General features: G+C 59.3%; 50 protein-coding genes, 1 tRNA gene and 1 pseudogene (2 of these 52 running past the window's edge). 26 read left to right on the forward strand and 26 right to left on the reverse strand.

Going from position 1 to position 57,671, the window contains the following annotated elements:
* Positions 1–2,866 carry the 5' portion of a type I DNA topoisomerase gene (gene topA / locus NQ014_RS05270; RefSeq protein ID WP_257074082.1) on the reverse strand. Its footprint begins 95 nt before the window's first position, so only the first 2,866 of its 2,961 coding nucleotides appear in the window; the start codon lies at positions 2,864–2,866; its stop codon lies off the left edge, out of view.
* A gap of 270 nt (positions 2,867–3,136) precedes the next feature.
* On the opposite strand from topA, the gene NQ014_RS05275 reads away from it, so the two are divergent.
* Positions 3,137–3,289 (forward strand): hypothetical protein, encoded by a 153-nt coding sequence (locus NQ014_RS05275; protein ID WP_257074083.1) that lies wholly within the window; start codon positions 3,137–3,139, stop codon positions 3,287–3,289.
* Positions 3,290–3,542: 253 nt separating this feature from the next.
* Here NQ014_RS05275 and NQ014_RS05280 read toward each other — a convergent pair whose 3' ends face one another.
* Positions 3,543–3,746, reverse strand: a complete 204-nt coding sequence (locus NQ014_RS05280; protein WP_005511370.1) for a cold-shock protein — start codon at positions 3,744–3,746, stop codon at positions 3,543–3,545.
* Positions 3,747–4,059: 313 nt separating this feature from the next.
* On the opposite strand from NQ014_RS05280, the gene NQ014_RS05285 reads away from it, so the two are divergent.
* On the forward strand, positions 4,060–6,396 hold the full coding sequence (locus NQ014_RS05285) for a DEAD/DEAH box helicase (protein ID WP_257074085.1): 2,337 nt from the start codon (positions 4,060–4,062) through the stop codon (positions 6,394–6,396).
* On the opposite strand, the gene NQ014_RS05290 is transcribed toward NQ014_RS05285, so the two are convergent.
* The 7 genes from NQ014_RS05290 to NQ014_RS05320 all read right to left on the reverse strand — a co-directional run bounded on the left by NQ014_RS05290 (position 6,380) and on the right by NQ014_RS05320 (position 11,719).
* The gene (locus NQ014_RS05290) at positions 6,380–6,745 is read right to left on the reverse strand and encodes an Rv3654c family TadE-like protein (RefSeq protein WP_257074086.1); all 366 of its coding nucleotides are present in this window, start codon (positions 6,743–6,745) and stop codon (positions 6,380–6,382) included. The genes NQ014_RS05285 and NQ014_RS05290 overlap by 17 nt on opposite strands.
* Positions 6,742–7,095: a TadE family type IV pilus minor pilin gene (locus NQ014_RS05295; protein WP_257074087.1), complete on the reverse strand. Its 354-nt coding sequence runs from the start codon at positions 7,093–7,095 to the stop codon at positions 6,742–6,744. The genes NQ014_RS05290 and NQ014_RS05295 overlap by 4 nt, the downstream gene beginning before the upstream one ends.
* Positions 7,088–7,372 carry a DUF4244 domain-containing protein gene (locus NQ014_RS05300; RefSeq protein ID WP_373467707.1) on the reverse strand — a complete coding sequence of 95 codons (285 nt, stop codon included), beginning with the start codon at positions 7,370–7,372 and terminating at the stop codon, positions 7,088–7,090. Before NQ014_RS05300 ends, NQ014_RS05295 begins: the two co-directional genes overlap by 8 nt.
* Before the next feature lie 207 nt (positions 7,373–7,579).
* Positions 7,580–8,233 carry a type II secretion system F family protein gene (locus NQ014_RS05305; protein WP_257074088.1) on the reverse strand — a complete coding sequence of 218 codons (654 nt, stop codon included), beginning with the start codon at positions 8,231–8,233 and terminating at the stop codon, positions 7,580–7,582.
* Positions 8,230–9,120 carry a type II secretion system F family protein gene (locus NQ014_RS05310; RefSeq protein ID WP_257074089.1) on the reverse strand — a complete coding sequence of 297 codons (891 nt, stop codon included), beginning with the start codon at positions 9,118–9,120 and terminating at the stop codon, positions 8,230–8,232. The genes NQ014_RS05305 and NQ014_RS05310 overlap by 4 nt, the downstream gene beginning before the upstream one ends.
* Before the next feature lie 42 nt (positions 9,121–9,162).
* Positions 9,163–10,320 carry a TadA family conjugal transfer-associated ATPase gene (locus NQ014_RS05315; RefSeq protein WP_257074090.1) on the reverse strand — a complete coding sequence of 386 codons (1,158 nt, stop codon included), beginning with the start codon at positions 10,318–10,320 and terminating at the stop codon, positions 9,163–9,165.
* On the reverse strand, positions 10,313–11,719 hold the full coding sequence (locus NQ014_RS05320) for a hypothetical protein (RefSeq protein ID WP_257074091.1): 1,407 nt from the start codon (positions 11,717–11,719) through the stop codon (positions 10,313–10,315). Before NQ014_RS05320 ends, NQ014_RS05315 begins: the two co-directional genes overlap by 8 nt.
* 724 nt (positions 11,720–12,443) lie before the next feature.
* On the opposite strand from NQ014_RS05320, the gene NQ014_RS05325 reads away from it, so the two are divergent.
* Positions 12,444–13,343 (forward strand): HAD family phosphatase, encoded by a 900-nt coding sequence (locus NQ014_RS05325; RefSeq protein WP_257074092.1) that lies wholly within the window; start codon positions 12,444–12,446, stop codon positions 13,341–13,343.
* 24 nt (positions 13,344–13,367) lie between these two features.
* Here the strand turns inward: NQ014_RS05325 and NQ014_RS05330 are convergent, their stop codons facing one another.
* Entirely contained in the window at positions 13,368–14,375 is a 1,008-nt protein-coding gene (locus NQ014_RS05330) for a hypothetical protein (protein ID WP_101688036.1), read from the reverse strand.
* A 204-nt stretch (positions 14,376–14,579) separates the two neighbouring features.
* Here NQ014_RS05330 and NQ014_RS05335 point away from each other — a divergent pair, with 204 nt between their 5' ends.
* The 6 genes and pseudogenes from NQ014_RS05335 to NQ014_RS05355 form a co-directional block, all read left to right on the forward strand.
* Positions 14,580–15,080: a phage holin family protein gene (locus NQ014_RS05335; protein ID WP_257074093.1), complete on the forward strand. Its 501-nt coding sequence runs from the start codon at positions 14,580–14,582 to the stop codon at positions 15,078–15,080.
* Between the two features lie 94 nt (positions 15,081–15,174).
* Positions 15,175–16,152 (forward strand): alpha/beta fold hydrolase, encoded by a 978-nt coding sequence (locus NQ014_RS05340; protein ID WP_257074094.1) that lies wholly within the window; start codon positions 15,175–15,177, stop codon positions 16,150–16,152.
* 340 nt (positions 16,153–16,492) lie between these two features.
* Positions 16,493–16,810: an IS110 family transposase gene (locus tag NQ014_RS10960; RefSeq protein WP_371326291.1), complete on the forward strand. Its 318-nt coding sequence runs from the start codon at positions 16,493–16,495 to the stop codon at positions 16,808–16,810.
* Positions 16,811–16,930: 120 nt separating this feature from the next.
* On the forward strand, positions 16,931–17,080 hold the full coding sequence (locus tag NQ014_RS10965) for a hypothetical protein (RefSeq protein ID WP_371326292.1): 150 nt from the start codon (positions 16,931–16,933) through the stop codon (positions 17,078–17,080).
* Between the two features lie 450 nt (positions 17,081–17,530).
* The gene (locus NQ014_RS05350) at positions 17,531–19,036 is read left to right on the forward strand and encodes an ABC-F family ATP-binding cassette domain-containing protein (RefSeq protein ID WP_070832546.1); all 1,506 of its coding nucleotides are present in this window, start codon (positions 17,531–17,533) and stop codon (positions 19,034–19,036) included.
* A gap of 284 nt (positions 19,037–19,320) precedes the next feature.
* Positions 19,321–19,456, forward strand: a pseudogene (locus NQ014_RS05355) (IS3 family transposase); the annotation flags it as partial.
* A 447-nt stretch (positions 19,457–19,903) separates the two neighbouring features.
* Here the strand turns inward: NQ014_RS05355 and NQ014_RS05360 are convergent.
* The 4 genes from NQ014_RS05360 to nth are packed head-to-tail and all read right to left on the reverse strand — an operon-like array spanning position 19,904 to position 23,667.
* A complete protein-coding gene (locus NQ014_RS05360; protein ID WP_070832549.1) occupies positions 19,904–21,100 on the reverse strand; it encodes a MarP family serine protease in 1,197 nt (398 codons plus the stop codon).
* Positions 21,097–21,969 (reverse strand): CoA pyrophosphatase, encoded by an 873-nt coding sequence (locus NQ014_RS05365; protein ID WP_257074095.1) that lies wholly within the window; start codon positions 21,967–21,969, stop codon positions 21,097–21,099. The genes NQ014_RS05360 and NQ014_RS05365 overlap by 4 nt, the downstream gene beginning before the upstream one ends.
* The gene (locus NQ014_RS05370) at positions 21,966–22,721 is read right to left on the reverse strand and encodes a TlpA disulfide reductase family protein (protein WP_257074096.1); all 756 of its coding nucleotides are present in this window, start codon (positions 22,719–22,721) and stop codon (positions 21,966–21,968) included. The genes NQ014_RS05365 and NQ014_RS05370 overlap by 4 nt, the downstream gene beginning before the upstream one ends.
* A 16-nt stretch (positions 22,722–22,737) precedes the next feature.
* The gene (gene nth, locus NQ014_RS05375) at positions 22,738–23,667 is read right to left on the reverse strand and encodes an endonuclease III (RefSeq protein ID WP_257074098.1); all 930 of its coding nucleotides are present in this window, start codon (positions 23,665–23,667) and stop codon (positions 22,738–22,740) included.
* A gap of 500 nt (positions 23,668–24,167) precedes the next feature.
* On the opposite strand from nth, the gene glxR reads away from it, so the two are divergent.
* A complete protein-coding gene (gene glxR, locus NQ014_RS05380) occupies positions 24,168–24,851 on the forward strand; it encodes a CRP-like cAMP-activated global transcriptional regulator GlxR (protein WP_005511668.1) in 684 nt (227 codons plus the stop codon).
* A 594-nt stretch (positions 24,852–25,445) separates the two neighbouring features.
* Here the strand turns inward: glxR and NQ014_RS05385 are convergent.
* The 4 genes from NQ014_RS05385 to NQ014_RS05400 all read right to left on the reverse strand — a co-directional run bounded on the left by NQ014_RS05385 (position 25,446) and on the right by NQ014_RS05400 (position 27,633).
* Entirely contained in the window at positions 25,446–26,261 is an 816-nt protein-coding gene (locus NQ014_RS05385) for an MBL fold metallo-hydrolase (protein WP_070432015.1), read from the reverse strand.
* 138 nt (positions 26,262–26,399) lie between these two features.
* The gene (locus NQ014_RS05390; RefSeq protein WP_257074100.1) at positions 26,400–26,873 is read right to left on the reverse strand and encodes a RidA family protein; all 474 of its coding nucleotides are present in this window, start codon (positions 26,871–26,873) and stop codon (positions 26,400–26,402) included.
* 135 nt (positions 26,874–27,008) lie between these two features.
* Positions 27,009–27,170 carry a hypothetical protein gene (locus NQ014_RS05395; RefSeq protein ID WP_005511670.1) on the reverse strand — a complete coding sequence of 54 codons (162 nt, stop codon included), beginning with the start codon at positions 27,168–27,170 and terminating at the stop codon, positions 27,009–27,011.
* 100 nt (positions 27,171–27,270) lie between these two features.
* A complete protein-coding gene (locus NQ014_RS05400; RefSeq protein WP_257074101.1) occupies positions 27,271–27,633 on the reverse strand; it encodes a WhiB family transcriptional regulator in 363 nt (120 codons plus the stop codon).
* A gap of 377 nt (positions 27,634–28,010) precedes the next feature.
* Here NQ014_RS05400 and NQ014_RS05405 point away from each other — a divergent pair, with 377 nt between their 5' ends.
* Positions 28,011–30,428 carry a transglycosylase domain-containing protein gene (locus NQ014_RS05405; RefSeq protein WP_373467708.1) on the forward strand — a complete coding sequence of 806 codons (2,418 nt, stop codon included), beginning with the start codon at positions 28,011–28,013 and terminating at the stop codon, positions 30,426–30,428.
* A gap of 115 nt (positions 30,429–30,543) precedes the next feature.
* Here the strand turns inward: NQ014_RS05405 and NQ014_RS05410 are convergent, their stop codons facing one another.
* Positions 30,544–31,005 carry a GatB/YqeY domain-containing protein gene (locus NQ014_RS05410; RefSeq protein WP_005511696.1) on the reverse strand — a complete coding sequence of 154 codons (462 nt, stop codon included), beginning with the start codon at positions 31,003–31,005 and terminating at the stop codon, positions 30,544–30,546.
* A gap of 39 nt (positions 31,006–31,044) precedes the next feature.
* On the opposite strand from NQ014_RS05410, the gene NQ014_RS05415 reads away from it, so the two are divergent.
* The 10 genes from NQ014_RS05415 (at position 31,045) to NQ014_RS05460 (ending at position 40,606) form a co-directional block, all read left to right on the forward strand.
* Positions 31,045–31,980, forward strand: a complete 936-nt coding sequence (locus NQ014_RS05415) for a metallophosphoesterase (protein ID WP_070642812.1) — start codon at positions 31,045–31,047, stop codon at positions 31,978–31,980.
* Positions 31,981–32,212: 232 nt separating this feature from the next.
* Positions 32,213–32,289, forward strand: a tRNA-Pro gene (locus NQ014_RS05420).
* Between the two features lie 845 nt (positions 32,290–33,134).
* Positions 33,135–36,041, forward strand: coding sequence for a DUF4040 family protein (locus NQ014_RS05425; protein ID WP_373467710.1), 2,907 nt, complete (start codon positions 33,135–33,137; stop codon positions 36,039–36,041).
* On the forward strand, positions 36,038–36,520 hold the full coding sequence (locus tag NQ014_RS05430) for a cation:proton antiporter subunit C (protein WP_257074104.1): 483 nt from the start codon (positions 36,038–36,040) through the stop codon (positions 36,518–36,520). Before NQ014_RS05425 ends, NQ014_RS05430 begins: the two co-directional genes overlap by 4 nt.
* Before the next feature lie 23 nt (positions 36,521–36,543).
* A complete protein-coding gene (locus NQ014_RS05435) occupies positions 36,544–38,085 on the forward strand; it encodes a monovalent cation/H+ antiporter subunit D family protein (RefSeq protein WP_257074107.1) in 1,542 nt (513 codons plus the stop codon).
* Positions 38,085–38,567, forward strand: coding sequence for a Na+/H+ antiporter subunit E (locus tag NQ014_RS05440; protein WP_257074108.1), 483 nt, complete (start codon positions 38,085–38,087; stop codon positions 38,565–38,567). The genes NQ014_RS05435 and NQ014_RS05440 overlap by 1 nt, the downstream gene beginning before the upstream one ends.
* Positions 38,564–38,854 (forward strand): monovalent cation/H+ antiporter complex subunit F, encoded by a 291-nt coding sequence (locus NQ014_RS05445; RefSeq protein WP_005511667.1) that lies wholly within the window; start codon positions 38,564–38,566, stop codon positions 38,852–38,854. The genes NQ014_RS05440 and NQ014_RS05445 overlap by 4 nt, the downstream gene beginning before the upstream one ends.
* Positions 38,855–38,878: 24 nt before the next feature.
* Positions 38,879–39,220: a monovalent cation/H(+) antiporter subunit G gene (locus NQ014_RS05450; RefSeq protein ID WP_257074109.1), complete on the forward strand. Its 342-nt coding sequence runs from the start codon at positions 38,879–38,881 to the stop codon at positions 39,218–39,220.
* Positions 39,221–39,809: 589 nt separating this feature from the next.
* On the forward strand, positions 39,810–40,118 hold the full coding sequence (locus NQ014_RS05455; protein ID WP_257074111.1) for a hypothetical protein: 309 nt from the start codon (positions 39,810–39,812) through the stop codon (positions 40,116–40,118).
* A gap of 140 nt (positions 40,119–40,258) precedes the next feature.
* Positions 40,259–40,606: a hypothetical protein gene (locus NQ014_RS05460; protein ID WP_070566788.1), complete on the forward strand. Its 348-nt coding sequence runs from the start codon at positions 40,259–40,261 to the stop codon at positions 40,604–40,606.
* 225 nt (positions 40,607–40,831) lie between these two features.
* On the opposite strand, the gene NQ014_RS05465 is transcribed toward NQ014_RS05460, so the two are convergent.
* Positions 40,832–42,361: a catalase gene (locus tag NQ014_RS05465; RefSeq protein ID WP_257074112.1), complete on the reverse strand. Its 1,530-nt coding sequence runs from the start codon at positions 42,359–42,361 to the stop codon at positions 40,832–40,834.
* 362 nt (positions 42,362–42,723) lie between these two features.
* Between NQ014_RS05465 and NQ014_RS05470 the strand changes: the two genes are divergently transcribed.
* From NQ014_RS05470 to NQ014_RS05485, 4 genes are all read left to right on the forward strand, one after another.
* Complete coding sequence (locus tag NQ014_RS05470; RefSeq protein WP_257074117.1) at positions 42,724–43,833, forward strand: hypothetical protein; 1,110 nt, start codon at positions 42,724–42,726, stop codon at positions 43,831–43,833.
* Between the two features lie 9 nt (positions 43,834–43,842).
* Positions 43,843–44,580 carry an ABC transporter ATP-binding protein gene (locus tag NQ014_RS05475; RefSeq protein ID WP_257074119.1) on the forward strand — a complete coding sequence of 246 codons (738 nt, stop codon included), beginning with the start codon at positions 43,843–43,845 and terminating at the stop codon, positions 44,578–44,580.
* Entirely contained in the window at positions 44,567–46,000 is a 1,434-nt protein-coding gene (locus NQ014_RS05480; RefSeq protein WP_257074120.1) for an ABC transporter permease, read from the forward strand. Before NQ014_RS05475 ends, NQ014_RS05480 begins: the two co-directional genes overlap by 14 nt.
* Positions 46,001–46,102: 102 nt before the next feature.
* Entirely contained in the window at positions 46,103–46,687 is a 585-nt protein-coding gene (locus NQ014_RS05485; RefSeq protein WP_172954594.1) for an RNA polymerase sigma factor, read from the forward strand.
* A 1,045-nt stretch (positions 46,688–47,732) separates the two neighbouring features.
* On the opposite strand, the gene NQ014_RS05490 is transcribed toward NQ014_RS05485, so the two are convergent.
* The 6 genes from NQ014_RS05490 to NQ014_RS05525 form a co-directional block, all read right to left on the reverse strand.
* The gene (locus tag NQ014_RS05490; protein ID WP_257074124.1) at positions 47,733–48,092 is read right to left on the reverse strand and encodes a hypothetical protein; all 360 of its coding nucleotides are present in this window, start codon (positions 48,090–48,092) and stop codon (positions 47,733–47,735) included.
* Between the two features lie 166 nt (positions 48,093–48,258).
* The gene (locus tag NQ014_RS05495; protein WP_257074126.1) at positions 48,259–49,014 is read right to left on the reverse strand and encodes a class F sortase; all 756 of its coding nucleotides are present in this window, start codon (positions 49,012–49,014) and stop codon (positions 48,259–48,261) included.
* Between the two features lie 9 nt (positions 49,015–49,023).
* Positions 49,024–51,993 carry a VaFE repeat-containing surface-anchored protein gene (locus tag NQ014_RS10900; RefSeq protein WP_306438485.1) on the reverse strand — a complete coding sequence of 990 codons (2,970 nt, stop codon included), beginning with the start codon at positions 51,991–51,993 and terminating at the stop codon, positions 49,024–49,026.
* Positions 51,994–52,931: 938 nt separating this feature from the next.
* A complete protein-coding gene (locus NQ014_RS05515; RefSeq protein ID WP_257074129.1) occupies positions 52,932–53,522 on the reverse strand; it encodes a hypothetical protein in 591 nt (196 codons plus the stop codon).
* Positions 53,523–53,868: 346 nt separating this feature from the next.
* Positions 53,869–54,909: an aspartate-semialdehyde dehydrogenase gene (locus NQ014_RS05520; RefSeq protein WP_257074131.1), complete on the reverse strand. Its 1,041-nt coding sequence runs from the start codon at positions 54,907–54,909 to the stop codon at positions 53,869–53,871.
* A gap of 9 nt (positions 54,910–54,918) precedes the next feature.
* Positions 54,919–56,184, reverse strand: coding sequence for an aspartate kinase (locus tag NQ014_RS05525; protein ID WP_257074132.1), 1,266 nt, complete (start codon positions 56,182–56,184; stop codon positions 54,919–54,921).
* 608 nt (positions 56,185–56,792) lie between these two features.
* Here NQ014_RS05525 and NQ014_RS05530 point away from each other — a divergent pair.
* On the forward strand, positions 56,793–57,671 hold the 5' portion of the coding sequence (locus NQ014_RS05530) for a DMT family transporter (RefSeq protein WP_257074133.1). The gene runs 180 nt beyond the window's last position; the window shows 879 of its 1,059 coding nt (coding positions 1–879); the start codon lies at positions 56,793–56,795; the stop codon falls past the right edge of the window.

The raw sequence follows: 57,671 nt of genomic DNA on the forward strand, positions 1-57,671 counted from the left end.
GAGTCGACTTCTTCGCCGCCTTCTTTGTGCCACCATCGGCGGCTTCCTTCGCACGACGCTCAGACAGCAGTTCGCAGGCGCGGGCATCAGTCAGCGTCTCAGGGGTATCCCCCTTGCGCAACGAAGCATTGGTGACGCCATCGGTGACGTACGGGCCGAAACGGCCATCCTTCACCGACATCGGACGACCGGAGACATCGTTGTCGCCCAGCTGCTTCAGCGGCGGCTTCGCAGCAGCACGACCTCGGCGCTTCGGCTCAGCGTAGATACGACGCGCCTCGTCCAAAGTCACGGTGAAAATCTGCTCTTCGTTGGCCAACGAACGCGAGTCCGTGCCCTTCTTCAGGTACGGACCGTAACGGCCATTCTGAGCAGTAATAACCTCGTTATCGACCGGATCGACACCGACCTCGCGCGGCAGGCTCATCAGCTTCAGAGCCTCTTCCAACGTGACGGTCGACGGTTCCATGGAGGAAAACAGCGAAGCCGTCTTCGGCTTCAGAGTTTCCTCGATGATTTCCGCGGTGCGCTTTTCCTTCTGCTTGGCGGCGGTCTTGGTTTCCCAGTTCTTCTTCCGCTTGCCCTCGGCAGCGCGCTGAGCGTCCTCTTCGGCGCGCTCAGCTGCGATGATCTCCTCAGCCTTGGCTACGACACTTTCACGTTCTTCATCGGTGACCAGCTCGGTGACGTAGGGGCCGTAGCGACCATCACGAGCAACAATCATGCGACCGTTATCCGGGTTAATGCCCAGTTCACGACCGCCCTGCGGCATGGCCAGCAGCTTCTCGGCGGCAGCCAGATCCAGCTCGTCCGGAGTCATGGCCTCCGGGATGTTAGCGCGCTGCACCTCGTCGGCACCGTTTTCACCGGCCCCCGGGCGAGTACGCTCCAGGTACGGCCCATAGCGGCCAACGCGAACGATGATCGGGTTGCCCTCGGCATCGTCGAAAAGGTGGAGCGAATTGACCTTCCGAGCATCAATCGATTCCAAGTTCACGTCGATGATGTTCTTCAGACCACCGTGGGTCGCAATAGCGTCGGCTCCCTTGTGGCGGTGATCCTTGTCATCGCCGAAGTAGAAACCGGTCAGCCAGGTCGTGCGATCCTTATTGCCCGCAGCAATGCCGTCGAGCTCATCCTCTAGCTCGGAGGTGAAGTCGTAGTTGACCAGATCGGAGAACGCTTCCTCCATCAGCCCCACCACGGCAAAGGCCACCCACGAGGGCACCAGAGCATTGCCGCGGGAGTAGACGTAGCCGCGATCCTGAATGGTCTTGATAATCGACGCGTAGGTCGACGGACGCCCAATTCCCAGGTCCTCCATCTTCTTCACCAAGCTGGCCTCGGTGAAGCGCGCAGGCGGGTTGGTGGAGTGACTGTCGGCACTGAAGTCCGTGGCCGTCAGGCCCTGGCCTTCCGTCAACTGTGGCAGACGCTTCTCGGCGTTGTCGGCGACCTTGCGACCGTCGGAAAGCGCGGAGACCTCGACGTATGCCTTGAGGAAGCCCGGGAAGCGAATCGTGCGTCCGGTGGAGGCGAACTCGACGGCGTGCGTGTCGGTAGCACCTGCGATGGTGACCTTCATGGATGTGCCGCGCGCGTCGGCCATCTGCGAGGCGACGGTGCGCTGCCAGATTAGTTCGTAGAGTTTGAATTCCTCGGCATCCAGCGAGCCAGCCAGCTGACCTGGCGTTGCGAACGTCTCACCAGCCGGGCGAATCGCCTCGTGCGCTTCCTGCGAGTTCTTCACCTTGCGCGAGTACTGGCGCGGCGCATCGGCGACGTACTCCGAGCCGTAAAGCTCCAACGCCTGCTTACGCGCGGCGTCGATGCCGGCCTTGGACAGCGTCGTGGAGTCGGTACGCATGTAGGTAATGTGACCGTTTTCGTACAGACGCTGCGCCACACGCATCGTGCGCTCAGAGGTGTAATGCAGCTTGCGGCCAGCCTCCTGCTGCAGCGTGGACGTCATAAACGGCGGGTACGGCCGGCGGGTGTACGGCTTCTCCTCCACCGACGCGACCTTGAGCTCGGAGCCCACGAGGTCCGCCGCCAGGGTTTCGGCGAGCTGCTTATCGACGACCCGAATGCCCTCAGACTTCTTCAGCTGGCCACGGTCATCGAAGTCGCGGCCCTGCGCTACGCGCTGACCATCAACGCTGGTCAGGGTTGCGACGAATTCCTTCGGCTGGTTGGCATCGGAGGAAGCCGAACCGGTGTCCAGAGTTGCGGCGACGTCCCAGTACTCAGCGGAGATAAACGCCATGCGCTCGCGCTCACGCTCGACGATGACGCGCGTTGCCACCGACTGCACACGGCCTGCCGACAGGCGCGGCATGACCTTCTTCCACAGCACCGGGGAGACCTCGTAGCCGTAGAGGCGGTCGAGGATACGGCGACCTTCCTGGGCATCGACCAGGTTCTGGTCCAGCTCACGGGTGTTGGCAGCGGCCTCCAAGATGGCCTGCTTGGTGATCTCATGGAACACCATGCGGCGCACCGGCACCTTGGGCTTGAGAACCTCCAGCAAGTGCCAGGCAATAGCCTCGCCCTCACGGTCGGGGTCCGTTGCGAGATAGAGTTCGTCGACTTCCTTGAGCTTGGCCTTCAGGTCAGCGACTTTCTTCTTCTTGTCAGCGCTGACGACATACAACGGAGCGAATCCGTTGTCGACATTCACGCCCAGACGAGCCCAGGGCTCCTTCTTGTAACGAGCCGGAACGTCGGCTGCGCCACGGGGCAAGTCGCGAATGTGGCCCACCGACGCCTCCACGATGTAATCATCGCCGAGATACGGCTGAATCTTGCGAGCTTTCGTCGCCGACTCGACAATTACAAGGCGCTTGAGGCCGTCTGAATTCGCCATAGAAGTTTTTCTATCCTGCAACGTTGAATGTTTTTGACTGTTTAGATTCTTGTTTTCGTTTAAATCTTGGGGTTCTTGGCCGGACTCTGGCTGGGCTTCAGCTGTGAGAGGCCCGCAATCGGTTCCAACCGGTTCCGATCAGTGCAAATCAGTTCCCGGCCGCGTTCTCCCCGGAAGATTATCTGGAAAGAATATGAAGAATATAAGGAATACCGTACACACAATCTAGTTTGTCGCGTGGATTCCTCAAGTATCGGGCGGATTTTGGGTGTGACTGAAGGGGCTGCTGTGGGGGATCCCGGTGGCCGGGCCGACCCGACGGCTGCTGTGCGGCTGGCCATGATCATCCCCGTGGCTGGCCATGACTGGCCATGGCTGGCCGCAACAGGTGCAGCGGGCGCAGCCGCCGCAGCGGGCGCGTGATCGCGGGCTGCAAATGTGAAACTGTATGAGTTTATGACACTTTCAAGCCATTTTTCGGGCCATTTTTGTCATAAACGTAGTCAGTAACTCGGATTGACCCACTGCCCCCAGAAATGCAAAAATCCCACGCAGAAATCACTTTCCACGTGGGAGAATCAAGGCTCACCCCATGAACACAACATGGACCTTGAAAAGCCAAAAACTCCGCGAGCCAGACTAGGAAAAACCCCAGTTCACACCGGAAATAATTGACTTACAGAGGCTTCACGTCCAGAGCCTGCGGACCCTTCTGGCCCTCACCAATCTCAAACTCGACTGCCTGGTTCTCTTCCAGCGTCTTGAAACCAGTGCCCTGGATCTCGGAGTAGTGAACGAACACGTCGTTGCCACCGTCAGCTGGGGCGATAAACCCGAAGCCCTTCTCCGAGTTGAACCACTTCACAGTACCCTGTGCCATTACAAAACTTCCCAACTTCAGGATTCGATAAAACAAGTATTCGCCACACATCCGTCCACACACGATGGGGTAAACACGGCCAGAACACCCTTTCCACCTCGTGCGGGTTTTTCAGGGTGCCCTTTGGCGGGCGATACACTCAAAAAGTCTGCCACGTTTGGGGCGCGAGCGCCGATTAGGAACAGCTCCTTGCCACCCCCGTAAACCCGTGTTCGGAGTCCGGAGAAACTGGGGTGTCGAATAGCGAGAATGTGGCTGATAGGAAGCGTCGTCAAGCATATGAAGTGCGCGTTTACAGGAAAGGGTGGCGTCGGTGGAGTCGTTTGGGCGGGAGCTACTGGGGCCGGTTATTCGTGCGCATCCGCGGGCGACGGTGACGCACATTGCGGATCTTCCTGCACGCGCTGGCGTGACTGCGCCTTGGCCTGAGTGGGTGCCAAGTTGGCTGAGAGAAGTGCTGGTAGATCACGGAATTGAGAACCTGTGGACTCATCAGGCGACAACCGCGAACCTCGCCCGCGAGGGCGTGCACTGCGTCGTCGCGACTGGTACGGCGTCGGGTAAATCGCTCGGCTACCTGCTGCCCGTGCTCACAGAACTGTCCGCCACCCCCGCGGCCACCGCGCTGTACCTCTCCCCGACCAAGGCGCTGGGCGCCGATCAGCTGGACACTGCACGCGCGATGGCGCCGGTGTCGCTGAGCTCGCTGATTTCGCTTTACGACGGCGACACCCCGCAAGACGCCCGGCGCGCCATTCGCGACCACGCCCGTTGGGTGTTTACCAACCCCGATATGCTGCATGTTTCGGTGCTCGGCAACCATGTTCGGTGGACGCGGATGCTGCGCAACCTGCGCTATATCGTCGTCGACGAATGCCATGCCTATCGAGGCGTATTCGGCGCCAACGTCTCCCAAATTCTGCGTCGCCTCCTGCGGCTATCCCGCGAGTACGGCGCCTCGCCGACCGTGGTTTTTGCCTCTGCGACGACCAACGACCCCGCTGACCAGGCTCGTCGCCTCATCGGCGAGCCTGTCGAGGCCATCACCGAAGACGGCGCCCCGGTCGGCGAGCGAACTATCGCCCTGTGGGAACCCGGTCTGCTCCCCGACCTCCAAGGCGAGAACGGCGCCCCCGTACGCCGTCCCGCCCCGACCGAGGCCGCGGACATCATGGCCGACCTGCTTGTCGAGGGCGCCCGCACCCTGACCTTCACCCGTTCGCGGAGCAGTGCCGAGAAGGTAGCGCTCGGCGTGCGCGAGCGCCTGGAGAAGCGCCGACGCAGCGATATCGCCGAGCGCATCGAGTCTTACCGCGCCGGCTACCTGGCCGAAGAGCGCCGCGACATCGAGCGCATGCTCGATGACGGCACCCTGCTAGGTGTGGCCACCACCAATGCACTGGAGCTGGGCATTGACGTCGGTGGCCTCGACGCGGTGGTGCAGGCCGGTTTCCCGGGCACGGTCGCTTCGTTCTGGCAGCAGGCCGGCCGCGCGGGCCGTCGTGGTCAGGGCGCGCTGGTGGTGCTGGTGGCTCGCGATGACCCCATGGACACTTACTTGGTCCACAACCCGTCCGCGCTGCTGGGCCGACCGGTGGAGAAGACCGTCTTCGATCCCCGCAACCCGCATGTGGTGTGGTCACACCTCTACTGCGCGGCTGTGGAGAAACCCGTCACCACCAGCCAGCTTCAGACGTGGGGAACCCTACCCGTAGCCGAAGACATGGTGTCCGCAGGATGGTTGCGCAAGCGCACCTGGGAAGGACAAGAACCCGTCTACTACCCAACCGACCGCGATGAGGGACCGCGCATTGCCACTGCCCACGATGCCGTGAACGTCCGTGGCGGCGATGGCCAGGAAGTAGCCATCGTCGACCAGACCGATGGTCGGCTGCTTGGCACCATCGATCTTGGCCGTGCGATGCAGCAGGTCCACGACGGTGCCGTCTACTTGCACCGCGGCGAGTCCTACCTTGTCGACCAGCTGGACTTCGACAGCCTCGTCGCCCTGGTCCACCCCGAGCAGCCGCGCTATTCCACCAGCTCGCGCATGGACACCACCATCCGCATTCTAGATGTTGACGATATGCACCACTACCAGGGTCTACAGGTCGCTTCCTGCCAGGTCGAGGTCTTTCACCAGGTCACCTCCTATCTTCGTCGCCTGCATACCGGCGAGATTCTCGGCAGTGTTGAACTTGACTACCCTCCGCAGCGTTTGGTCACGCGCGCCGTGGCCTACACAATGCCCGAGTCCACCCTGCGCTCCTGGGGCGTGGGCTCCGACATCGCGCCGGGGGCTCTCCACGCAGCCGAGCACGCGGCTATCGGCATGCTGCCGCTGATTGCCACCTGCGACCGCTGGGACATCGGCGGTGTTTCCACGGTCATGCACGCCGACACCCAGCAACCCACCGTTTTTGTGTACGACGGGCACCCTGGTGGTGCAGGCTTTGCCGACCGTGGCTACGAGGCCTTCGCGCAGTGGATTCGCGCGACCCGCGATGCCGTCGCCGCCTGCGAGTGCGAATCCGGCTGCCCATCGTGCATCCAGTCGCCCAAGTGCGGCAATGGCAACGATCCGCTGGACAAGGCCGGCGCAATCAAGGTGCTCAGTGGGGTATCGCGCGCGCTTAACGACGGCCAGTAGCAGCATCCTCCACCGCTGCCGGCCCTGCCCTGGACATCGCTTTTCTCTCCTTTCGTTGGACGCTGACCTGCACATCTTCTCCATCAATCTCGCAGGCCACAAGGCGTGCGTGGTTAGCTTTTGCGATTGTGCCCGCGGCTTCGCAGGCGTCGTCGCTCTCTTGCGCAGCCACGGCGCCGGCCACCGCGGCCAGATCCGCTGCTACCGCTGCCTGCCGAGCCTGCACCACCCTCACCCCGGTTGTAACTCCAACCAAAGTCAGAACGACGAAAGCGGCGATGAACAGTGCGGCTGCGACTGTGGTGGAACCTTCTTCTTCGCGAAGAAGGCGGGCTGTCACGTTTCTCATGACGATGTCGCTCTTTCCCGCAGTGCTACCGCGCGTGCTTCCAGCGAAAATGGCCCCACTGAGCGCCGAATGGTCACGCGCACGGTACCGGAGGTTTCCGATATCGCGACCTGCCCATCTGCGTCTGCGCGGAGCTCGGCTACTGTCTCCGCATCGCCCCGCGCCTCAGCCCGTGCGATGGCTCCGGCTGCGTCGGTAAGCCCTAGGTACATTGCGATGGTGGCCAGCCCGGACAGAGCCGTGACCATGACCGTGACCAGCGCCGCGAGACCGAAAGCGGTTTCTACCGTGGTTTGGCCTTCGTCGCCGACGCACAGGCGATGAAGCGTAGAGCGGATGCGGCTAGACATCGGTGTTGAGCGCCCTTTCGATGATGTCGGTGAGCGCCTGGGTGATATCCCCGCCGGTCACGACGGTGTAAAGCAGGGCCCCGAAAGCGGCGGCAGCGATCGTTCCGAGAGCATATTCCACGGTTGACATGCCGTTTTCCTCGGTTGCCAGAGCGTGCAGACGCTTGCGCAAATACGAGCGCAGCTGGGACCGCGCAGAGGTCAGCGGATTGGTTGGAAGGCTGGTTGGACGGTTGGTCGGACGGTTGATTGGACGGTTGGAGTTTTGAGTGGTCATAAGTGTTTCCCCCCTGTGTGGATGTCGAGTGACAGGTCAGTTGTGAGGCGTGATGTGTGTTGACGCGCGTTGATGCGTGTTGACGCATCTTGGATTGCAGCGCAACAGGCGGCCCGCGCGCGCAAGCGAGAACGCAACCGAAAGCGCAACCAGCACTGCATCCGGCGCGTGCCAGCGCGCTAGGCTGGGCGCAGAAGTGTCCACGCTTCATGACGGCATCAGTCCTGCAAACATTTCGTCGGCAAGCCCAGCGATGGTGGGCACCAAACCCAGCACCACAAACGCGGGTAGAAAGCACAACGCCAGCGGCCCGGCAATGAGGACACCAGCCTTTTCGGCGACGGCTTGCGCCGCATCGTGCGCTTGACTGCGGTACGTGGCAGCGGTGTCCTCCAATGCCTGCGCCAGAACGGTGCCGGATTCGCTTGCGCGGCGCCCAGCTGTCGCCAGCGGCACGAGCGCGGGTGTGGCAGCGAGGCTGTCCCAAGCTGAGTGCGCCCCAACGGACAACCTGGCGGAACACTGTCGAAGTGACTCGGCCAGCTCAGGGTTTGCACCATCGGCGGCTGCTGCCATGGCCTGCGACAACGGCATACCGGAGCTCAAACAAGCGCCAACGATGTCGAGGGCCGCTGCGGCATCGAGCAGCACAGCCGGGCTGATGCGCTCACCGCCAATGACAGTTCGCACACGTTCCCGCAACTGTGCGGCAATCTGCGATACCCGATTGGTCACCTGTCGACGTACGCCTCCTCGCGTACGAGCATCCGACTCGGCTACCAATTCGGGCAGTCGGCTGCGGACGGGATTGAACGTCGGCAAGCAGAGGTAGACGGCGATGAGAAGTGCGGCGGCGATCACTGTCCGGCCTCCGCACGATCGATGATGGCGACGGCCCATTCGATGCCCGCGCACACCAGCCCGACACCGATGACCAGCACAATTCCCCCGATACCGCGACTGAGGAACTCGAATGGGGAAGCCCCGAACGCTTGCCCCATGACCAAACCGAACACCGGCAGTGAAGCCAAAATGGCGATCGTCATGCGTGGTCCCGCCAGCGCGGCAGACGTCTGTGAGCGATGCGCCTGACGAGCCTGCAGATCACCCCGCGCGCAGTCCAGCAACCCAGCCAAACTCAGACCGTGTTGCTGCGCCACCATCCACATTCGCCCAATCCGGCGCAGTTGCTCCGAAGATTCTTCGGTCTCCCACGGGTCGGCGAAGTTCGCGCGATGCGCCGCGTGCGCGAGATGGTCGGCCAACACAGTCTCATCCCCTGACCTGCGCAATTCGGCTGCTGCCGCGTTGAGCGCTCTTGATGTCGCCGCTCCTGCGCGCAGCTGTGCGGTCAAGGTTTCCAGCGCTACCGCAGCGCTGTCCGCTTCCCGACGCTCACAGCGTCTCTCCCTCACAGCGCGCACTACTGCCCCTGCGGTGCGGCCCAGCAACAGCCCGGCTATGACACCTGGAATCCCGGCGAGCCACAGCAACACGAGCGCCGGACCTGCGACGATGAGGATTGATAGTCCTGCAGTTCTATTCGCACTGCCAGTGGTTGCTGCACTCGACCCCGTGGAACCAGCACCAAGTCCAACCATGCGCTGCAACCACTTCAGCCCGCCGGACACCTCGCGGCCACGGCCTGCCAGTGCTCGCGAGCGCGCCGCCGCCGAGCTGTCCGGCCAGATAGCGACTGCTGCAGCCGCGCCCCCAATGAGCATCGCCACGCTAAATCCCTCCCCCATAGCTGTTAATCTCCCCGTCTAATCCCCTGACTTTTCCTCTGGTCATTCCACCGGTTGTTCCCCGCCGACCAGCAACTTCTGCAACGCTTCCCACCCCGGCCCAGGCCCATCCCGCGCAGTCCAGACCTCCACCACCTCCGGTGGGTTACCACGCAGCAGCCCGATCTGTGCCAGCCGGCGGACATCAGCGCGTTCGACCACCAACAGCACCTGCACCGCCGAGACCAACTGCGCATGCAGCCCGACGCGACCAAGGCCACCGATCAGCCCCAATGCCTCGAAGCGCGCCACGACATCCCCGATGCGGTTGGCGTGAATTGTGCCCGCCCCACCGCGATGCCCCGTATTCAACGCTGCCAGCAGATCCACCACTTCGGCGCCTCGAATCTCCCCGACGACAATGCGGTCGGGACGCATGCGCAGCGCCTGTTTCAGCAACTCCTGCTGCCCAATCGCACCGGCGCCCTCCAGGTTGGCGGCCCTGGTCACCAGCTTCACCACATGCGGATGCTGAGGCTGCAGCTCCGGAGTGTCCTCGATACACACAATGCGCTGGTCAGGATTAACTTCTGAGAGCATCGCCGCCAATAGCGTGGTCTTTCCCGCACCCGTGCCACCGGCGACAATAAACGACAGCTGTCCCGCCACGATTCCCCGCAACACCGGCAGAATTTCCGGTGGAAATAGCCCGACATCGCATAGCTCCGCAAGTCCACGACGAGCCGGGCGCAGCACCCGCAGGCTAATCTGAGTGCCGGTCGCCGACGGTGGAGAAAGCACTGCATGAACTCGCACACCACAGCCGCCGACACCACCAGGAATATGGCCGTCGGCCCAGGGTTGCGCGTCGTCAAGCCTTCGTCCACACCGCGACGCGAGCCGCACCGCATACGCGCGCACCTCGCCCTCGTCCGCGAAGGAAATCTCGGCACGCTCCAGTCCGTTGCCGGCGTCGACCCAGACCTCGCCCGGCGCGGTGACAAGCACATCGCTGACACCAGGGCGTCGCAACAGCGCATCCAGCACGCCCGCGCCCACCGTTTCCTCACGAATCGTGCGTAGAATCTCCAGCACCTTCACATCGGAGACAACCCCCGAGGTCTCTGCGCGAATGATGTCGGCGACCTCGCTATGCGATGCCACCCCAGGCCGCTCCGCAAGCGCCGTCCGCACTGCCGCCAACAGCCTGACGTCATCCATCGCCACCACCGCCGACAAGGGCAAACATCGCTTCCAATCCCCGCGTCAGCTTGCCGACGGCCCCAGCGAGCCCGCCCACATCTATCTCGTGAGCTACCTTCTTGCAGTACTCAATCTCACCAACAATGGGCAGGTCGAGAGCGTATTCCACCTCTTCGACACTGATATCGCGGTACTGCTGGTACCGAACCGCAAGATTTGGGGTGAACCCCGCCTGTGCACAGATACTCACCAAGGGACCAGCGGCTGCGATAGCTCGAACGGAGGTGGGCAGGACTATGACGGTGTCATCGGCAAGCGCGCCGAGAGTGGTGACGTACTCCACCTGCTTCGGGCAGTCCACGATGACCGTAATTCCGGCATGAATAAGGCAACTAATGGTGCTGGCAATGTGCCGGACATCATCGGGCCTGTCGGGCCTGCCGGGCCTGTCGGTTCTGCCGGCGCCGCCGAAATTGTTGTTCGCTCCGGCGTGGTTATAAGCCGGCTCGGGCGTGCGACTGCGAGTCCACGTCAGCACTTTCAGCGCGGGCGATCGCGGGCAGGATGGCAGTGCTTCGTAGAGTGCCGCCCCGTCGAGACGGCCATCAGCAGCCGAGAAGTCCTGCCACCTCAGTCCCGGTTCCGTTTCCATCCCGAGCACCAGATCCATGCCTCCCGCCAGTGCGTCCGCGTCCACCAAGCAGATGGGCCTTTCGCGGGAAAGAACCAATGCACTCGCCGCCGCCGCGATGGAAGCACCGGCACCGCCGACCGCAGGAACCAACATCAGGCACGTTGCCGTGGAATCGGTTGTAGTTGCCGGCACGTTCGGTACGGGCTCTGTACCCGGTGCTGTAATCACGTCGGTGCTTGCAGGTGACGCTGGACTGTGTTGGTGGTTCAGGAGGCTCGAGCGGTTTTGGTAATCGGAGGGCTTCGGAGCATCCGGGCGTACGTCGCCACGGCCGAGCAGCTCGACAATATCGACGTTATCCGCGGGCAAACTGGCGCTGTAAACAGGTGCTAAAACCTTCGCTACCTGCGCATCTTCCGCCTCAGTGTCACTGCGGACCAGAAAGATTGCTCCCTCACTATGAGGCCGCCCGGCTAATCTTCGGGCTGCCGGTGCATCGACGAACACCGCTGGTGCCCGACGCCACAGGGCCGATGAAACTCCCGCTCCTGCCGAAGCTGACGTTGGGGCTGATGCTGATGGTGATGCTGGCGGCGAAGCAAATGCTTGTGCAGCCACTGGCGCTGCAGCCACAGGTGGCACGGTCTCCTGCACACAGTCACGACCGGTAGCAGCAACTATGAGCGCAACCTCTTCACGCAGCGCCTCATCATCAACGGCGTTGACTACTGGATTTGCTGGAGCCTCGGTTCGCTGAGCCATGGACAGTTTCTTGATTGCCATGGCCATAGCGTGCACTACAGGGCGGATTCAATGATGCCCACAAGGGGCCAAAACCTCGCTGTCTGTGGATAATTTTCAGACTGTGGATAACTGCAGAACGCCACGTCGCCTTTGCCTTATGGCTACTGCGCGACCTGGCTACTGCGCGACCTGAGCAATGCAAGTTAGTGACTAGGTTTATGTCAGGTGGCGTTGGGTCGATGCGAGTTAGTGACTGCGTTTATGTCAAAAATGGCACGAAAAATGGACTGAAAGTGTCATAAACTCGCACAGTTTCACATTTGCAGCCCGCAATTTTTACTACATAGCCCTCAACATTGGGGCAAAAAAGGGGCGACGCCCCGCGCCGGGGGGGGGATTGGCGCGAGGCGTCTTTAACCGGCTCGGGGGGGGGATTGAGCCGGGGCGGCCTCGCAGTCTGTTTCTAAAAAGAACAAGAAGGGGCCAGCCACGTCCAAGTATTACATATCCCGAGGAATCTGCAAATATCTTTCAAAGGATTTAATGCCCAATATGTTCGATGTCACGTCTCCTCGATTAATCGCGCCGACCCAAACCCCACCGGCCCCAATCGCCACCAGGCCCACGACCGCACCGGCCCAAACGCCACCGCCCCGACCGCGCCCAGAAACTGCCACGCCCTCACGCACCAGTCCCCCACCCAGCAGTTAAACACTCATAATGCTCTCCCCGGGTCCGACATCCATGGGTAAGCTCAGAGTCTATGAACACCGGCGAGAACAAGGCGTCAACAACGCCGCAGTCTCACGCTTCTACGGACACACGCATCGCGGAAGATGCCTCCGCCACCGCGGACTCTCGCGTCGCTGCTAACTCTCGCGTCGCTGCGTTCTTTGACCTGGATAAAACCATTATTGCCAAGAGCTCGGCATATGCGTTCAACAAGCAATTCCTCGAGCGTGGCATCATTTCGCCGACGGACATGCTGCAAATGGCGCTCAGCCATGCCCTGTACATGTCGCAGGGGCACGATGAGGCGCAAATGGAGGCCACCCGCGAGCAGTTTTCCGCCCTTATCGCTGGTCACAGCGCCAGGGAGCTGCGCCAGGTCGCCATCGAAACCCTAGAGCAGAATATCACGCCGTACATCTACGCCGAGGCACTGGAGCTCATTCGTGAACACCGCGCACAGGGGCATGAGGTGTTCATTATCTCGGCATCGGCTCGGCAGATTGTTGAGCCCATTGCGCAGGCACTCGGTGTCTACAACGTGGTGGCCACCGAACTGGAGGTCCGCGATGGGCTCTTCACGGGTGAAACGGAGTTCTTCTGCCGAGGCGAAAACAAGGCCGTGCAGATGCGTCGGATAGCGGAAAAACGCCAGTTCGACCTGGCCGAATGCTTCGCATACTCGGATTCCATCACTGATGAGCCCATGCTGGCTGCAGTCGGCCATCCCGTTGTGGTCAATCCCGATCGCGCTCTGCGCAAGATTGCGACGGAACGTGAGTGGCCTGTGCGCCAATTCCGGAATCCCGTCCCGCTGTTTCGCGCGCCGTCGAAACGCAATGCTGCAATTCTTGCCGGCGTCACACTGGCGCTTGGCGCGGGTGCGGCGCTGTTGGCACTGCGCAAAAACGACGACGAGCCAACGGCCGACTAACCCATCATCCAGCAGCCGGCCTGCCTACACCGCTTCGGCGATACCGCGCGCTTCCACGGCACCGGCCTTCAGCCCTTCCAGGTGCAGGAGAATCCACGCACGCAGGCCATCGGCGCTTCCCGACGCGAACCCCTCTGCGGCCTCGAAATACTCCTGTCGGTGGCGGGTCCAGTAGACCTCGGGCACGGCCAAGCCACGCGGATCCAGGCCGGTTGCGACAGTTGTCAGCCGCGAGGCGGCGCGGGCGATGATGCCGTTGTGGTACTCGAAGGGGCGCAGAGTCAGCAGCTCACCGTGCACAATCGCCGAGAGCACGCCAGCATGAATCTGGCTGCGGCCAGTGATGAAGTCACCGAGCACGTGCAGACGCTGCTCCTTCATCGCGGATGAGAGCTTGTCGTCACCGACCGGTCGGCCGGCCTTCATCCGCGCTTCGGAACCGTCTTCAGTCTCACCTGCGGGCGATGCGTTCAACGCAAACTTGGCCAGCACCTGCTGCGGAGCGCGCTGCCACACGCGGGTGGTCTCACCAATCGACTCCGGGGAAATGGTGTCGGCAACCCGCAGGGCTGCTGCGAGCACGGGGTCGGTGATGTTGCCGTCGTCGGGAAGCGATGGTTCGCCGCCTTCTAGCCACGCCGATGCCCGAGCGCCACGCAGGACCGACTCGGAACCGGTGACGTTGTGCTTGCGCAGGTTGGCCTTGTGCCGGTGGACGGACTGGATGGCCTTGGCCGCGACATCAGCCGCGTGCGCAACGCCGTCTAGCTGCCACAGGGGCGCGAGGGGGTCCTTGGGGTCAAGCTGCGGAATAGCAGCGGCGGGAGCACTGTCAGCGCCACCGGCACCCGATTCAGATGCCTTCGCCTGCGCTGCCTCACGCTCTGCACGCTTCTTCGCCGACACGGAGGACACACCCAGGCTCATGCCAGCTAGGCCACCCTTTCCGGCACCGGCGCCATTGCCAACACCATTGCCAGCACCGGCACCAATTCCATCGGCTCCACGCACGTTCTCAGGCTGATTGTTCATATCCCACACCCTAATTCTTCGCCGCTAAGTAAGTGACAAACTTATATAGAAATGGTCAAAGATGAGAAAAACTTGAACGAGTTCTTGGCTTTTTCGCCCTTATGGCGCGCCCTACCCACAATCAGAGGTAGTATGGCAGTTTGTAACTGCAGTTTTAAAGTTTCAAACCATCTTTTCCAACCATCTGCGTAGGAGGAAGTACACGTGAGCAACGACGATACGAAGGGTCTCTTTACCGACGGCACCGAACCGCGTGTTACCGCTATCCCGCTGAGTGATGTGGATAGCAACGCTTCGGGCGATGCCAGCATCGGCCAGCTCGTGTCTAATGCTTCTACGCAGATTTCCGCTCTGGTTCGCTCTGAGATTGAGCTGGCCAAGGCCGAAATTGCTGGCGAGGCTAAGAAGGGCGCAGTTGGCGGTGGCTTCTTCGCGGTTGCCGGCGTCGTCGCGCTGTACTCCTCGTTCTTCTTTTTCTTCTTCCTCGGCTGGCTGCTGGATGTTTGGCTGCCAACCTGGGCTGCATTCCTCATCGTCTTCGTTCTGATGCTGGTCATCGCCGGTGTCGCGGCACTGCTGGGCCTGAAGAAGGTCAAGTCGATCCGCAAGCCGGAGAAGACCATCGAGTCGATGCAGGAGCTGAAGGGGGTCGTGCCGTCGGGGTCGGCGAAGAAGTCTTCGCAGCCGAACGGTATGTACACCTAAAGGCTTGAAAGAAATTGGGCGGGACTTTGTTGGTCTCGCCCTTTTGTCTTATTCAGTCCCGGTTTAAGCCCTTCGGATAAGGTATTTTCCCCTCATGACCTCCCTCAGCGATTCTCTTACCGGCCCCTGGCGTCATCGTCTCATTCACGTCCGCGGCCAGCGCCTACACATCGCCGAGTGCGGCCGCCCCTCCGATCCGCTCGTGTTGTTTATTCACGGCTCGACTGGCGGTTGGTTTGAATGGCGCGAGGTTTTGCCAATGCTTAACGACGACTCGGGAGACCCCCTCCCCGTGCACGCTGTGGCTATTTCTATGCGTGGCTACGGTCAGTCCGACCGAACACCGCATGGCTACGATCCGTTCGAGGCGGCCCAGGACATCGCCTCGTCGATTCGCTCGTTGGGGCACTCGACCGCACTGCTGGTCTGCCAGGGGTTCGGCACGTGGGTGGCGTGGACGTTGGCCTCGCGGCAGCCGAATCTTGTTTCCGGAATCATTGGTTGTGGTGCTGCGCATCCGAAGGTGTGGCTCAACCAGTTGAAGAGCCCGTGGTCGGAGGACTTCCGCAGTAGCCTAGCTCCGCTGCTGCGCCGTTCGTGGTGGGATTCGCGGCCACGGATGCCGCGGTTGCGTCGCAATCAGTTCAGCACGCAGGCGGCTGAGGCTCGCCAGCAGCGGCTCATTGACCGCATCGTGAGCGAGTCCATGTCCACCGCCGGAGAGGGGTTCGCCGAGACCCCCGAGGGGAAACAGACCGCGGAACTCATGTCTGACAGCCTGGCCAGTGGGGCACTCCGCCCTGCACTGGCACATATGAATTGGTGGACGCGACCGGCTCCGGCCGCTTTCCGCAAGTGGTTGGGCGCGATGGAGGGGTCGTCGAAAAGCGATGAGCACACGGTGCTGCTCGTCGGCGAGCAGGACACTCGTCCCCCACGTGCGCTGGTGGAGCTCAGCTCCACCCACGTGCGCGTTGTGCCGGATTGTGGGCACTTCCTGCCGGTAGAGAAGCCTCAGGCTGTGGTGCAGGCGATCAGGGATCACCTGCACTGGTTGCCGGAAGGGTCTTAAGGATCGGGCCTTTTAGCCCTTTACCTGCCCCGTTACCTTGAAGTCATCCCCGATAATGGGGATAGTCGCTGGGCTGGGCATGACTTAATCGCCCTGTAGTTTCAATAATCCGGGAGTGGTGCCACCCGGCACCAGGACATTCGATGACAGCTAATAGGGACGCAGCCGGAATCTCCAGGTCTCAATGTAGACGTGGGTGTGCGCCACGAATGCCATGACACCAGCGACTGGCAAATCCACCACGTTTCCCCCTAGGAACCATCCATGTCGCAGGATACTCCCATCGACATTTTCCTTGGCCTAGATGTAGACAAATCCCAACACCATCGGAGCGCTACCCATTGCGGTTGCCCGTCAACGCGGTTGCCAGGTCGGCTACTTACCAGGCTTGGCCATGCGAAAAGCCACGGATCCCTACCCTGTACAGGCGAAAACCGACAATCGCGACGCCTTCATCATCGCCGATACTGCACGAACAATGCCGCACACCCTGCGGTCGGTTGGTCGAAACAGCGAAGTACTCTCAGCCCTCAAGATGCTATCCGGCTTTGACGATGACATACCTCGTGACTGCACCAGAACCGTCAACCGGCTACGCAGCGTGCTCACCCAAATCTACCCCAGCCTGGAGCGTGTTTTCGCTGACAGCCAACATTAAAGCACTAAAAGCCCAACGCGAAACTATCACCAGCCAGGTCGAGGACATGCTGGAGGATTTCCCTGCCTCCGAGGTCTTGGATCCAGCATGCCGGGAATCGGCATCAAGACCGCAGCGCAGATGCCGCTTTCCATCGGTGATGGATCCCACTTCGCATTCTCTGGTCATCTGACCGCCTATGCAGGAACACGAAGATCAGGCTCATCAATGCGAGGTGAGTTCCCATCCAATACAGGAAACAAGCGACTGAAAAATGCTCTGTTCTACTGAAGCGTTTGCTGCCATGCGAAGCCACGAAACGTCCCGAACCTACTACGGGCGCAAAAGAGCAAAAGGCAAACGCCACAATGCGTCCCACTCATGTGCCTATCCAGACGTAGATGTAACGTCATCTACGCCATGCTCAAAACAAGGAATTCTACCGAAACGCACCTACCAAACAATCAGTAGCAGTTTAAGCCGAGCAGCAATCAGGCCCACCAACACCAATTGATGGGCCCAATAAACCGTGCCTAGAACCCATCCCCAAGAGTTTCACCTAAGAACTCCGATTGGGGCTTGACAAAAACATAGGGACACCCCCAGTAGACCATCATGCGCGCTTTTACAGTTGGTGAGCTTTGACGCTCAGATTGGTTTGAAGTACAGTTTCGGCCTATGAAGATTCGTTCCTAATTCGACGCGCTCTTATTCATCGTTGACTCGAAGGCGGAACTTGGCATGCCTATTTCTTTTTCCCATCTCTCTTTTGCCTGGCCAGACGGCACTCCTTGTTTTTCAGACTTAAGCGCTACATTCACTGCGCCTTTCACCGGTCTTGTGGGCGCTAATGGCTCAGGAAAATCGACCCTCGCTAAGGTATTGGCCGGCATCTATCAACCCACTTCTGGCACGGTGGAGGCCCCTAAAATCGGTTACCTTGACCAAGATTTAGGGCTCAAAGTGACCGACACCATCGCAGATGTATTTAAAGCCCGCGAAATCTTAGACGCCATAGCGGAGATCGAAGCGGGCAACTACTCCGAGGAACTCGCGGACATCGTTGCTGACAACTGGGATCTAAAGGAACGGATTCAGGCCGCCCTTAGCGCGTCGGAATTGAATTTTTCTCTTACTCGCAGCGTCGGCAGCCTGTCGGGAGGAGAGGCAGTCGCTGTGGCGCTGACGGCGTTGTTTTTCTCCCAACCAGAGATGATTGTTCTTGATGAGCCCACGAACAATCTCGACGCCGCCGCCAAGGAGCGCCTCCTACATATGATTGACTCTTCCCAGGTGCCCATGGTGGTCATCTCGCACGATCGGGAGCTGCTCAACCACGCTGACGAGATCGCTGAGCTCTATCACGGCTCATTACGTATGTTTAGCGGAAACTTTGAGCACTACCGTCAAACCATCGACCACGAACAGGAAGCCGTGCGGGCGGAAGTAAGTGAGGCCAGAGCCTCCTATCACAAGGAAGTTCGACAACGTGCCGAGATGCAGACACGGCTCGCCCGTGACGCCCGCCGTGGGAGAAAGTTCGCTACCTCCAAACGCAAGCCCGGCATGGCCATGGGAAACGATAAGAACCGATCTCAGGTCTCGTCAGCCAAGCGTGCCAGTGATGCCGCAGCCTCGGTGTCACAAGCTCGGGCAAGTTATGACTTGGCGCAGCTTAGGTTGCGGGAGGACACTCACGTTCACATCGAGCTTCCCGATACCAGCCTTCCCAATGCCACGCGCGTTCTGGACAGCGAGATGTTGACAATCGTCGGCCCCGAACGTGTTCGACTCGCCGGTGCCAATGGGTCGGGAAAAACTACGTTTCTCAATCGGATTGCCAGCGGCGAAGTCGACTATGCGCTGCCCTGCGGCTACCTACGCCAACGCATCGCATTGCCGGCGGAAAAGAGTGTGTGGGAGCTGGTCGCGGAAAGCAATCCGCAGGCTGACCTGCAGCTTATCCGCGACAAGCTGGCGCAACTATTGTTCCAGAATGACAGTGTCCACGCACCGGTGAGGCAACTTTCCGGAGGCGAGCGGTTCCGCGTCGAGTGCGCGCGCGTGCTGCTTGCGTCCCCCGCACCGCAGTTCCTGCTAGTTGACGAGCCGACTAACAACTTGGATATCCCCACCGTGGACTGGCTTGTCGACGTCCTCTCTGCCTACCGCGGAGCGTTACTCGTCGTCAGCCACGATGAATACTTCTGTTCGAACCTTTCGCTGGATCGCACCATCGAGCTTTAAAAGCATTTTGCAATGAGTCAGTCGGCACACGAAAACGGGCGAGTAATTTATACCTCAAATGTGCTCAGGCAGCGCCTCTTTGAATTGAACCATGACGATATCGTGATTCCATGCATTGTGCCCCCTCGTAAGCACGCGCTGTCACTTTGAGTCGTATTTTTCCACCGTCTTGAGCTGTCATCTTTGAAAATGGGGCCAAGTGCATAGTCTGCTGTATTTTTGTGAAGTCACTATAGGTGCCGTGATTTTGCGATGTCACGCGCTTAGCATTGTGGGCGACGGCCGGGAAAGCTGAGCTTGCCACCTTGCGGTGGGTGTACTGGTGGGGCACCAATCGGCTTCACGAAGCACTGGACTACGCCCCCACAGGAAATAAAAACCGAGTACTGCCGCACCCAGCCCATCAACACAGGGTCGTAAAAGAAGCGGAACTAAACCTAGGATGTCGATTCGGGATAGTTGGTACCTGTTTTTCCGTGTAGCCGGTACTGCAAACGTTTTTCTCTCATAGTTGATGCTGGAAGTACCGTCGTCTGATGCTGTCTGTGTCTGCGTCAACTCTTGCTTCGAGCGATCCATCTGGAGCCCTGCCCACGAGATACAACGCTGTCGCGATACCAGGCCGACATCATCTCGTTGCGCAGTCCGAGGGCCCCGCAGGTCCTAAGTTGCCAAGAGGCCAACCAAACCGTTACCGGTCCATCGCCAACACTACTGTCGAACAGCCGGTTGCAACACAGCGGACACCGAACAACCGAACCCACATTGGTGACCTCAACATGCGCGCGGCCAACGCCCATTAGCTCCGAACTGCTATTGCATAAAGCCGGGTTGCTACAGTCGGGCGTGCCCCACACAACTTGCCGCTTACCCCGCCACGCACTGCTGCGTGCTGATGGCCCCGTAGTTATTCATCGCCTCATCAATGTGTGGCTGGACCTCGGCGTGCGTCAGCGCGTAACCAGTCTGGTCATTGTTCACACCGGCACCGAAGACCAAGCCCAGGATCTGGCCCTGCGGCGTAATCAGTGGGCCGCCCGAGTTACCGTGGCGCACATCTGCCTTCAGAACATAGGACTGGCGCTCGTGCCTGGTCGACGAATAAATATCCGGGCCTCGAATAATGATGTTCTCCGTCACGCGAGCAGGTGTGGCCTTAAAGGGACCGGACTCGGGAAAGCCCAGCACTACCGCGTCATCGCCCGGACGAGCTTCCTGATCCGACCACTGCATGGGCTCCAGGGGCAGGTCGGTGGTTCGGAGCAGGGCGACGTCGTCAAGCGGATCGTAGTGCACGACATTCGCGTCAGCCATGCCGACCACGGTTTCCAGCCGAACAGTGGTGGCGCCGGCGACCACGTGCGCATTGGTCAGAATCAGATCCGGCGCGATGACAAAGCCCGTGCCCTGCAGCAAGCGCTCACACTGCGGGGCCTCGCCCAAGACGCGGACGATGGACGGTCGAATACTGTCGACGACACCTTGCGAAATCACATTGGGATCGGCGGGTTCATCGGGGACGTTCTGCTTGTAGCCGAATGGCGGAGCGATGGCGGGCATTCCATCATCGCGGAGCTGACGGAGGATGCCACTGAAGCCGTCGCTCCATTCGTCGGGAGCGATCTGATCAATGAGGTTCATGCCCTTGGACTCACGCACCCAGTCGGCGAACTGCCCGGGCACGGCCGTGGCCAGCGGCACGGCGATCATCCATGTCACTACCAGCGCAGTCACGGACTGCACGATGGCACCAAGGCTCGAATCCAGGCCGACTGCCAACGGCGAGCGAATGGTATTCCGCAGCGACTGCCCTGCCACTGTTCCCACCGCATGACCGATCAGGGCGAACAGAATCACTGTGCCGAGGCCCAGAAGAACCTTCCCCGACTGGTTCTCGACTTGCGCCATAGCTAGCGGCGCCAAGGGCACACCAATAACCAAGCCCAGAACAACGCCCAAAATGGCCATAATCGACGAGACGGCGCCCTGCTGCCAGCCAACGACGAGCGCGAAAATGAAAACCGCCAGCAGCGCAACGTCAAACACAGCGATTGCAGGCATCATCGTCGGCCTCCCTTCAGTACGGACAGCTTTTCACCATTAGCGGAACGCGCGAGCACCGGCAAAAGTTTCTGCACGTTGGTGTCGTCCCACGGTTCCGACCAGCCGGCCACATCCAGCAAGTAGGACAGCACGCCGCCGGTAAAGCCCCAAACGACGAAGTCACCAACCTTAAATGCCGGCCCTGTCCAGCCGTGATACCCCAGCATCATGCGGTTGTCCGGATTCGTCAGGTGGCTGATTGGCACGTTGAATACCGATTCCGTCTCCGCAGGGTCGACCGCGCGCAGCGGATGCGGTGCATGCCAGTACGCCAGCACCGGATTGACCGCGAACCCAGTCCGCGAAATATCAATCGAGTCCAGCACCCGCATCGGCGTCACCGTCTTTCGGTCCAGCCCGGTTTCTTCCTCTGCTTCACGCAGCGCGGTATCGACCTCGTCCACGTCCCCGGGGTCGATGTGACCGCCCGGAAACGCCATCTGACCTGCATGCTTACGCAGCGTTGTCGCCCTGTGAATAAGCACCACACTGGCATCCTCCGGCCGCTGATGCGCCTCCGCATCACCGCTGAGCAGCACCAACACCGCCGACCGCGCAGGATTCCGCAACGGTTTCTCCTGCGTCGAGGAGTCTCGCCGCAACTTCGCAAACGCGCGCTTCACGCTTGATGACGAATCGGAGCGACCGGCCACCTTCTGCTCCGAGTGATCTGTTGCGTCGTGGCTGGCGCTGCTGGCGTGACTGGTGCTGGCGTGGCCCGCCGCGTCGTAATCAGCACTGACCAGGTGCGGCGGCAAACTATTGGTCAACCACTTCGGCAGATACAGCCCCGAGCTTGCGTCGCGATTCCACGACTGTCCCTGAGTCACTTCAATGCACCTCGCACGAAATCAGTAATCTGCTGTGCATCGGTGAATTCACCAGGATGAATGGTCGCCACAGTGCCATCTGCCTTAAACACCACGGTGATGGGCACAACTCGCGGTAGATTCAACGCTGGTCCGACCACGTCAACCGTGTCCGAGTAGGTCGGTAGCTTCACTCCGATTTCCTGCAGGAAGGCCTGGCCACGCCCCGCCTCGCGGGCCGCATGCACCGTCGCCACCTGCACGTCCGGGTTGTCCTTAGCCCATTGCTCAATAAGCGGTAGCTCTTGGCGACACGGCGCACAGTTCCACGCCCAGACATTAAGCACCGTCGGCTTGCCCTCGACGACCTGGCCCATGTCCACCAGTTCCGCTTGGCCTGCCTCGTTGTCCTGGCCTGTCGAGTCTCCCGACTCCGCCAACAGCGGCAAGCGCACACCGGCCAGCGAGCCACTACCCGCTACCGCCGCGATCTCATCCTTCGACATCGCTGGCGCTGCCGGCGCACCATCCACTTCACCATTGCCGGCACCATCACTGCCAGCGCCCTCCGCACCGACACTCGCACCGGATCCGGTCCCACCACCATCGGCCTCGTCATTGCCACCAGTGGTATTCACAATCGCGAAAATCACCAGACCCACAATGCTAAGTCCCGCGATGAGCAGCGTAATCAGCGATGCCGAACGGTTAACGTCCGCCTGCCGATCCTCATAGTGGCCACCATTGTGACTATGACCGCCCTGCTCATTCACGAAAAGTGCTCCTCGACTAGTCCTGTGTCGCTGTGGTGTTGCGCGCGCTATCCCCGTCGTCAAGCGCGGAAAGTTCCTCCCCACTGTAGCCGTCATTAAGACCGGCCAGGTAGAGAAGCCATTCCCTGTCGTCTGACTTAATCAACTTCTCCGCCGTCTCCGGCTCCGCCGGACCCGCGATGCCATACGACGGGCAATCCGCCGCCAAGAAGCACGCCCCGCACGCCGCCCGACGCGAATGACACACCCGGCGACCGTGGAAAATCAGCCGATGCGAAAACCACGTCCACTCCGCGCGCGGCAGTACCTCCATCATCTCGTGCTCCACGCGCACCGGATCTTCCTGCTCCGTGAGGCCCATGCGCCGCACCAGACGCCCAAAATGCGTATCGACCGTCAAACCCGGCACCCCAAAAGCATTCCCCAGCACCACATTTGCCGTCTTTCGCCCCACGCCCGGCAGCTTCACCAGCTCCTCCAACGTGCCCGGGACCTCGCCGCCATGCTGCTCCATCACTCCCTGCGCAAAACCGATGATGTTCGCAGCCTTATTCCTATAGAAACCCGTCGGCCTAACGAGCTCCTCGACCTCCTCCTGATTCGCAACCGCCAAATCAGCCGGGCTGGGGTACCTAGCGAACAGCGCCGGCGTGGTCATATTCACCCGCGCGTCCGTACACTGCGCCGACAGAATCGTCGCCACCGCGAGCTCATACGGATTACGAAAGTCCAGCTCACAGTGCGCATTCGGGTACGCCACCGCCAGCGTGCGGTTAATCCGTCGCGCACGCCGCACCATACCCAGGCGCGTCTCCTTCCCCCGCGCCGCCGGATGCGCCCCCACCGCCCGACGCTTCTTCGACGTCAGGGATCCCTGCGGGTGCGTGGGCTGGGGTTTGCTTATTTGGTGCGTGCTTAACGACGATGCCTTGCCGGTCGTATCCATGGTCGTAGTGTATCGGCTACCCCGGATTGCAATTCACGTGCGCACCTTTCGCGGGCCGCATCCTTAGATTCGTCCGGGATGCGGATGGAACCGGTAGGAGCTCGGGCAGATTCGGTCAAAAACCAAAGAAGTCATGTCCAACTGCAACTTGGAACACCGTTAGCAAATTGTTAGTTATAAATACACAGTTCAGCGGCTTTTCACCAGAATTCCCCACAGGCGCAGTGGCTCTTTTGCTACAGTGGTGTTTATCACATCTTGGTGACGGCGTAGTTTTGGGATGCATCTGTAGAGGCGATTTGTCGTGAAATTCGTCCAGGGATGAACCTGCCTTGAAGGCTGGCAGCGGCGTTACCGGGAAAGACCGAAAGTAGTGGGACTAGTGGGACGGGGCAGTTTCTCTTCCTGTTTGACCACTGCAATCTGTAGTCGAGTGTTAATTTGGTGGCTGCTGGCCTGTATTTACGGTGGTTAGCGGCCCAAGACAGGAGAATTTTACCGTGGATGACGTCAAGGAGATTCTCTCCCGGGCCGGTGTATTTCAGGGAGTCGACCAGGAGGCTGTGCAGGCCTTGCTCGGCGAGCTCGAGACGGTTCGCTTCCCGCGTGGAACCACCATCTTCAATGAGGGTGAGCCGGGCGATCGGCTCTACATCATTATTGATGGCAAGGTGAAGCTGGCTCGTCGCTCAGCCGACGGTCGTGAAAACCTGTTGACCATCATGGGCCCATCCGACATGTTCGGCGAGCTCTCCATCTTCGACCCGGGCCCGCGCACCTCTTCGGCGGTCTGCGTCACCGAGGTTTCCGCCGCGTCCATGAGTGCCGATCAGCTGCAGGAATGGGTCGGGTCACACCCTGATGTTCCAGCCCAGCTGCTGCGCATGCTGGCCCGCCGTCTGCGCCGCACCAACAATTCGCTGGCCGACCTCATCTTCACCGACGTCCCTGGTCGCGTTGCTAAGTCCCTGCTTCAGCTGGCCAATCGCTTCGGTGTTCAGGAAGGTTCTGCTCTCCGCGTGAACCATGACCTGACTCAGGAGGAAATCGCACAGCTCGTCGGCGCCTCCCGAGAGACCGTTAACAAGGCTCTGGCAGAGTTCGCCCACCGCGGCTGGATCCGCCTTGAGGGCAAGTCCGTGCTCATCTCCGATACGGAGCGTTTGGCTCGACGCGCACGTTAGCTTGTTGCGCACGTTAGCTTGTTGCGCACGTTAGCTTGTGGCGCACGTTAGCTTGTGGCGCTGCCCAAACGACTCACATCCCGCAGCCTCTGCTTTTGGATCCCCGGTTCCCGTAGGAGCACATGAAACGCATGAGGCTCGCGGGATTTTTGTTGTCTTCCCCCGCTGGCCTGCCATGCTGGCCTGGCATGCTGACCTGGCATGCTGGCCGAATTATGGCCAAGTTTGGCGCACTCATCGACGCTTCCTGCTTTTCCACCACTTATCGATGCTTTCCCGGCACCTATCGATGCACCATTCACCGATTTCTCCTTGCATCAATCACTTTTCGATGCGCTGTTCACTTATGCGTGCGCTATAGCTCATCGACAAGTGGATACCTCATCGATAAGTGATTGAGCTGGCCCCGACGAGGCCAACCCCACCCCAACCAGCACTAGCCGAAAACAAAAAGCGCGCAACCCGCAAAACTGCAGGTCACACGCTCTTTTTCATGCGGCGACTCAAGCTCGGCTTCAGCCAAGCCTCAATTAAGCCCAGCCCAGACCAGCCCAGCAACTGGCCAAAGCCCAAGCCGAAGCCAAAGCCCAGCAACTACTCCCCGTGATCGCGCAGGTAGCGCAGGGTCACGCGAGTCGACTGCTCAGCAGCATGACGCAGCACCGGATCGACATCGGTGTAAATCTCATCCACAATCTGGTCGACCGTAGCTTCGTCGCCCAGCTTGGCAACGGCATCCTTCACCTGCTGCAGGCGCAGCTTACGACGCTCAATGTACTTCTGCGTCATTACAGTGATGTCCGGCAGGTCAGCACCATGACCAGGCAGCAGACGAACACCCTTGCCGCGCGAATCCAGCATCTTCAGGGTTTCCATGTACTTACCCAGGTCGCCGTCGGTCTCCGAGATCATAGTGGTGTGGCGACCAGCGATGGTGTCACCGGTAACGATGCCTTCAACATCGTCCTCGCCATCACCAGTGTGAATGAAGTAGCAGACGGAATCAGCGGTGTGACCAGGGGTTGCCACGACCTCAATCTGCGGGGTTACTCCGTCGAGGACGATGCGTTCGCCGTCGACAAGCGGATCCTGACCTCCCGCGCAGTACTGAGACTCCAGCTCACGAATCGGCGCGCCGGTGAGCTGGCGGAAACGTGCGGCGCCATCAGCATGGTCGCCATGACGGTGCGTCAGCAGAATCAACGCAACGTCGCCGGCATAACGCTGGAGGACGTTCAGGTGTCCCTCGTCCTCCGGACCCGGATCGATGACAATACTGCGGCTATCCCCCTCAGCCTTAATAACGTAGGAGTTCGTACCCTCCAGCGAAGAGTAGCTGGGGTTCGGGCACAGAACGACGCCCACAGACTGAGAAATCTGACGCAGTTGGCTATACGCAGGATGCTCCATGTCCTCTATCCTACGTGGTTGCGCAATCCGGGGAGCGCGCCACGTCCTCCAATTCGGCTCATTTGGGTGTATGCACGCTTCACGACGGCCCGGAGAACGCAGCATCCCCGCTGTTCACGGCGACAAAAGAAGCAGCTACTAGGCTACTTCAACGATGATCTCGACTTCCACGGGAGCGTCCAGCGGAAGCTGATTCACACCCACTGCCGAACGAGCGTGCTGGCCCCGTTCGCCGAAGACGTCGCCGAAGAGTTCCGAGGCCCCATTGATAACGCCCGGCTGACCAGTAAATCCAGCGGCGGAATTGACGAAGCCGACAACCTTCACGATGCGGGTGACATTGTCGAGGCCAACCTCGGCATCGACTGCGGCCAAAGCGTTGAGAGCGCAGGTGCGGGCGGCCTCCTTGGCCTCCTCAGCAGTGACTTCTGCACCGACGTGGCCGACGTGGGTGAGCTCGCCGTTCACAAAGGGGAGCTGACCGGAAGTGAAAACAAGGTTGCCCGTGCGCGTCGCGGGTACGTAAGCCGCAACTGCCGCGGCAACTGCAGGCAGGGTAAGCCCCAGGTCCTTAAGAGCCTGGGAAGGAGTGCGAGATTCAGAGTTGCTCATTTAAGTTAAGCCTTTCCACGGCGGCTAGTGGCGGGCGAATAAAGCCGTGCAAAGAAAGATGGCAGCCAACAGTGAGTCAGCTGCCGACCGAAAGCACAACCGCCGTTGTTAGTTAGGTATTAGACACCTAGGTAATTAGTCAGCCTTCGGGCGCTTGAAGTAACCGACGTGGTTTTCGCCGGTCGGGCCGGGGAGAACAGTGACGAGCTCCCAGCCGTCCTCACCAAAGTTGTCCAGGATGGCCTTGGTGTTGTGAATGAGCAGCGGTGCGGTGAAGTATTCCCATTTAGTAGTCATGGAAGCTACTTTATCTGTCCCCCAGCCTCGCGCGCTGGGGGTTCAGTTTTACTTCGGTTTAAGTCCGGTTTTTACTTGGCCACTTAGCTAGCTTGGTTATTTACTTAGCCAGCTTTGCCTTGCGCTGAGCTGCGTACTGCTCAGCGTAGAAGTCGGCCCACGAGGTAATTTCCGGGTGCTCGCGCAGCATTGCGCGGCGCTGACGCTCGGTCAGGCCACCCCAGACGCCGAACTCGACGCGGTTGTCCAGAGCGTCGGCACGGCACTGCAGAACCACTGGGCAGTGGCGGCAGATAACTGCGGCTTCGCGCTGTGCGGCGCCGCGAACGAACAACTTATCCGGGTCAATATCGCGACACTTAGCGCGCGGAACCCACTCCTGGCGATCGCGGAAGCTCTCTACACCGAGCTCATAGCCTGCCGCAGTAGCAGTGCGGTTGCGATCTGGAATCGTGGCGGTCATTGTAGCCTCCTCGTGCCTGCGAATTTCGTTATTTCGAAATAGTTTCAACTAAATAGTGCTGAAATTTTGTTGTAAGTCTATTCACACCGTCCAAATAATGTCGATTGGGTCACATTGAGAGGGTGGACGTGGCGCAGTTCCAAATATAACGATGCAGGTGGGACAACTTTTTCCAACAAAACGACGGGGGTGATTTGCGTCACTATGAAAACTTTTTTCCAGAAACCACCACACGATGAGTTGCCCGGTATTGTAAGGGCGCTCGTAGCACTCCTCCCCCCCCCCCCGCTCGCCCGGCGTTTTTCTGAGCTCGCCGGGTATGTCGCTAGGCGGATTTTCAAAAATCCACTTCGGCTCAATCCGCCCTACCTTGTAGTGTGATTGCTGTGAATAAAGGTTCGACGCTGTTCAAGCTCTCCGTTGCCACTGTGTTGGCAGCGTTGATTATGGCCAGCGCCCTCTTTCCTCTTGTGGGCGGCTCGGCCTACCTCGTCGCGCGCACGGCTGATGAATTCGCGTCGGCGTCGCGGTCGGTGATTTCTAAGGACGCACCAGGGGTCACCACTATTACGGATCGGAATGATCAGCCGATTGCGTGGCTCTATGATCAGCGGCGGTTTAATGTGCCGTCGGAACACATCTCGCCAGCCATGAAGGACGCGCTGGTCAGCGTGGAAGATAGGCGCTTTTATGAGCACTCCGGTGTGGACTGGAAGGGTACTGCCCGTGCGGCGGTAAAGAACTTCATGTCTCAGTCAGTGCAGGAAGGCGCCTCCACAATCGAGCAGCAGTTGATTAAGAACCACACGCTGCTCGTGGACGCACAGTCGGAGTCGGAGCGTCGCGCTGCTACTGCCACGGATTATGGCCGCAAAATCCGCGAGATTCGCATCGCGTTGGATCTGGAAGATGAGCTCACGAAAGACGAGATTCTGACCAAGTACCTGAACTTGGTCCCCTTCGGCAATGGCGCTTTCGGTGTGGAAGCTGCAGCTCAGACCTACTTTGGTATTCCCGCCTCCGATCTGAATGTCCCGCAAGCCGCTCTGCTCGCGGGCATGGTTCAGCAGTCCTCCGGGCTCGATCCATATACAAATCCGGAGGGTGCGCATGCACGGCGTAACGACGTGCTTGCGGCCATGGAATCCACGGGGGCAATTGGCCCGCAGGAGGCTCAAGACGCCAAGGCAGCTGATCTTGGTATTCTCCCGGAGCCTCAGCGCCTGCCGCAGGGGTGCATCGCGGCGGGAGATCGCGGTTTCTTCTGTGACTATGTGGTCTCCTACTTGGAGAACCACGGCATTGAGACCGAGAAGCTCAAGCGCGGCGGCTTCCATGTGAAGACTACGCTGGACCCGCGTGTGCAGGACAGCGTGCAGGAGTCTCTACGTCAGCAGGCGTCACCGACGGCGGATGGCGCAGCCGAGGTTATGAGTTTGCTTGAGCCCGGGGATGACTCCAGGAAGTTGCTCGCGATGGCGTCGTCACGCGTATACGGCCTCGATGCGGAGCACATGCAGACCGTGCAGCCGCAGCCATTTACGCCGGTGGGCAATGGCGCGGGCTCGATTTTTAAGATTTTCGCGGCGACGTCGGCGGTGGAAAAGGGGCTGGGTATTGATACCCACTTCCCGGTGCCGCGCCGTTACGAGGCCTCCGGGCTGGGCACCGGTGGCGCAGAGGGCTGCCCGCCGGGGCTGTACTGCGTGGAAAATGTAGGCAGTTTCCCGCCGTCGATGTCGCTGCGTGAGACGCTCGCACGGTCACCGAATACGCCTTTTATTCAGATTTCTGAGCTGGTCGGCGTCGATGGTGTAATGGACATGGCGGTACGCCTGGGTATGCGTTCATACACGGAGCCAGGCAGTTTTGATGGTGAGTCCTCGGTGAAGGACTACGTCTCGGAGCACAAACTCGGCTCTTTCGTGCTGGGTCCGACGTCGGTGAATAACCTTGAGCTTTCCAATGTCGCGGCCACGCTGGCCAGCAATGGTCGCTGGTGCGAGCCCTCTCCAATTGAGTCCGTCACGGACTCTAAGGGCAACGAGGTCAAGCTGAATGTGCCACCGTGTGAGCAGGCGGTGGAGCCGGGTGTCGCGCACGCAATCGCTAATGCGCTCAGCAATGATGCCACCGATGGCACTGCGAAGGACGCCGCGAAAGAGCTCAACTGGGAAGGCCCGGTCGCAGCTAAGACCGGTACTACCGAGTCGAACCAGTCCGCGGCATTCCTGGGCTTCACCGGCGGTCTGGCCGGATCGGTCTACGCCTACAATGACACCCCGACTGTTACGGAACTGTGCACGTCACCACTGCGCCAGTGCCCGAGCGGAAACCTCTTTGGTGGTCGCGAGCCCGCGCGGACATGGTTTGGTGCAGTCGGCCCGGTTATCGAGGACTATGGCGGAAAGAACCTCCCGCCACTGGATTCGGACTACGGCCTGGGCACTTCCATTACCCAAATGCCAAATGTCGTGGGCATGCAGAAAGCCGAGGCCCGGGAGGTTCTAAAGAAGGCTGGCTACAAGGTAGAGGAACAAACTGTGTCCCGCACGGGTGAGTCGCGTGGAATCGTGGTCGGGCTGGATCAGCCGGCACTCCTTCTCAAGGGCGGCACCGTCACGATCCGCGTGGCCGATGGCACCCGCCGTCCGACGCCGCCGCCTGCACCGTCGTCGCCGTCGCCACGTCCAGAGTCGACGACGTCCCGGCCGGATCCGCTACCGCAGTTCCCTCGTCCGAACACTCCGCCAGCGCCGAGCTTGCGGGATCTGATTCCGCTGCTGCCGTTCTAGTTCACTACTACCGTTCTAGTTCGTTCTAGTTCGCTCTGGGAGGCAGCCCCAGTTCGCCCCAAAGATACAGCTCCAACACATATCGCCGAAAAAGGGAAAACGGCGAAAGGTCGCGCTAGCCCTGCAGGGCAGCCTTAACGGCCTCGGAAAGCCGCTTGCCATCAACCTGGCCAGCGGCCTTTTCCTTTGCCACCTTCATAACCTGGCCCATAATCTTCATGCTCGGCGCGTCATCGCCAGCAACCTCGGCCACGGATTCTGCGACGAGGTTCTTCACGGCGTCGTCGTCAAGCTGTTCCGGCTGGTAGCGGGCGAAAACCTCTGCTTCGGCGAGCTCGGCGTCGGCAAGTTCCTGGCGGCCGTTCTCGGCGTACATCTCAGCGGACTCGCGACGCTTCTTGACCTCCCGCTCAATCACACGCAGCACCTCTTCATCGGTGAGCTCGTGCTTGGAGCCGGAGACCTCCTCGGTCTGGATGGCGGCCTTCAGCATGCGCAGCGCCGCAACGGTTTCCTTGTCGCGGGCCTTCATTGCGGCGGTCATATCGGAGACAATTGTGTTCTTCAGTTCACTCATACGCCCTAGATTACCGCTGTAGTTGATAGTGTCTCTGTCATGACATCGCGCGCTTTTTCCAACCGAATTCTGCGGTCTGCCGCAGCTCTCGCCACGCTTGGCTTGACGACGTTTATCTACGCGAACCAAATCGAATTGCGCGCATTTAAACTCCACCGTGTGCAAGTTCCCGTGCTGGCACCCGGCACGCTCGCCCGGGCGGGAAAGCGCGAGGGTGAGCCTTTCCGGATTTTGCATGTCTCCGACTTCCACATGCTCCCCGACCAGAAGTTGAAGCAGAAGTGGGTTGCCAGCCTCGATGCTCTGAACCCTGACCTGGTGATTAATACCGGCGACAACCTGGGAAGCGACAAGGCCGTTCCCAGTGTCCTCGCAGCGCTCGGCCCCCTACTGAACCGTCCGGGTGCCTTCGTGTTCGGTACGAATGACTACTTCGCGCCGCGGCCTGTCAATCCGCTGAAGTACCTAACGGGCAAGAAACGCAAGCCCTCGCGCGTCGAACTGCCGTGGCGCGGCATGCGCGCTGCGTTTATCGAGCACGGTTGGCAGGATGCCACCCATGCCCGGCTGGAGTTTGTGGCGGGTGGCGTGAAGGTGGCGCTGTCCGGTGTGGATGACCCTCATCACGAGTTGGAGGACTATTCGCAGATTGCCGGTGCCCCGAATGCGGATGCCGACATCGCTATCGGCCTGTCGCACTCGCCGGAGCCACACGTGTTGGATGCTTTTGCGGAAGACGGCTACGACCTGGTGCTTTCCGGCCATACCCACGGTGGTCAGGTCTGCCTGCCCGGAGGGAAGGCCATTGTGACCAACTGCGGCATCGACCGCTCGCGGGCCTCGGGGTTGTCGCGCTGGACCGAGAAGACATGGCTGCATGTCTCCAATGGCCTTGGCACTTCCCCTTACGCCCCGGTGCGCTTGTTCTGCCGCCCGTCCGCGACCTTGATTGAGGTTGTGGAGCGGGATTCGTAGTTCGTAGTTCGTAGTCCGTAGTTCGTCGGGTGCGGTTCGTAGTTCGTAGTCCGTAGTTCGTCGGGTGCGGTTCGTTGTCCGTAGCCCGTAGTTCGTCGGGTGCGCCAGAGACCGCGACTTGGCCCCGCAGCCCGTTAAGCAGGCGTTTTGCATTCTGGCTCAGCGTCGGGCTAAAGTAAGTCCTCGCAAGCACAGCACTGAGACGTATGTTCCCAGTTTGTGTCTGTGGCCTCGGGGTATGGCGCAGCTTGGTAGCGCGCTTCGTTCGGGACGAAGAGGCCGTGGGTTCAAATCCCGCTACCCCGACCAAGTAAAAACCCTCTCTCACCTGGAGTTATCCAAGTGCGGGAGGGTTTTGTCATTCGCTACTTTCCGCCGCCGTTCAGGGACGCTAGACAAAAGGTGTGCCTGGTTCTCAAGGTAGTGACTGGTCAGGCCCCAACTTCGGCAGCACCACAGCCCGGGATTACGTAGCAAAACTGACAGCCCGAAAACTCCGAGGCTGCAAATGTGAAACTGTGTGAGTTTATGACACTTTCAGGCCATTTTTCGGGCCATTTTTGACATAAACGCAGTCAGTAACTCGGATCGGCTCAACGCCACCTGACATAAACGCAGTCAGTAACTCGGATCGACTCAACGCCACCTGACATAAACGCAGTCAGCAACTCGGATTGGGCGTAAGTAGCGAAGGTGCCCACCCGCCGACGCACCGTTCATCACTCGTTCCACTATTTTTTCACTACCTGATCCACCAAGCCTTTCCCCACTCCCCCAAAGGCCCCTTTCACCCCGCGTAGAGCAATTTCGTGGCTGTTAGTCTGTAGAAGTACGAACTTTTTTAACAGCAATGTGAAAGTAGCCCCCAAGTGACGCACCTGGCAGCAGCTCTGGCATCAGCCAGCTCCTTTACAGCCAGTCCTCCGTCGGCGACCGCACCACCAGACCAGACATTGGCTTCTGAGTTTGCGTCCGGCGGCGTATCGGCAACATTGAATTCTTTAGATTCCGTTCTTTCTGCCCCGGCAACTATTTCTGCCCCGGCAACTATTACCGCCCCGGCAAGCAGCTCCGCAGAGCACGCGACAACGCTCGCAGCCCAAGCAGCCCAAGCAGCTCAAGCCACCCAAGCAGCCCAAACCTCCGCCAACAGCCTGACCCTCCTTTCGGTCCCGCTGTTGGTCGCGGTTGCCCTGGCACTGACCCCGCTGTTTGTGAAGCTCCTTGGTCGTCACGCAGGCTGGCCCATCGTCGCGTTTTTTCTCGCGTCGGTGGTCCAGCTTTCGCGTGTAACGGGCGATATCCTCGACGGCACGACCTTCACCTGGTCCCGCGTCTGGTCCCCGGAACTGAACGCGGCGTTTGCGCTGAAGCTCGATCCTCTCTCCATGGTGTTCAGTTTCTTGGCGCTGTTGGTGGGCTCGATAGTCTTCATCTACTCCACCGCGTATTTGCCGCCGAAGAAATCCGCGATGAGCTTCTACGTCCTGATGACGGCGTTCATGCTGGCGGTTTTGCTCCTCGTGCTTGCCGACGACATCATGCTCCTCTTCATCGGGTGGGAGCTGGTCTCGATGGCGTCGTTCCTGCTCATCGCAAGGTCGGGTTCGTCGGGCGAGCTGGGTTCGTTGCGCACACTCCTGCTGACCTTCACCGGCGGCCTGCTGCTTCTGGCCGCCCTCGGCGGTGCTGTGTGGCTGACCGGTTCCACGAACCTCACCGAGGTTTTGGCTTCGCCTGAGTGGGAGGCCAACCCGACAGCGCGTAGCCTCATTGCCGCGCTGGTGGCCCTGGGTGCTTTCACGAAGGCAGCTCAGTTCCCCTTCCACGCCTGGCTTCCAGAGGCCATGGCGGCAGCAACTCCCGTCTCGGCTTTCTTGCACGCTGCGGCCGTCGTTAAGGCGGGCGTTTACCTGTTGATGCGTTTTTCCACGGTCTTCGCGGACGTGCGCGTGTGGCAGTTGCTGCTGATCGTCATGGGTATGTGGACGGCTGTTGCCACGGCCTACTTTGCGCTGCAGCAGACTGACCTGAAGAAGCTGATTGCGTACTCGACGGTCTCGCAGTTGGGTTGGATTGTTGCCACGATTGGTGTGGGCACGAAGTTCGCCATTATGGCTGCGGTTGTGCACACCATTGCGCACGCGATGTTTAAGTCTTCGCTGTTCATGATGGCTGGTGTGGTTGATCACCAGGCGGGCACGCGCGATATTCGTCGCTTGGGTCCGCTGTGGAAGCAGATGCCGTGGAGCTTTGGCTCGATGATTTTCGGTGCGGCATCGATGGCGGCAATTCCGCCGTTTTTCGGCTTCATGTCGAAGGAGGGCATGCTGACCGCATTCGAAGGTGCGCCGCTCAGCAACACCGGTGTCGTCATTCTGCTGACGGTGGCAGCGATTGGTGCGATTGGTACTTTCGCGTACTCGGCACGTTTGGTGTTCGGTGCGTTTGTGGATGGTCCGCGCAACGTGGACCACATCACTGAGGCTCCAATTTCGCTGTGGCTCCCGGCTGCCATCCCTGGCGTGCTCAGCCTTCCAGCCGCCTTCGCTGCCGGCGCTATTTTGAACCGTCCGCTGGACCGCGTGGCGGATACGGTCGGTCAGCTTCCGGCTGGCACGACTCAGGAATCGCACTTGAGTCTGTGGCACGGCGTGAATGTGCCGCTGATTATCTCTGTGATTGTGCTGGCTGTCGGCGTGGGCTTCATCTTCACTCGTGCCCGCGTAGGCGCCGTCATGGCAGACCGCAAGCTCTTCCCGTTCACTGGCGTGGAGGCGATCAACGCGTCGCTGAGCGTCTCGCAGCGTGTGGGGCGCGCAATGGGCAAGGTGGCGCGTTCGCATCAGCCATCGCGTCACCTGTTGCCGCTGCTTGGTTTGCTCGCGGTGTACGCCCTGGTTATTGCGATCGCTCCGGGTGTCGGCGGCGCTCCGGTGCTGCCGAAGATCGACGGCATCGATCACCTGACTGATCTGATTCCGCTGGTCGTTGTCGTGATTGGCGTGTGGGCCACGCTTCGGGCGAAGAACCGCCTGCAGGCGGCTGTACTGCTCAGTGTCACCGGTGTTGGTGTCACGCTGCAGATTCTCCTGCTGGGCGCACCGGATGTGGCATTGACGCAGTTCATGGTGGAAATCCTGACTGTCGTGCTGATGATGCTGGTGCTGCGCTTCCAGCCGCGTGCGTTCTCTGAGACCTCGAAGAACCGCCGTGCTTCCACGGCGGTTGTGGCAGTTGCCGTGGGCTTGGCTACGTTCGGCGCGGTGTGGTTCCTCACTGGCCGTCGTCAGATGCCTGAGGTCGCGCAGTGGTACATCGACAACACTGAGAAGGTCACGGGCGAAACCAACATTGTCAACGTGATCCTGGTTGAGTTCCGTGCTTTCGATACCATGGGTGAGCTGGCGGTTCTCGGTATGGCGGGCGTCGCGATGGCGGCGGTTGTCACGTCTATGCCTCGCTTCCCGCACCTGCTCGATCAGCCTTCCCCGCTTGCGGAGCCCGCTCTGAACTCCATCATGATGCGTTGGCTGGCCCGCTGGCTGTCGCCGGTTCTGTTCGCCCTGTCCGCTGTGGTTCTCTACCGCGGCGGTACCGCTCCGGGCGGCGGCTTCAACGCGGCGCTGATTGGTGCCGCTGCCGTCATGCTGATTTACCTGTCCAAGGACCGCGACGAGCTGGTCTTCGGCGAGAAGATCCCGGCAGTGCTCAGCGCTGCGGGTGTCATCACGGCTATCGGCACGGGCTTCATCGGTTTCGCCAAGGGATCGTTCTTGGCACCGCTGTACGGCGAGTTCCTGGGTCAGCACCTCACCACGGCATTGCTTTTCGACGTCGGCGTGTACCTGGCCGTCATCGGCATTGTGGCAACCGCGCTGAATCTCCTGGGCGGCCCGAACCGTCCTGGTGTGACCGGGTCGGACGATGTGATGCAGGATCTCTACTCAGACCGCTCGAGCTTGCGGGTGCCGCCGGAGATGGGCGTGTTCGCCTCAGAAGCGGAGAGCGCCTCCGCCCCCGCCCCAGCTCATGCCACCGTTGAGGAGGCTAAGAAGTGATTATCGCCATCATGGCTGCCGTCCTCGCAGGCGGTGGCACGTACCTGGTGCTACAACGCGGCATGCTGCGCACCATCATCGGTATGACTCTGATTTCCCATGCCGCCAACCTGATTATTTTGTCCACGGGTGTCGGCGCCTGGCGCGGCGAGCCGCTGCTGGGCAACGAGGCCACCGCGGGCGCTGGCGCTGCCGAGCAGATGGCTGACCCACTGCCGCAGGCATTCGTGCTGACAGCCATCGTGATTACCATGGCCGTGACCGCGTTCATGCTGGCTCTGTCTGGTTTGGGCCGCGATGACGACACTCGTATCCATGAGGACCGCGAGGCTATGCGACAGCTGTCGACGGCTGGTCGTCGTGCGGGTAAGCACATTCCGGCTGACTCGGACTCCACGGTCACCGGCACCCCAGGGGTCTCTCCGGCTCCGGATAAGTTCCCGCGCGAGACCCCATACGGCGGTGACGAGAAATGGTAGAAGCCTCTGCAATGACCTCTGCAATGTCTCCTTCAACTCTGTCTTCGCTGCTGCCACTATTTGCGGCAATCCCGCTGATTTTGTCGGCAGTCACAGCCATCCTGCCGAAGCTGTGGATGCGTGCCACAATGGGTATCGCCGTTCCGGCACTATCGTCGCTGGCTGCGTTTTGGGTGATGTTCTACGTCGCTGAAAACGGCCCGGTCGGCCACGGTGTGGGCGCGTTCCCCGGTGGTATTTCGATTCCTTTCTTGGCGGACACGTTCTCCATGCTGATGCTGGGCGTGGCGGCCGCGGTGGTTGCCATCGGTAACTGGTTCGCCCACGTCGCGGGTGAAAATACCTCGCGGTTCTTCCCCTCCCTGACGCTGATGATGTTGGCCGGCATGTCGGGTGCTTTCCTGACTGCCGATCTGTTCAACTTCTTCGTGTTCATGGAGGTCATGCTGCTGCCTTCCTACGGCCTGATTGCAGTAACCGGTACCTGGCACCGCCTGGCTGCTGGTCGTAACTTCGTACTGGTCAACCTCTTGACCTCCACGGTGCTGCTGATTGGCGTCGCGCTGATCTACGGCTCGGCGGGCAATGTGAACATCGCAATGCTGGCCGACATGGCCAGCGAGGGTGGCCCCGGCGGCACGGGTGTGGTCGCGCTGGGCATTGTCATCATCGCACTGTGCGTGAAGGCTGGTTTGGTTCCGGCGCACACTTGGTTGCCGAGGACGTACCCGTCGACAAGCCCTGCGGTGATGGCGCTGTTCTCTGCGGTGCATACGAAGGTTGCGGTGTACATGCTCTTCCGCATCTACGTCGTGATTGTGGGCATGAACCCCTCCTGGCACTGGCCAATCATTATCATCATGGCGATCTCGATGCTGGTCGGCGCGTTTGCTGGTCTCGCGGAGAACACTATGCGTGAGGTGCTCGCCTACCAGATGGTCACGGGTATGCCGTTCATTCTGATTGTGCTGGCGTTCACGGATGCTAACGACGGCCAGGGCGCCAAGGCGGCACTGGCTGCGGGTATTTTCTACGCAATCCACCACATGGTGACTGTCGGTGCCCTCATTCTGGGCTCCGGTGCGGTGGAAGAGACCTACGGTACGGGTACGCTCTCCAGGCTTTCTGGGCTTGCCCGCCGCGACCAGGCAGTCGCTTGGGTGATGGCGGCGATGAGCTTCTCCATTGTTGGTTTCCCGCCATTTTCCGGCGTGTGGGGCAAGGTCGGCATTGTCTTTGCATCCGCGGCTACTGGCGATGCCCGCTCGATTGTCGCGATTACGGCGATTATTGTTGCCTCGCTGGGCTCGCTGCTGGCCATGATTCGGCTGTGGCGCGCGGTCTTCTGGGGCCGCCCCATGCAGGGTGTGGACGATTCCGTTCGCGTTCCGGGCGCGCTGGTTGCGCCGTCCGCCATGCTGGCAATTGTTTCTGTGACAATGTTTGTCGCGGTCGGCGCCGTCACTTGGGCGACTACCGGTGCGGCTGATGCGCTGCTGAATATTGATGGCTACCGCGAGGCCACTCTCGGCGGGGTTGAAAACGCCATCGGAGGTATTTACTGATGAAGTTCCTGCATATTATCCGCTATTCTCTCTGGCTGGTCTGGCAGGTTGTTGTGGCTGCGACGGACGTGGTGCGCGATACGCTGCGCCCGCACCAGAAGCAGCAGCCGGTGCTCATTGGGCTGCCGCTGCGTGTGAAGTCTGACCTTGAGGTCACTCTCTTTGCCGAGTCCATCACCATGACCCCGGGCACGCTGGTCTGTGGTGCCCGCGAGACCGATGCGGGGCGGTTGTTCATCATCCACGCAATCTTTGGTGCCGACCTGGACGCGCTGTACGACTCCCTCTACGACATGGAGGAGCACCTCGTCCCCAGCCTCCGCGATGTCCCCCGCCCAAAGGCTTTCGTCTTCGAGGAATACAACGCAGACCAGTTCATTGACCCGGATGCCGTCGTCGGTGTTGCTGCCGAGGTCGAACATGGTCTGCCGCTGCCGGATGGCATTGCCTCCAATGGTGAAGACAAAGGAGCACGCTCATGAATGACACATTGATTGATCCCACCGCAGTACAGGTAATCAGCGGCATTGGCATTGCTCTATGTTCGGTGGCGCTACTTGTGGGCGTGGTGCTGATCTTCCGGGTCAAGGGCAATGTCTCACGCGCAGTGCTTTCCGACGCTGCCTTCTACCCCATGGTGGGAGTGTTTCTCACAACTGCCATGCTGCGGACTACGGCCATCACTTTCGATATTGCAATGCTGGCGGGTCTGCTTGGCATTTTGTCGACCGTGGGCCTGGCCCGAGTTATTTCCCGTGGCCGCCGCTAAGACCGATTAAGGACGAATCGCAATATGAGTATCGCTTCAATTCTTGTAACTATATTGTTTGCTGTGCTGGTCATTGGCGGATCTTTGTACCTGCTCCTGGCGGGCGTGGCCATGTGGCGCTCTAAAGATGCCCTGAGCCGGTTGAACCAGCTTTCAGCCGGAATCATGGTGGGCATCCCCGCACTGGTGATTGCCAACTTGGTCCTAGAGGCCGACCAGGGCGATCTGACGTGGGGCAAAACCCTCACCGCCATTCTGGCCATTATCGCTGTCCTGGTCGTCGCTACTGTCGCCTCCGAGGTACTTGGACGCGCGGTGCTGGGTGCCCGTGACGGCTCCGCTGAGGACTACGTGCCGGAGCGGTAGCTAGCGGCGCGGGAAACGTCCTGATTACGCCGTTAGCGGCCAGTTTCACAGCGGCTCCTCAGCGCGCTCCGGCACCCCCTTTAGGCCACCCAGCCTACCCAAAAGGGGGTATATCTCCCCACACTTTCGAGCACCCACAATGTGATGCACCTCTCATGGGTTATGGGGAGCTTGCTAACTCATTTTATGCCCCTAAATTGAGTGGCAGTTTTTGCCGTTAACTAAACTTTGGTTTCCCTTAGTTAGGGAACCCTTGGTTATCATTTTTGATGAATTTGCCGTTTGCCTGCACCTTTGTGACACCAAGAACAAAACAATCAATGCAATCCCGGTAAATTTTAAGAAAACAACACTTTTGTCATCCGATATTCAGGCAGAGGCCGGTGTCGCCTCGAACGTCACAAAGCCGCCCACTTTCCAAAATTTTTAGACGAATTTGAGCGAGCTTCAGGGGGGCACAACCGACCAACAACGGACCGAGTCATTTATTTTTTCATTGCAGCCCTTTGCCCCATCGGTTAACTTAATTTCTGTGAGTTCGCCAAGAGCGACTCAAAGTTTCTACCCCCGAGAACTTAAGGATCTTCTCATGTCCTGCTCCACTGAATGCGTTGCAACCCTCATCGAGGCACTCCCGGACGTCACCGTCGAGAGCCCGCTGCCGGCTTTCGAGCAGCTGGCTGGCAACGACGTCAACTTCGCCAACGTTGGTGGCGACCTGAACCTGCCGTTCGGTAACGACTTCCTGGACATCACCTCCAACGACGACTACTCCACCACCGACTCCCACGACGTCACCGTTCGGGACTTCCTGAACCCGGATACCGATGTCGACAAGTCCGACCGGCGTCAGTTCGACTTCCTGAACCCGAACATTGGCGTTAACCCAGCCGAGTAAGCTCCCGGGCTTCATGGCAGGACAATAGCTCCGCCAATCCTTGACACAATAAACCGCCAGTCTCTAAAAAAGACTGCGGTTTATTGTTCAGTTAAAACCGATATTTTTCATTTCGTTACTGTCTAAAAGGAACACCAAAAATGGACGTCACTCCTATCGTTGAGGTTCTGGAAGCAATGCCTTCCGGCCCGACCGTCAACGTCACCTTCGAGATTAACCCGACCATCGATGGTGATCTGACCCTCCTGGAAACCGGTGACTGGAACGCTCCGTTCGGCCGCGACTTCATGGACATCAACATCACGAACGATCAGTCCACCCACAATGACAACTCCACCCACGTCTCCGGCGTTGAGGCTGACAGTGTCTCCGACGCTGCCGAACAGGGTCGAGAGGTGTCCGAGTCCGCCGAAGAGGCTGACGAGGCTGCAGCTGCTCCGAAGTCGTTCTTCAACGGCTCCCCGAGCCTGCCGGGCATCGGGGTCTAAAACAGCTCACACTTAGGGTTGTTCCTTAGCCGCCCCAAACCGGGTCGGCGTGCAGGCAACCACCAAGCCCGTGGCTGTCATGCACAGACAGAATTTTTAAATAAGCGTTAGCCCTGCAGATGGTCAAACGACCTGCAGGGCTAACGCTTTTCTATTTACTTTGATCTACCGCGTGGCTGTGCAGCTCTACTCTGCGGTTTTACTGCACAGCCCCGCGTAGCTGCCTTACTTCGTTGCCTTGAAGCGCTTTTCCACCTCAGCACCGAGCCAGGAATCAACGTTGGTCCAGTACTGGTAGACACGCTGCTCCACCTCTGGGGAAACGCCCTGCATGGCACCGACGATGTTGTTTGCCAAGCGATCGCGCTCGGCATCGTCCATCACGTTGCGAACAAGGTCGCCTGGCTGCGAGAAGTCATCATCCTCGGGGTGCTGCACGTAGGCACCGGCGTAGAACTCTTCGCCAACGCTCTCCCACTGACCAAAGGCACCAGCATCGACCTGGCCAGCGTGACCGGAGCGCACTGGGCAGCCAGCGGCCTTGGCCGCAGCCGCAGTATCGGCCTCCGGACCGCGAGCGGTGGCGTTGGAGCCGTGAACCGGCAGCTTCGGATCCGAGTAGTAGTACGTGGCCGCACCATCCTGCGAGAAGGAATTCACTGGGCAGCGCGGCTGGTTCACCGGCAGCTGATCGCTGTTCACACCAAGGCGGTAGCGGTGCGCATCAGCGTAGGAGAACACACGTGCCAGCAGCATCTTGTCCGGCGAGAAGCCGACACCCGGGACCGTATTCGACGGCGCGAAAGCGGCCTGCTCAACCTCAGCAAAGAAGTTGCCCGGATTGCGGTTCAGGGTGAAGTGGCCGACCGGAATCAGCGGGTAGTCCTTCTGGGACCAGGTCTTGGTCAGGTCGAACGGGTTCACCTTGTAGCTGGCGGCCTCGTCGTAAGGCATAATCTGCACCTTGACGTCCCAGGTTGGGTAGTCGCCGCGCTCAATCGCCTCGAAGAGATCCTGGCGAGCGTGGTCGGTGTTTTCGCCAACCAGCTCGGCGGCCTCATCATCCGTCAGGAACTCCCAGCCCTGGCGAGTCTTAAAGTGGTACTTAACCCAGAAACGCTCCCCTTCAGCGTTAATCCACTGATAGGTGTGAGAACCGAAGCCGTCCATATGACGGAAGTCCTTCGGAATACCACGGTCACCCATCAAGTAAGTGACCTGGTGAGCGGACTCCGGAGAAGCAGTCCAGAAATCCCACTGCATATTGGCATCGCGCAGGCCCGTATCCGGCAGACGCTTCTGAGAGTGGATGAAGTCCGGGAACTTAATGCCATCGCGGATGAAGAACACTGGAGTGTTGTTGCCCACGATGTCGAGGTTGCCGTCTTCGGTGTAGAACTTCAGTGCAAAGCCGCGCACGTCACGCCAGCCATCCGGGGAGCCCTGCTCACCAGCGACAGTGGAGAATCGTGCCAGCATCGGCGTGACAGTGTTCGGCTGGAAGACCGCAGCCTTGGTGTACTTGGAGACATCCTCGGTGATCGTCAGTTCACCGAAAGCGCCTGCGCCCTTAGCGTGAACAACGCGCTCCGGAATGCGCTCGCGGTTGAAGTGTGCGAGCTTCTCCAGCAGGTGGATGTCGTGGAGGTTAATACCTCCCTGTGGACCATTGGTTAGCGAGTGCTGCTCTGTAGGAACCGGCGCACCGTTGAGGCGAGTGGTCGGACCATTGGAGCCTTCATAGAGATTGGACATGGGGATTTCCTCCTAAAGACAGGGGCTAGATGGCAGTCACAACATGCCCTGACGTTTTCCACCCTACACGAAGTTTCATATTTTTGCCTATTAGTCGCCCGCTATTGATATGTGGACTTAATTATTAGTCCGATTAGGGTCGCTGTATCAGCCGCAAACACTCGACCCGAAAAAGGGCAGATTTTCCTCCATAAAAACCACACGCAATGACCGTCGAAAAGCACTTACCGCGCTTTCATGCAATACCTATCAGCACTGAATAAAAGGTATAACCAGCACTACCACTGTCCGTACGGGTAGAGGGTAGGATTTCTCGCGTACCACGCTGTCAATTTGGATTCTGATCGGATACTTCTGCAGACATGAAAAAACAAGGGAGGGGCGCGAAAGCGCTCACAGTCTTCAAGTACACGCTGGCGTTGCTGGCGACCGTTGCGCTTCTCAAGATCGCATTCTTCTCCGCTAACGACGAGGACTATGCGCAAGCAACCGGTGATTTCTCCCAACCCACCACGGAGCTATCCCCTCAGCGGATCAATAACACGCAGAAGCTGTCTGCCACCATCGTCCCAGACGAGCCCACGGTAATCCGCGCCAACGCTTCCGGTGAAATCACTGACGCCTATGTCAACAGTGGCGGCAACGCCGTAGCGGGGCAAAACCTGCTCCAGGTGAAGAAGACCTCGGTATCTGAGACTGCCAGCACCTCCGGCGGCGTGGATTCCGAGGAAGAAGGCGCCGCAGCTGCCACACCAGAGACTACCGTGACCTGGGGAAACATCACCGCTAAGGCCTCTGGCACGGTGCAGTGGGATATCGTCATTGGCCAGACGGTCGAGATCGGCCAGGAAATTGGCACGATTTCGCCGAACAGCTTCCACGCCGTAGCACCAATTAAGCCGAGCCAGCTGTACACACTGGGTGACTCGATTAACAATGGCCGCCTCGCCATCACCGATGGCCCGGCACCGTTTTTGTGTGATTCGGTGAAGACTGTCACGGGAAGTGGCACGGGCTCGCAGAACACTGGCGCCGGAGATGGCACTGGCATGGGCGCCGCGGCTGCGGGGAGTTCCTCGGGCGGCCCACAGCTGCGCTGCGATATTCCCGCAGATCAGACCGTCTACGAAGGTGTTCCCGCAACGCTGATTCTTGGCAGCGGCACCACCTTGGAGGTCCCCGCACTGCCAGTGACCGCCGTGGAGGGACGCTTCCGCGAAGGTGTTGTCTACGCTCCGGCTAAGGATGGCGGCAAGCCCACCAAGATCAAGGTCGAGTTGGGCGCCAACGATGGCACTTTCATTGAGATCAAGCGCGGCCTGAAAGAAGGTCAGCAGGTTTTGGAGTACGTGCCTTCCTACAAGGACGAGTTCGCTGGCGACGGCAGCGGCGACGGCACTGGCACCGGCGCTGGTGATGGCAGCGACACTGGCTTCGATGAGTCCGGCGATGACGTTGGCTCTGAAAAGTAGGCCCGCGCCATGCTTAGTTTGACCGCAGTCACTCGAACAGTGACGCTCCCCAACGGCGAGGAGCTGCCTATTTTGAAAGGCATCGACCTCGAAGTGCCGCGCGGTGAGCACCTCAGCATTGTCGGCCAGTCAGGTTCGGGTAAGTCAACGCTGCTGAACATCATTGGCATGCTCGATTTGCCGGACTCCGGCACGTACACGTTCGACGGCACCGATATTTCCACCTTGTCGGACAGGAAACGCACTGCGCTCCGGGGCGATAAGTTGGGATTCGTCTTCCAGCAGTTCAACCTCTTCCCTTCCCGCACCACGCTGGAAAACGTTGAGGTTCCGCTGATGTACGACCGGGGCGAGAAGTTCTGGAATCGCACCGAGCTCGCCGCTGCGATGCTGGAGCGCGTCGGCCTGGGCGACCGCCTAGAGGCCACGCCTTCACAGCTTTCCGGTGGTGAACAGCAGCGTGTGGCCATCGCTCGCGCGCTCGTGCGCCAACCGCAGCTCATTCTTGCCGATGAGCCCACCGGTGCGCTCGATGTCGACACCGGCAAGATTGTCATGGATCTGCTCGAAGAAGTCGCCACGGAAAACAATGCTGCGCTGATTGTGATTACGCACGATTTAGAGGTCGCCGAGCGCGGCGATCGGGTGCTTGAGCTTCGCGACGGTCAGTTGCACGCCGACTCCGTCCTGCTATCTGCCGCCAACGCCATGCACGAATTGGAGGAGGTTGCTGATGACGACGAATAAAGAAACCGAATCGAAGTCACGGCCTTCCTTCCTCTATGCAGCAACGCCTTATCTCGGTGCTCTGCTGGAGGCGTGGCATGAGCTGCGCATTAACCGTGGCCGCATCATGCTGTCTCTGGTCAGTGTGGCCGCCGCAGTGTGGGCGATGACCACAGTCATTGCACTTGGCAATATTCTCACCAGCTCCCAGGATGCGGTCACCGCACAGAGCACGGGTGTCGCCGGCACGGTCACGCTGACTGCTGGGGCGAGTAGTTCCGATTCCGAGGAAGGCGGTAACTTCGGCGACAGCGGCTTCGGCGGCGATTTCAGCGACGGCACGATGGCCGATAGCTTTGGAAGCTTCGGCGGCGAGGGCACCGGCGGAAACGGCCCGGACGATTTGAGCGTCATCAACCCGGACGGGTCTATCAATGACGCTTTTTCCACTGCCGCTCACCGCCTGGTGGAGACCACCCATGCCAACTTGTGGTCGCGAGTTCGCATGCAGCCAGCGACTCCCGAGCACAATATGGATGACTGCGCTCCGGATGATTACGAGTGTTTTTCGCCAGGAACTCCCGAGCTGATTGCCGCTGACCCCGGCTGGTTCGATATCTACGCCCGCACCATCGTGCAGGGACGCCGTTTGGAAGATGCCGATGGCCAGCGCTTGATGAACCCCGTGGTGGTCAACGACCAGTTCTACGAGACCTTGGGCAACCCAGCACTAGCCGACCATCCAACCTTCAGGTTGAAGGAAACGGGTAACACCACCTTCACCGTGGTAGGAGTGTACAAGTCTCTGGGTTCATGGGACGCCCCGAGCATTGTCACGCACTATGATTCCTTCCTCAATGCCGGCTACGAGGGACAGGTGGGTGAGCCGCAACTTCTCGTCGCAACGCCTGAAGAGTCCGCGAAGGAGAACCAGAAGGCGCTGCACAACATTTTCCAGGCGGAGCTCGGCCCCAGCTGGAAGGTGAATACCTCCCTGTCGGAGAAGGACACGGAGATTTCCCAGGAGATGAATAACACCATCACTACTGCGCTGGGCATTATCGGCGGCATTGTGATTGCACTTGGTGCGTTGGGGCTGCTCACGGTCTCGATTGTCACCATTGGTCACCGCGTCCGTGAGATTGGTATTCGTCGCGCAATGGGCGCGTCGGCAGGCAGGATCTTTATCTCTGTGTTCCTGGAGTCGATTGTCGCCACGACGGTGGCGGGTGTGGTTGGCGTGATTGCCTCGATCATCACGGTCAAGCAGTTGCCGCTGGATAAGATGCTGGCGTTGCCGCTGGAGACCGGCGCCGTGGCCTACCCTGTCACGGCCGCTGTCATTGGCGTGCTGGTCGCGACATTCGTGGGTGCCCTGGCGGGCATCATCCCCGCCACTATTGCCGTCCGCGTCAAGCCCATCGACGCCATCCGCTTCTAGCGTTCCAGCCCCTAGTTCGCCTGGCTGCGTCGCCTCCTGCTTTTTGCAGGTGAGGCCGCGTGCAGCCAGGCGAATTATCTTTAGGTTTTAAGTTGCTAAGCTATGTCCATGACTCCCGCACGCCTCGTCTCTAATGACGAATACATCACGCAGCTGGCGCTGAAAGCCGGCCGCGGTGATCAGGCTGCGCTGACGGAGTTCGTGCGGCTGACTCAGAAGGACGTGTGGCGTCTGGTCGCACATCTGGGCGGCGTTGATGCTGCGGATGATTTAACGCAGGAGACGTACCTGCGCGTGATGGGGGCACTTCCCCGCTTTGCGGCGCGTTCTTCTGCCCGTACCTGGCTGTTGTCGCTGGCCCGGCGCGTGTGGGTGGATTCGGTCCGCCATGATTCGGCACGCCCGAAGAAGTCCGCGATGGAAGTGGAAAACGCTGCCGAGCAGTTCACGACCGGCGAGTCGTGGTCAGAGCTCGCTGACGCCCGCGTGCTGCTGGAGCAGCTGCCAGAGGAACGCCGCGAGGCACTCATTCTGACGCAGGTGCTGGGGTACTCCTACGCGGAGGCCGCGGAAATCGCAGGTTGTCGTGTGGGCACCATTCGCTCTCGCGTCGCTCGTGCGCGCCGCGATTTGGTTGCCGCGCTTGACGACGGCGACAGCGCCAACGGCGACTCTGCAGCTGTTTAGGCATGCTCCCCCGATAGGCGTTGCCCTTTTTGCCACCCCATTTTTGGAACACTATCGCACATGATTGCTCAGTTGAGCGTAGGTTTTGCCTTAACTGATAGTTTTATACATTTCCTTATATTCGCGATACGAAACGGGTATATAAACTGCCCGGCACGCATAAGTTCCATCTTTTTCGACGAGATTAGCTTTGTTTTGGGTCGCCACCGACCAACTCACTGAGGAGCAGATTTCCCCATGAATAGACCTTCATGGATTTTCACTGTCACTGCCATTATCACGGCTACAACCGGGCTACCGGCCTACGCTGCCACCATCCACCAAGGGGATCCAGTTGTTATCGTTCACGCTAATGGGCCACAAGCCAGTGTCTGCACAGCTGGCTACGTCGACAAAACCAACTCTCAGATCTACACAGCAGGTCATTGTGGGCAAGAAGGAGACACGGTGACGGATGGGACCTTTCAGAAAATTGGAGTATTCCAACCGTCTCCCACCTATGACCATTCACTAGATACGGGAAACGATATCGGAGTTGTCTCGCTTGATGACCCCGCTACTGCCGGTGAGAATTCGTATTTGGGTGACTCAATAATATTCCCAACAGATGTTCAAACTGGTGAGACAGTCTGCATATACGGAAACACGACAGGGAAAGTGACCTGCGGTTTAGCCGATGACCGAGAGGCATACTAAACCGAGGACAGTGCTCTACAGGTTCAAAACGTACACGCTCAACGCGGCGATTCTGGAGGGCCGGTATGGGTTCCGGAGAAAGGCGCTGTTGGCGTTGTATCGACTAATTGGAACATCATCGATGGGAACGGGCAGCAGCTTGGCTCCTATGTCACTGCTAATTCACCCTGGTAAGAGAGCTTTGTTTACGTAGGGCTTGTCATTCTCCGAGGTCACGTCACCGAACGGAGAAAACAAGCCACCACCGATAGCCAAAAGCGCGCCCCATGACGCGCTGTCTCATGCCAGGAGCTGAAAAGCACAGAGACAGAAACCGTCACGGGGCGCGCTGTGGCGTCACAAGAGGCGTTTAGAGAACCGCCCAGTAGTGAACATCGTTGTAGCCGTTGAGCTTGAGGACGTCACCAATCTGATCGACCTTCTTCTTGCCCTCAGGGGTCATGCCATCCGGCATGATCTGCACATCAGCACTGTGATCGCCGGTGAAGTTGATGTTGACGTAGTCCTTGCCATCGCGGTGCTCGAGCTCGAAGACATAGCGGTTGACGGCCAGCTTGCCCGAGTGCAGGAACCCACCCTTGCCCGGAGCGACAACTGCAGTGTCAGCAGAGTTTGCAGGTGCAGCTACCGCCTGTGCGGCAGTAGCAACCGGAGCTGCAAGCACGAGTGCTCCCACACCCCAGACACCGATTTTCTTCAACATGCTCATAAGTACTTCCTTATCTTCAGTGTTTCTGCAGGGTTTCTGCAGATTTGTTCTGTGTTTTTCTGCGACTGTCGGTGCCGCCGTTGTTCGACGGCGTTCGACAGCCGCAGCCAATGAAATTGGTCAATGAATTGAGGCTCGCGCCCCAGCGCCCCAGCGCCCTAGTGCCCTAGCGCACTGGGGTGGCCTCGACGATGATGTTGTCGGCGTAACCCAAAGTGCCGCCGACGAACTCGCCTCCACAGGTGATGAGGACCAAGCGGTTCTCACCAACTGCATCGTTGACAGCCTCGGGCATCTGAGCGCCCTTGACCACCTGGATCGGATCCTTGCTGACTGTGAAGTCTCGGCTTTCGCCATCCACCTTCACCGTGACAGTGTCACCAGCCTTCAGGTCAGCGAAACGTGCAGCGTAACCATCGCCCTGATCCACCTCATTGACGTGACCGGTAATGACGGACGATCCAGCAGCACCTTTTTCACCGGGAATCGCAGAGGCGGAATACCAACCCAGGCGCGAAACATCGGTCGGTGGAATCAGAGATCCCTGATCAGTCAGCTGAACGAAATCAATCGGAGCCGACTTACCATCAATGAGCATCTCCATCTCGTGCACAGCTCCCCGAGAACCCTGTGCTGGAGTGGGCAGATTCTCCTGCGCACCATCGAGCGCCGAATCATTGCGGTTCAGTTGGGCAATCACCAGCAGAGCGATAACGCCAATTAATGCAATAGCGGCGGTATACACCCTTGGCTGCTTCCACCAAGGCACGTCCTGCAGGTCTTCGACTTGGCCGTCGGCCTGGTCTTCACCCTGGTCAAACGCATCAACGTGGTCGAGTGCGCCGGTTTCGGTTTCCGGTTCGAATACTGGTGTGTTTCCAGGTTCCTTGCCGGTCTCGTCCGCGCCAAACTGATCAGTCATGGAATCTCCTTAGTTCGTGGCTACCGTCGGCAGAGCGTGAGTAGCCAAACCGGTCGGGCCAGACGGAACCGAACTAATTGCACGTCGTTCCGAGTTCGGAGCCAACGGCTTTCCGTGGTTCTTCTGCTTACCCTGGCCAGTGCCACCGATGATGGTGACGTTGGTGTTGTTCTGCTCCGAGTGCTGATTAATCACAGTGGTCGGGGTAGCAGCTTCGCTGGTAGGAGCAGAGGAATCGTCGTTAGGCGTGTTCTGCCCGCCCTCATCCTTCGGCTGCTCAGATGGCGTGTTCTCTGGGGTCTTGCCGTTCGTGACAGTCTGCTCCGCAGAGTTGATGTCCTTGTGAACAGCAACTTCCTTGCCATTGGCATCGGTCAGAGTCTCGAAGGCAACCTGGGAAGCGCAGTCGCCGTCAGTGATGATGATCGGAACATCAACCGTGCCTACGGATGCCGTCGGCACAAAGTGCAAGCGGCTCCTAGCGCCAGTGGACTTGCCCGTCTCCTTGCACATCAGCTCACCGGTCAACGTGTACTTCGTGCCCGGCTTCAGGCCAGTGAAGTGCACGGTGTCGATGACGACAGCGCCCTTCTCAACCAGACCCTTGCCAGCAATACCGGCAGTAGTAGTGATGGCTGGGTTGTCCTCAGACTGCGCTGGGGTGGTCGGATGGTTCGGCTGAGTTGGCTTGGTCGGCTTTTCCGGCTGAGCAGGCTTGGACGGCTTGCTCGGCTGAGCAGGCTTAGTCGGCTTGGACGGCTTCTCCGGCTGAGCAGGCTTAGTCGGCTTGGACGGCTTCTCCGGCTGAGCAGGCTTAGTCGGCTTGGACGGCTTGGACGGCTTCTCGGACTCAGACTTAGACGGAGTTGTGGTCTCAGACGGCTCTTCCGGCTGTGTCGTCTCCGGCTGCTCGGACGGCTCATCGTCGCTCGGCGTTGCCGGAACGGTGGACGTAGTCGGCTCAGTCGAGCTGGTCTCCGGTGCGGTTGTCTCCTCGGACGGAGTTTCGCTTTCCTCAGTCGGCGTGTCTTCCGGCTTCTCCGGAACCTCGCCGGTCACGGTCTGGCTAGCGTCGTTGATATCTGCGTGGTCAGCGATCTCATTGACCTGACCAGCGCTTTCCTTACCAGTCGAGTCAACCTCATCAGAGGTCAGGTGCTCGAATACGACGGCCTCAGCAACAGGAGTTTTAACAGAGCCAGACACCTCAAGAGTGACAGTCACAGTACCGCTTGCCGACGTCGGCTTGAACGTCGCCTCGCCATGACCAATTACAGAGCCATCAGTCTTGTTAACCAGTTCACCGGAGAGGGTGTAGTTCTTACCAGGCACCAGACCCTCGAAATGTACGGTGTCGACGACCTTGGCATTAGCCTCAATGCGGTTACCCTGAAGCTCGGCTACCGTGCGCAGCTCCGGCTCCAGCGGCGTATCAGCCGGCTCGCTCGGCTTAGACGATTCGGTAGTCTCAGTCGGCTCGGTCGGTTCCGTGGTCTGCGACTCAGTGCTGTCAGTCGGCTCGGTCGGTTCCGTCGGAGCAGCCGGCTTCGTGGACTCGGAGGTATTAGGAGTAGTCGTCGAAGAGCTCGGCTGCTCTTCGCTTTCCGACGTCGTCGGAGTCTCAGACTCACTGGTCTCAGAAGTAGTGGTCTCGCTAGACGACGGCTCCGTCGTCTCCTCGGTCGTCCCTTCGCTCGTCGGGGTCTCTTCGGAGGTCGACGGCTGCTCTTGCTTTTCACCGTGAACGGTCTGAGCTGCGTCGTTAATGTCCTCGTGGGTAGCGATTTCTACCCGCTGACCATCGGTATTGTCCTGGCCTTCGGCGGTGACCTCTGTCGAGGTCAGCTTTTCAAATGCAACAGCCGCGGAAACCGGCTCATCCACATCATCGGAGACGGTAATCATGACAGCCTGCTCACCCGAAGAGGTCTCCGGAGTGAACTCGACGCTACCGGTACCCAAGATGCGATCAGCATTGGTCTTGTCCACCAAGGTGGCGTCCAGGCGGTAGTTCTTACCCGGAACGAGGTCAGTGAACTTCACGATGTCCTTGACCACAGCGCCCGCGACAATCTTGTTGCCATTCAGTCGAGCCTGAGTGGAGATCGACGGCTTACGCGTCGTCGGCTTCTCCGGCTCGGACGGCTTGGTCGACTCGGATGGAGTCGTGGTCTCGGCAGGCGTGGTCGGAGTTGTCGGCTTCTCCGGCTCAGTTGGCTGTTCCGGTTCAGTTGGCTTTTCTGGCTCAGACGGCTTCGTCGGCTCTGCCGGAACTTCACCTGAAGACGGAGTGACATTGTCAATCACAATGATGTCTTGTTTCTTACCATTGTTGAAAATGTAGCCAGTGCGGTTCGTACCGTCGACGGTGCCCTGACCGACGTTAGCCGGACCAGTGAGGTAGTCGTAGACAGCCTTCATCGACGGGTTGTGAATGCCCTGAGAGAAGTCAATGTCATCGGAGAAGTGCCACAGGGCGTACTGAGTTGCGCTATTGGCATCCAGCAGGTTCAGACGGCCTTTAACTCCAGCTGCCTTCCCCAGTTCCTCCAAACCAACAGCTGGAGAACCGTGGTGCGCAATCCAGTTGAGCTTCCGGTATCGGTCAAAGTCGTTCCGCAGCTTGTTATTGGTATCTGTGCTGCGCGAGAACTGACTGAAGTTTTGAACACGACCGGTGTCATAGAGATCACCGGCGACACTGGCCTCGATGCAGTAACCGAGTTTGTGGCTACCGTCTGGCCGTGCAGCCTCGTCAAAGGCCGCAATGCGTGGCCCAAAATCACGGACATTTCCATTGGCTTCAACCCCCTTAACAGTTCCAGAACCCAGAATCTTCTGAATTGTCAGGGTTTCGCCAGTGTCTTCTGCCTCCTGCGCATGCGCAATTATTGGAGATTTAGCGAAGAAAAGAGCGAGCACAGCCATGAAGCTAAATAGCGCTAACCAGCACTTCTCATTTGTAAAACGACCAAACATGAGCCCTCCCCCTTCCTTCGATTTCAGTGCGTTATAAACCTTTCGCTACCTTTCCAGCCTTCAATTAACAATCAATGACCACGCATAGGCGTCTCCAGTCCCCATCACAGGTAGCCCAGTTGACATCGCCTTCTAATTCTCTATTTATAGCGTTGGCCACCCTCGAATATAACAAATACATTTTATGTTTGTCGAGTCATTTAATTGACACCCCTATTACCCCTTATTTCGATTCCGATAATTGTTGATTGCATATTTTTTCAGGGGTGGCCATTTGGACATTAGGCAAATGCCGAAGTTCCACTTTTCTCTACAGCACCTAGCCATTTACCCCACAAAACCGCCTTTTACCTGCGTATATGAAGTTTTTCAATGAATCCCTGCCTATTAATTCGGGTTAGAATGTCTTCCATGTCACGATTTTCATAATTGTGAGTTAAGGCACAGTCGATGCCCCACCCCCACCTAATGAAAATGCGCCCCAATAAATTCCCGAACGCAATAATGACACCTCTGAATCATTTGCAATAAGCCCCGGCCGTCATTTAATAAGCCACATAATTGTGCGTTAATTGCGGCTGCATAAATAATCACCTCTCCGCCCCAGTCCTCTCTATCCGCGGTTAATAGACAAAAATGTGCCCGATTCAAGACATTCCAATAGATCCCGTTATGTAAATCGCGCCTAAATAGGGGGCTGCAAATGTGAAACTGTGCGAGTTTATGACACTTTCAGACCATTTTTCGGGCCATTTTTGTCATAAACCTAGTCAGTAACTCGGATCGACCCAACGTCGCCAGCTATAAACGCAAAAGCGCCTCCCCACTCCACAGGAGTGAGAAGGCGCTCGTGCGCTGTTACGTTTTAATAGCCGCGAGAGCTAATAGCTGCGCAGTGCAGTGCCTAAGTCGGCCTAAACGGTCTTAGATAGACAGCCTTAGATAGCCTTTGCACCGGTGAGGTCCAGGTCGACTGGCAGGTTGTCACCTGCACCGTCCTCAGCCAGCAGACCACCCTGGTTCTTACCGCCGGTCTGCATGCCCTGCTCTTGGCCGCCAGTCTGGAGACCGTTCTGGTTCTTACCACCAGTCTGCAGACCCTGCTCCTGACCACCGTTTTGCAGGCCCTGGTCGCCACCGACGTTCTGCAGGCTCTGATCCTGGCCACCGGTCTGGAAACCGGACTGACGCTCACCAATCTGGCCCTTGTCGTTAACCTGGTCGCCGCCGACCTTGTCGCCCTTGTCCAGCTTGTCGCCACCAATCTGGTCGCCACCGTTCAGCTGGTCGCCACCAGCGTTCTGGAGACCCTGGTTGCCACCGACGTTCTGCAGAGCATTGTCCTGATCGCCGCCAACGTTCTGCAGACCCAGGTTGCCGCCCTCAGTCAGAGAGTGGAAGTTCGGGAACAGAGAGTCGACCTGAACCAGTGGCCCCTCCGGGAAGTTCACGTTGAACTCAGGCACCGGCAGCGGAGCCGGTGCTGGCAAGGAGGAAATCAGTTCGCAGATATTGCACAGGTTATCCATGATGATCCTTTAGAAAAATGAAGTGTAGATAGATGGTGTGGCGCGATGCCCAGAGCTGAAGGTAAAGGGCTTCTCGCCTTCTCCTTTGCGGCCACTGCCGTGCTCACACGAAAACCGTACCGGTGATGAAAAACGGTCACAATATAGAAAATCGACGCACTTCAGCCAAGAAATTGGAAACAGAAAACGGCAAAATTTAACCTGCACTTATGCCCAAACGTCGCATGTCACGGGTCACATTGCTAGCCTTTTGGTCACCCCAAACCAGGCTCGCCTTTTCCAGCAGAAAAGCCCCGGCACTAAGTGCCGAGGCTTAGCTTTTTGTGCTTTTAAATACCGCGGTTAATTACTTGCCCGCGACCAACAGCTCCGCAATCTGGATGGTATTCAGAGCAGCGCCCTTACGCAGATTGTCACCAGAGACAACCATCACCAGGCCACGCCCCTCCGGAACCGACTGATCGACACGGATACGACCCACCAGGGACTCATCTACACCAGCGGCAGCGAGCGGGTTCGGAACGTCGACAACCTTCACGCCCGGCGTGGACTCCAGCAGCTCGGTTGCCTTCTCCACGGACAGAGCATTCTCAAACTCAGCGTGGATCACCAGCGTGTGGCCAGTGAACACCGGAACACGCACACAGGTACCAGCAACAGCCAGCTCAGGGATAGACAGAATCTTGCGGGACTCATTGCGGAGCTTCTGCTCCTCATCGGTCTCCAGCGAACCATCATCAACAAAGTTGCCGGCCACCGGCAGCGCGTTGAAAGCAATCGGGGCAACGTACGGACCAAAGTCCTCCGCAACCAGAGCCGAACCATTAGTGGTCAGCTTCTCCAGGTTGTCGACATTCTCGCGCACCTGGCCAGCCAGAGCATTCACGCCAGCAAGGCCCGAACCCGAGACGGCCTGGTAGGAGGACACACGCAGACGCTGCAACCCGGCCTCGTCGTGAAGCGGCTTGAGCACCGGCATCGCAGCCATCGTGGTGCAGTTCGGATTAGCGACAATGCCCTTCGGGATGTCCTGCAAAGCATCCGGGTTGACCTCAGAGACCACCAACGGGACCTCCGGATCCTTACGCCACGCCGACGAGTTATCAACAACAACCGCGCCAGCAGCCGCAAAACGCGGAGCCTGCTCCTTCGACAGCGTGCCGCCAGCGGAGAACACCGCGACATCAATGCCCTTCAGATCCTCGTCAGAAGTAGCCGCGACATCCTCGACAACAATCTTCTCGCCGCGGAACTCCAACTCCTTGCCCGCACTACGAGCAGAAGCGAAGAAACGAACCTTATCGGCCGGGAAATTACGCTCCGCCAGCAGCGTGCGCATCACACGGCCAACCTGGCCAGTGGCACCAACAACAGCAATCGTGGTCATGAAAACTCCTTAGCGTCCAGTACCAGCGTAAACAACAGCCTCAGTGTCGCCACCGAGATTGAAAGCGTCGTGCAGAGCCTTCACAGACTTGTCGACATCCTGGTCATTAACCAGCACCGAGATACGAATCTCAGAAGTGGAAATCAGGTCGATATTCACACCCTCATCAGCGAGCGCCTCACAGAACGTCGCAGTCACACCCGGGTGGGACTTCATGCCAGCACCGACCAAGGACACCTTGCCCACGTGATCGTCGTAAAGCACGTCCTTCCAGTCATTGTCAGCCTGCAGCTTCTTCAGCAACGCCATCGCCTTCGGAGCGTCCTCGCGCGGGCACGTGAAAGTAATGTCAGTGCGGTTATCCGCGATGGTGGAGACGTTCTGCAGCACCATATCGATGTTGATCTCCGCATCCGCAACAGCACGGAACATCTTCGCCGCCTGGCCCGGATCATCCGGAATGCCCAGCACGGTCACCTTCGCCTCGGAGCGGTCATGCGCCACACCGGTCAACACTGCTTCTTCCATAGGGATATCCTCCATCGATCCATCAACAAGGGTGCCAAGTTCATTGCTATACGACGAACGCACACGCAACGGGACATTAAACGCGCGGGCGTATTCGACACTTCGCAGCTGCAAAATCTTCGCGCCAACCGCGGCCATCTCCAACATCTCCTCGAAAGAAATGTTGTCCAAACGCTGTGCATTCGGCACAATGCGCGGATCCGCGGTGTACACGCCATCCACATCGGAGTAAATCTCGCAGACGTCTGCCTCCAAAGCTGCCGCGAGAGCAACCGCAGTGGTATCCGAACCACCACGGCCCAGCGTAGTGACGTCCTTGGTCTCGCGGTTCACGCCCTGGAAACCGGCCACCAGACAAATGTGCCCCTCATCGAGAGCCTCACGGACACGGCCCGGAGTGACCTCGACAATGCGGGCGTTACCGTGGCGCTCCGTGGTAATCACGCCGGCCTGCGAACCGGTGAAAGACTGAGCCGAGGCGCCGAAGCTTGCGATCGCCATAGCGACCAGCGCATTGGAAATACGCTCACCGGCAGTCAGGAGCATGTCCATCTCGCGTCCCGGGGGGACTGGGTTGACCTGCTCAGCGAGGTCCAGAAGCTCATCGGTGGTGTCACCCATTGCCGAGCAGACAACCACGACGTCATTGCCCTGCTTTTTGGTTTCCACAATTCGTTCTGCAACACGACGAATGCGTTCGGCGCTCTCCAGGGATGAACCACCGTACTTCTGCACAACCAGTGCCATGGTCGGCAACCTCCAAAAACTAGGCAACTATATGCACGTAACTATTATTGACTCAATTTACTTGAGTCGCATTCGTAATTACATAGTGGGTTACCAAAACGTAGCTTGCGGGGGCTGCGCGGAGGGGTTGGAGCGGGTTGCGTGGGGGTTTGCGGGGTGTTTGGGCGTGAGGTGGGTGTGGCTGCGCGGTGAGAGTGTGGGGTGGGTGTGGCTGCGCGGTGAGAGTGTGACAGCTGGGGTGTTTGGGGCGCTTGGGGTGCGGGTTGGGTGTCGGTTGGGTATGAATCGGACGCGACTGCGGGCTGCAAATGTGAAACTGACTAAGTTTATGACAAAAACAGGCCCTGAAACCTGTCAAAACTGACATAAACCTAGTCAGTAACTCTCGGTACTGTGCCAGGAACTCCGGGTTCAGTCAGTTTCACTCCGGGCTCCCAGGCTCCGAGCTCAGCCAGCTCCACTCCGAACTCCCGGGCTCCCAGGCCCCGGGCTCAGTCAGCATCTCGGCCGAACCAGCTGATTCCCGAGACGCTGCGGGCACCAAACACTGCCCCGCCCAACCCCTGCGAAGTGGACATGACAAGTGTTGCATGCCTAGCATTCCCTACGTGAACAATGACCTTCTCGCTGCGATACTGGCACTGCTGTCCGCACTCAGCATCGCGTGGGGAACCGTCATCCGCCACAACCTCTCCGGAACACTGGAAGAGGGCACCAGCACACTTCGCGGAGTGGCAAAGACCCTGAAGCTGCCGCGCTGGTGGCTGGGCTCGACCTTGGCGATTGCCGGGTATGTATTTCAAGTCGCGGCGCTCGCGTTTGGCACGTTGCTCCTGGTGCAGCCGTTGCTGGTCATGAAGCTGATGCTCACGCTCCCGCTGGCAGCGAAGGTCAATGGTCGGCGTATTTCGCGGTCAGAGATGATCTGGTCCGTGGCGCTTACTTTTGCGGTGGCGACGCTGGTGTTGCTCGGCAAGCCGACTGCCGGCTCCACCGATATCCCCACCTACCTGTGGGGTTGGGCTCTCGCCGTCGGTGGCGTGGTCACCTGCGGGCTTTACGCCGCTGCAGTTCAGTGGCCCAACACCGGCACCGGCACCGGCGGCGGCTCAGACACCAAACAGCGCGGAGTGCTGCGCCAGAACCCGAAGGCTCTGCTGCTCGGCACGGCAACCGGCTGGCTGTACGGCTTCGTCGCGTTGCTGTCTAAGTCGGTGGTCGATACTTATGTCAATGACGGACTCGTCCAACTCCTGCTCTCCTGGGAACTCTGGCTGCTGGTGGCACTGGCGGTTATTGGCGTCGGCCTGCAGCAGGCGGCTTTTAACGCGGGACCGTTGCAGGCTTCGCTACCAGCTATGACCGTCGTGGAGCCGATCGTTGCCTTCAGCTTGGGATACATCGTTCTTGGTGAGCGCTTCCAGGCGGTTGGTGTGCAGTGGGTGGCGCTGTTTATCGCACTGGTGACCATGATTTCTGCCACTATT

The organism is Corynebacterium sp. 5QC2CO (assembly GCF_024580435.1).
Classification (GTDB): domain Bacteria; phylum Actinomycetota; class Actinomycetes; order Mycobacteriales; family Mycobacteriaceae; genus Corynebacterium; species Corynebacterium jeikeium_D.

Bases quoted from the DNA above. Each gene is read 5' to 3' on its own strand.
- NQ014_RS05410 (WP_005511696.1), bottom strand. From the start codon at position 31,005: ATGAGTGAACTGAAGAACACAATTGTCTCCGATATGACCGCCGCAATG.
- NQ014_RS05475 (WP_257074119.1), top strand. From the start codon at position 43,843: ATGCTTAGTTTGACCGCAGTCACTCGAACAGTGACGCTCCCCAACGGC.
- NQ014_RS05290 (WP_257074086.1), bottom strand. From the start codon at position 6,745: ATGAGAAACGTGACAGCCCGCCTTCTTCGCGAAGAAGAAGGTTCCACC.
- NQ014_RS05330 (WP_101688036.1), bottom strand. From the start codon at position 14,375: ATGAACAATCAGCCTGAGAACGTGCGTGGAGCCGATGGAATTGGTGCC.
- nth (WP_257074098.1), bottom strand. From the start codon at position 23,667: ATGGATACGACCGGCAAGGCATCGTCGTTAAGCACGCACCAAATAAGC.
- NQ014_RS05300 (WP_373467707.1), bottom strand. From the start codon at position 7,372: ATGACCACTCAAAACTCCAACCGTCCAATCAACCGTCCGACCAACCGT.
- NQ014_RS05280 (WP_005511370.1), bottom strand. From the start codon at position 3,746: ATGGCACAGGGTACTGTGAAGTGGTTCAACTCGGAGAAGGGCTTCGGG.
- NQ014_RS05385 (WP_070432015.1), bottom strand. From the start codon at position 26,261: ATGGAGCATCCTGCGTATAGCCAACTGCGTCAGATTTCTCAGTCTGTG.
- NQ014_RS05460 (WP_070566788.1), top strand. From the start codon at position 40,259: ATGGACGTCACTCCTATCGTTGAGGTTCTGGAAGCAATGCCTTCCGGC.
- NQ014_RS05390 (WP_257074100.1), bottom strand. From the start codon at position 26,873: ATGAGCAACTCTGAATCTCGCACTCCTTCCCAGGCTCTTAAGGACCTG.
- NQ014_RS05315 (WP_257074090.1), bottom strand. From the start codon at position 10,320: ATGGATGACGTCAGGCTGTTGGCGGCAGTGCGGACGGCGCTTGCGGAG.
- NQ014_RS05525 (WP_257074132.1), bottom strand. From the start codon at position 56,184: ATGGCACTGGTTGTGCAGAAGTACGGTGGTTCATCCCTGGAGAGCGCC.
- NQ014_RS05400 (WP_257074101.1), bottom strand. From the start codon at position 27,633: ATGACCGCCACGATTCCAGATCGCAACCGCACTGCTACTGCGGCAGGC.
- NQ014_RS05480 (WP_257074120.1), top strand. From the start codon at position 44,567: ATGACGACGAATAAAGAAACCGAATCGAAGTCACGGCCTTCCTTCCTC.
- NQ014_RS05450 (WP_257074109.1), top strand. From the start codon at position 38,879: ATGAGTATCGCTTCAATTCTTGTAACTATATTGTTTGCTGTGCTGGTC.
- NQ014_RS05515 (WP_257074129.1), bottom strand. From the start codon at position 53,522: ATGGATAACCTGTGCAATATCTGCGAACTGATTTCCTCCTTGCCAGCA.
- NQ014_RS05470 (WP_257074117.1), top strand. From the start codon at position 42,724: ATGAAAAAACAAGGGAGGGGCGCGAAAGCGCTCACAGTCTTCAAGTAC.
- NQ014_RS05440 (WP_257074108.1), top strand. From the start codon at position 38,085: ATGAAGTTCCTGCATATTATCCGCTATTCTCTCTGGCTGGTCTGGCAG.
- NQ014_RS10965 (WP_371326292.1), top strand. From the start codon at position 16,931: ATGCCGCTTTCCATCGGTGATGGATCCCACTTCGCATTCTCTGGTCAT.
- NQ014_RS05395 (WP_005511670.1), bottom strand. From the start codon at position 27,170: ATGACTACTAAATGGGAATACTTCACCGCACCGCTGCTCATTCACAAC.
- NQ014_RS05520 (WP_257074131.1), bottom strand. From the start codon at position 54,909: ATGACCACGATTGCTGTTGTTGGTGCCACTGGCCAGGTTGGCCGTGTG.
- NQ014_RS05465 (WP_257074112.1), bottom strand. From the start codon at position 42,361: ATGTCCAATCTCTATGAAGGCTCCAATGGTCCGACCACTCGCCTCAAC.
- NQ014_RS05320 (WP_257074091.1), bottom strand. From the start codon at position 11,719: ATGGCAATCAAGAAACTGTCCATGGCTCAGCGAACCGAGGCTCCAGCA.
- NQ014_RS10900 (WP_306438485.1), bottom strand. From the start codon at position 51,993: ATGTTTGGTCGTTTTACAAATGAGAAGTGCTGGTTAGCGCTATTTAGC.
- NQ014_RS05360 (WP_070832549.1), bottom strand. From the start codon at position 21,100: ATGATGCCTGCAATCGCTGTGTTTGACGTTGCGCTGCTGGCGGTTTTC.
- NQ014_RS05435 (WP_257074107.1), top strand. From the start codon at position 36,544: ATGTCTCCTTCAACTCTGTCTTCGCTGCTGCCACTATTTGCGGCAATC.
- NQ014_RS05325 (WP_257074092.1), top strand. From the start codon at position 12,444: ATGAACACCGGCGAGAACAAGGCGTCAACAACGCCGCAGTCTCACGCT.
- NQ014_RS05340 (WP_257074094.1), top strand. From the start codon at position 15,175: ATGACCTCCCTCAGCGATTCTCTTACCGGCCCCTGGCGTCATCGTCTC.
- NQ014_RS05485 (WP_172954594.1), top strand. From the start codon at position 46,103: ATGTCCATGACTCCCGCACGCCTCGTCTCTAATGACGAATACATCACG.
- NQ014_RS05490 (WP_257074124.1), bottom strand. From the start codon at position 48,092: ATGAGCATGTTGAAGAAAATCGGTGTCTGGGGTGTGGGAGCACTCGTG.
- NQ014_RS05310 (WP_257074089.1), bottom strand. From the start codon at position 9,120: ATGGGGGAGGGATTTAGCGTGGCGATGCTCATTGGGGGCGCGGCTGCA.
- NQ014_RS05495 (WP_257074126.1), bottom strand. From the start codon at position 49,014: ATGACTGATCAGTTTGGCGCGGACGAGACCGGCAAGGAACCTGGAAAC.
- NQ014_RS05350 (WP_070832546.1), top strand. From the start codon at position 17,531: ATGCCTATTTCTTTTTCCCATCTCTCTTTTGCCTGGCCAGACGGCACT.
- NQ014_RS05295 (WP_257074087.1), bottom strand. From the start codon at position 7,095: ATGTCTAGCCGCATCCGCTCTACGCTTCATCGCCTGTGCGTCGGCGAC.
- NQ014_RS05415 (WP_070642812.1), top strand. From the start codon at position 31,045: ATGACATCGCGCGCTTTTTCCAACCGAATTCTGCGGTCTGCCGCAGCT.
- NQ014_RS05445 (WP_005511667.1), top strand. From the start codon at position 38,564: ATGAATGACACATTGATTGATCCCACCGCAGTACAGGTAATCAGCGGC.
- NQ014_RS05455 (WP_257074111.1), top strand. From the start codon at position 39,810: ATGTCCTGCTCCACTGAATGCGTTGCAACCCTCATCGAGGCACTCCCG.